General features: G+C 70.1%; 44 protein-coding genes and 1 CRISPR repeat array (2 of these 45 only partly in view). Of the genes, 25 read left to right on the top strand and 19 right to left on the bottom strand.

The features are described from left to right. Positions 1–1303 carry the beginning of a ribonucleoside-diphosphate reductase subunit alpha gene (locus tag EDC29_RS08570; protein ID WP_132229429.1) on the bottom strand. It extends 1565 nt beyond the left edge of the window, so the window shows 1303 of its 2868 coding nt (coding positions 1–1303); its start codon is at positions 1301–1303; its stop codon lies off the left edge, out of view. A 261-nt stretch (positions 1304–1564) separates the two neighbouring features. Between EDC29_RS08570 and EDC29_RS08565 the strand changes: the two genes are divergently transcribed. Then, a complete protein-coding gene (locus EDC29_RS08565) occupies positions 1565–2347 on the top strand; it encodes a c-type cytochrome (RefSeq protein ID WP_123143082.1) in 783 nt (260 codons plus the stop codon). 12 nt (positions 2348–2359) lie between these two features. On the opposite strand, the gene EDC29_RS08560 is transcribed toward EDC29_RS08565, so the two are convergent. The 6 genes from EDC29_RS08560 to EDC29_RS08535 form a co-directional block, all read right to left on the bottom strand. Continuing rightward, positions 2360–4168, bottom strand: a complete 1809-nt coding sequence (locus EDC29_RS08560; protein ID WP_132229427.1) for an oxygen-binding di-iron domain-containing protein — start codon at positions 4166–4168, stop codon at positions 2360–2362. Between the two features lie 148 nt (positions 4169–4316). Further along, positions 4317–7370 (bottom strand): efflux RND transporter permease subunit, encoded by a 3054-nt coding sequence (locus tag EDC29_RS08555; protein ID WP_243695640.1) that lies wholly within the window; start codon positions 7368–7370, stop codon positions 4317–4319. A gap of 36 nt (positions 7371–7406) precedes the next feature. Beyond that, positions 7407–8036 carry a hypothetical protein gene (locus EDC29_RS08550; RefSeq protein ID WP_234526269.1) on the bottom strand — a complete coding sequence of 210 codons (630 nt, stop codon included), beginning with the start codon at positions 8034–8036 and terminating at the stop codon, positions 7407–7409. Between the two features lie 27 nt (positions 8037–8063). Next, positions 8064–9116: an efflux RND transporter periplasmic adaptor subunit gene (locus tag EDC29_RS08545; RefSeq protein ID WP_123143078.1), complete on the bottom strand. Its 1053-nt coding sequence runs from the start codon at positions 9114–9116 to the stop codon at positions 8064–8066. Continuing rightward, on the bottom strand, positions 9116–9466 hold the full coding sequence (locus EDC29_RS08540) for a S24 family peptidase (RefSeq protein WP_123141348.1): 351 nt from the start codon (positions 9464–9466) through the stop codon (positions 9116–9118). Before EDC29_RS08540 ends, EDC29_RS08545 begins: the two co-directional genes overlap by 1 nt. A 79-nt stretch (positions 9467–9545) precedes the next feature. Beyond that, positions 9546–12833, bottom strand: a complete 3288-nt coding sequence (locus tag EDC29_RS08535; RefSeq protein ID WP_165913468.1) for a tetratricopeptide repeat protein — start codon at positions 12831–12833, stop codon at positions 9546–9548. Between the two features lie 310 nt (positions 12834–13143). Between EDC29_RS08535 and EDC29_RS08530 the strand changes: the two genes are divergently transcribed. The 5 genes from EDC29_RS08530 to EDC29_RS08510 all read left to right on the top strand — a co-directional run bounded on the left by EDC29_RS08530 (position 13144) and on the right by EDC29_RS08510 (position 20514). Beyond that, entirely contained in the window at positions 13144–14937 is a 1794-nt protein-coding gene (locus EDC29_RS08530) for an ABCB family ABC transporter ATP-binding protein/permease (RefSeq protein ID WP_132229421.1), read from the top strand. A 12-nt stretch (positions 14938–14949) separates the two neighbouring features. After that, the gene (locus tag EDC29_RS08525; protein WP_132229419.1) at positions 14950–16539 is read left to right on the top strand and encodes a histidine kinase; all 1590 of its coding nucleotides are present in this window, start codon (positions 14950–14952) and stop codon (positions 16537–16539) included. Then, the gene (locus EDC29_RS08520; RefSeq protein ID WP_132229417.1) at positions 16539–17201 is read left to right on the top strand and encodes a response regulator; all 663 of its coding nucleotides are present in this window, start codon (positions 16539–16541) and stop codon (positions 17199–17201) included. Before EDC29_RS08525 ends, EDC29_RS08520 begins: the two co-directional genes overlap by 1 nt. Before the next feature lie 169 nt (positions 17202–17370). After that, positions 17371–17841, top strand: a complete 471-nt coding sequence (locus EDC29_RS08515) for a rhodanese-like domain-containing protein (RefSeq protein ID WP_123141020.1) — start codon at positions 17371–17373, stop codon at positions 17839–17841. A 48-nt stretch (positions 17842–17889) separates the two neighbouring features. Then, complete coding sequence (locus EDC29_RS08510) at positions 17890–20514, top strand: hybrid sensor histidine kinase/response regulator (protein WP_132229415.1); 2625 nt, start codon at positions 17890–17892, stop codon at positions 20512–20514. Here the strand turns inward: EDC29_RS08510 and EDC29_RS08505 are convergent. Together EDC29_RS08505 and EDC29_RS08500 are read right to left on the bottom strand one after the other, a co-directional pair. Then, positions 20511–21248 (bottom strand): UDP-2,3-diacylglucosamine diphosphatase, encoded by a 738-nt coding sequence (locus EDC29_RS08505; RefSeq protein WP_123142903.1) that lies wholly within the window; start codon positions 21246–21248, stop codon positions 20511–20513. The two genes, EDC29_RS08510 and EDC29_RS08505, sit on opposite strands and share 4 nt — an antisense overlap. A gap of 74 nt (positions 21249–21322) precedes the next feature. After that, entirely contained in the window at positions 21323–21811 is a 489-nt protein-coding gene (locus EDC29_RS08500) for a peptidylprolyl isomerase (RefSeq protein ID WP_123141017.1), read from the bottom strand. A gap of 821 nt (positions 21812–22632) precedes the next feature. Between EDC29_RS08500 and cysS the strand changes: the two genes are divergently transcribed. Beyond that, the gene (gene cysS, locus EDC29_RS08490) at positions 22633–24021 is read left to right on the top strand and encodes a cysteine--tRNA ligase (RefSeq protein ID WP_132229496.1); all 1389 of its coding nucleotides are present in this window, start codon (positions 22633–22635) and stop codon (positions 24019–24021) included. A gap of 536 nt (positions 24022–24557) precedes the next feature. Here the strand turns inward: cysS and EDC29_RS08480 are convergent. Together EDC29_RS08480 and EDC29_RS08475 are read right to left on the bottom strand one after the other, a co-directional pair. Next, positions 24558–25508 carry a serine hydrolase gene (locus EDC29_RS08480; protein ID WP_123141015.1) on the bottom strand — a complete coding sequence of 317 codons (951 nt, stop codon included), beginning with the start codon at positions 25506–25508 and terminating at the stop codon, positions 24558–24560. 338 nt (positions 25509–25846) lie between these two features. After that, positions 25847–26854, bottom strand: a complete 1008-nt coding sequence (locus tag EDC29_RS08475; protein WP_132229413.1) for a response regulator — start codon at positions 26852–26854, stop codon at positions 25847–25849. 158 nt (positions 26855–27012) lie between these two features. Between EDC29_RS08475 and pgl the strand changes: the two genes are divergently transcribed. Continuing rightward, complete coding sequence (pgl, locus tag EDC29_RS08470; protein ID WP_123141013.1) at positions 27013–27699, top strand: 6-phosphogluconolactonase; 687 nt, start codon at positions 27013–27015, stop codon at positions 27697–27699. A 177-nt stretch (positions 27700–27876) separates the two neighbouring features. Next, positions 27877–31344 carry an EAL domain-containing protein gene (locus tag EDC29_RS08465; RefSeq protein WP_123142902.1) on the top strand — a complete coding sequence of 1156 codons (3468 nt, stop codon included), beginning with the start codon at positions 27877–27879 and terminating at the stop codon, positions 31342–31344. Here the strand turns inward: EDC29_RS08465 and EDC29_RS08460 are convergent. Together EDC29_RS08460 and EDC29_RS08455 are read right to left on the bottom strand one after the other, a co-directional pair. Next, on the bottom strand, positions 31301–34408 hold the full coding sequence (locus EDC29_RS08460) for an efflux RND transporter permease subunit (RefSeq protein ID WP_132229411.1): 3108 nt from the start codon (positions 34406–34408) through the stop codon (positions 31301–31303). The two genes, EDC29_RS08465 and EDC29_RS08460, sit on opposite strands and share 44 nt — an antisense overlap. After that, on the bottom strand, positions 34405–35493 hold the full coding sequence (locus EDC29_RS08455; protein ID WP_132229409.1) for an efflux RND transporter periplasmic adaptor subunit: 1089 nt from the start codon (positions 35491–35493) through the stop codon (positions 34405–34407). Before EDC29_RS08455 ends, EDC29_RS08460 begins: the two co-directional genes overlap by 4 nt. 288 nt (positions 35494–35781) lie before the next feature. On the opposite strand from EDC29_RS08455, the gene EDC29_RS08450 reads away from it, so the two are divergent. Then, positions 35782–36246 (top strand): (2Fe-2S)-binding protein, encoded by a 465-nt coding sequence (locus EDC29_RS08450; RefSeq protein WP_123141009.1) that lies wholly within the window; start codon positions 35782–35784, stop codon positions 36244–36246. Then, the gene (locus EDC29_RS17630) at positions 36239–38392 is read left to right on the top strand and encodes a xanthine dehydrogenase family protein molybdopterin-binding subunit (RefSeq protein WP_123142899.1); all 2154 of its coding nucleotides are present in this window, start codon (positions 36239–36241) and stop codon (positions 38390–38392) included. The genes EDC29_RS08450 and EDC29_RS17630 overlap by 8 nt, the downstream gene beginning before the upstream one ends. A gap of 8 nt (positions 38393–38400) precedes the next feature. On the opposite strand, the gene EDC29_RS08440 is transcribed toward EDC29_RS17630, so the two are convergent. Continuing rightward, a complete protein-coding gene (locus tag EDC29_RS08440; RefSeq protein WP_123141007.1) occupies positions 38401–38820 on the bottom strand; it encodes a SufE family protein in 420 nt (139 codons plus the stop codon). 73 nt (positions 38821–38893) lie between these two features. Further along, positions 38894–39220 (bottom strand): HesB/IscA family protein, encoded by a 327-nt coding sequence (locus tag EDC29_RS08435; protein ID WP_123141006.1) that lies wholly within the window; start codon positions 39218–39220, stop codon positions 38894–38896. A 98-nt stretch (positions 39221–39318) separates the two neighbouring features. On the opposite strand from EDC29_RS08435, the gene EDC29_RS08430 reads away from it, so the two are divergent. Then, positions 39319–39513 (top strand): hypothetical protein, encoded by a 195-nt coding sequence (locus EDC29_RS08430; RefSeq protein WP_200189358.1) that lies wholly within the window; start codon positions 39319–39321, stop codon positions 39511–39513. A gap of 93 nt (positions 39514–39606) precedes the next feature. On the opposite strand, the gene EDC29_RS08425 is transcribed toward EDC29_RS08430, so the two are convergent. Further along, positions 39607–40281 carry an LON peptidase substrate-binding domain-containing protein gene (locus EDC29_RS08425; protein WP_123142898.1) on the bottom strand — a complete coding sequence of 225 codons (675 nt, stop codon included), beginning with the start codon at positions 40279–40281 and terminating at the stop codon, positions 39607–39609. A gap of 221 nt (positions 40282–40502) precedes the next feature. Between EDC29_RS08425 and egtB the strand changes: the two genes are divergently transcribed. Both egtB and egtD read left to right on the top strand, forming a co-directional pair. Further along, complete coding sequence (gene egtB, locus EDC29_RS08420) at positions 40503–41774, top strand: ergothioneine biosynthesis protein EgtB (protein WP_123141027.1); 1272 nt, start codon at positions 40503–40505, stop codon at positions 41772–41774. Beyond that, positions 41771–42790 (top strand): L-histidine N(alpha)-methyltransferase, encoded by a 1020-nt coding sequence (egtD, locus tag EDC29_RS08415; RefSeq protein ID WP_132229407.1) that lies wholly within the window; start codon positions 41771–41773, stop codon positions 42788–42790. Before egtB ends, egtD begins: the two co-directional genes overlap by 4 nt. Before the next feature lie 5 nt (positions 42791–42795). Here the strand turns inward: egtD and EDC29_RS08410 are convergent, their stop codons facing one another. Then, positions 42796–43227 (bottom strand): hypothetical protein, encoded by a 432-nt coding sequence (locus EDC29_RS08410; RefSeq protein ID WP_132229405.1) that lies wholly within the window; start codon positions 43225–43227, stop codon positions 42796–42798. Positions 43228–43442: 215 nt separating this feature from the next. Between EDC29_RS08410 and ppc the strand changes: the two genes are divergently transcribed. The 9 genes from ppc to sbcB all read left to right on the top strand — a co-directional run bounded on the left by ppc (position 43443) and on the right by sbcB (position 52116). Continuing rightward, complete coding sequence (gene ppc / locus EDC29_RS08405; protein ID WP_132229403.1) at positions 43443–46229, top strand: phosphoenolpyruvate carboxylase; 2787 nt, start codon at positions 43443–43445, stop codon at positions 46227–46229. A gap of 152 nt (positions 46230–46381) precedes the next feature. Then, positions 46382–46507: a hypothetical protein gene (locus EDC29_RS17625; RefSeq protein ID WP_255419394.1), complete on the top strand. Its 126-nt coding sequence runs from the start codon at positions 46382–46384 to the stop codon at positions 46505–46507. Then, positions 46501–47376, top strand: coding sequence for a 5-bromo-4-chloroindolyl phosphate hydrolysis family protein (locus EDC29_RS08400; RefSeq protein WP_132229401.1), 876 nt, complete (start codon positions 46501–46503; stop codon positions 47374–47376). The genes EDC29_RS17625 and EDC29_RS08400 overlap by 7 nt, the downstream gene beginning before the upstream one ends. Positions 47377–47425: 49 nt before the next feature. Next, a complete protein-coding gene (locus EDC29_RS08395) occupies positions 47426–48559 on the top strand; it encodes a toxic anion resistance protein (protein WP_200189360.1) in 1134 nt (377 codons plus the stop codon). Between the two features lie 127 nt (positions 48560–48686). Continuing rightward, positions 48687–48950: a 30S ribosomal protein S16 gene (gene rpsP, locus EDC29_RS08390; RefSeq protein WP_123141000.1), complete on the top strand. Its 264-nt coding sequence runs from the start codon at positions 48687–48689 to the stop codon at positions 48948–48950. A 23-nt stretch (positions 48951–48973) separates the two neighbouring features. Further along, positions 48974–49486: a ribosome maturation factor RimM gene (gene rimM / locus EDC29_RS08385; protein WP_165913467.1), complete on the top strand. Its 513-nt coding sequence runs from the start codon at positions 48974–48976 to the stop codon at positions 49484–49486. Positions 49487–49520: 34 nt separating this feature from the next. Beyond that, on the top strand, positions 49521–50270 hold the full coding sequence (gene trmD, locus EDC29_RS08380) for a tRNA (guanosine(37)-N1)-methyltransferase TrmD (protein WP_123140998.1): 750 nt from the start codon (positions 49521–49523) through the stop codon (positions 50268–50270). 21 nt (positions 50271–50291) lie between these two features. Then, positions 50292–50636 carry a 50S ribosomal protein L19 gene (gene rplS / locus EDC29_RS08375; protein ID WP_123140997.1) on the top strand — a complete coding sequence of 115 codons (345 nt, stop codon included), beginning with the start codon at positions 50292–50294 and terminating at the stop codon, positions 50634–50636. A gap of 46 nt (positions 50637–50682) precedes the next feature. Further along, complete coding sequence (gene sbcB / locus EDC29_RS08370; RefSeq protein ID WP_132229399.1) at positions 50683–52116, top strand: exodeoxyribonuclease I; 1434 nt, start codon at positions 50683–50685, stop codon at positions 52114–52116. A gap of 7 nt (positions 52117–52123) precedes the next feature. Here sbcB and tsaA read toward each other — a convergent pair whose 3' ends face one another. Together tsaA and EDC29_RS08360 are read right to left on the bottom strand one after the other, a co-directional pair. Next, entirely contained in the window at positions 52124–52837 is a 714-nt protein-coding gene (tsaA, locus tag EDC29_RS08365) for a tRNA (N6-threonylcarbamoyladenosine(37)-N6)-methyltransferase TrmO (protein WP_123140995.1), read from the bottom strand. An 81-nt stretch (positions 52838–52918) separates the two neighbouring features. Beyond that, entirely contained in the window at positions 52919–53839 is a 921-nt protein-coding gene (locus EDC29_RS08360; RefSeq protein WP_132229397.1) for a sulfite exporter TauE/SafE family protein, read from the bottom strand. 212 nt (positions 53840–54051) lie between these two features. Here EDC29_RS08360 and EDC29_RS08355 point away from each other — a divergent pair, with 212 nt between their 5' ends. Together EDC29_RS08355 and EDC29_RS08350 are read left to right on the top strand one after the other, a co-directional pair. Continuing rightward, complete coding sequence (locus EDC29_RS08355) at positions 54052–55581, top strand: sigma-54 interaction domain-containing protein (RefSeq protein WP_243695639.1); 1530 nt, start codon at positions 54052–54054, stop codon at positions 55579–55581. 244 nt (positions 55582–55825) lie between these two features. Beyond that, on the top strand, positions 55826–56713 hold the full coding sequence (locus EDC29_RS08350) for a DMT family transporter (protein WP_132229395.1): 888 nt from the start codon (positions 55826–55828) through the stop codon (positions 56711–56713). 33 nt (positions 56714–56746) lie between these two features. Beyond that, a CRISPR array of direct repeats spans positions 56747–57671; the repeat unit is 29 nt; unit sequence CGGTTCATCCCCGCATGCGCGGGGAACAC (it continues 3255 nt past the right edge of the window).

Here is a 57671-nt window from a genome sequence, read left to right as displayed (position 1 = left end):
TGTCGTTGGCGACCTTGAGGAAGGGCACCACGCCCTGGCTCTTGCCGTTGGTGCCCTTGATGTGCGCGCCCATGCCGCGCACCCGGCTCCAGTCGTTGCCCAGGCCGCCGGCGAACTTGGAGAGCAGGGCGTTGTCCTTGATCGCGCTGTAGATGCCGTCGAGGTCGTCGGCCACCGTGGTCAGGTAGCACGAACTCAGCTGCGGGCGCAGGGTGGCGGAGTTGAACAGCGTCGGGGTCGAGCTCATGAAGTCGAAGCTCGACAGCAGCTCGTAGAACTCGATGGCGCGCGTCTCGCGATCGGACTCGTTGATCGCCAGCCCCATCGCCACGCGCATGAAGAATGCCTGCGGCAGCTCCAGGCGCACCGCGTCGCGGGTGCGGATGAAATAGCGGTCGTAGAGCGTCTGCAACCCGAGATAGCCGAACTGCAGGTCGCGCTCGGGGCGCAGCGCCGCGCCCAGCCGGTCGAGGTCGAAGCGGGCAAGCTCGGGGTCGAGCAGTTCGAGGTCGATGGCGCGTGCCACATAGGCCGCGAGATAGGCGCCGTAGCGCTCGCCGAGGTCGGCCTGGGTCTCGACCCCCTCGGCCAGCCCCAGCGCGCCCAGCGCCTCGCGGCGGAGGATGTCGAGCAGCAGCCGGGCGGCGACCTGGTTGTACTCGGGCTCGCGCTCGATCTGGGTGCGCGCGGCCATCACCAACGCCTGGCGCACGTCGCGCTCGGCCACGCCGTCGAAGAGGTTGCGCAGGGTCTCGTCGACGATCGCCTGGGGGTCGACCCAGTCGAGCCCGCGACAGGCCTCGTCGACCAGTCGGGTCATCCGCGCCAGATCGAGCGGGCGGGGGCTGCCGTCGTCGCCGGTGATGGTGAGCGCCGGGCGGGTGTCGCTCGTCGCCGGGACGGGCTCGCGGCGCTGGTCGCGGGCGCGGGCGTGCTGCTCGCGATAGAGCACGTAGGCGCGCGCCACCGGGTGCTCGCCGGCGCGCATCAGCGCCAGCTCGACCTGATCCTGGATGTCCTCGATGTGCACCGTGCCGCCGCCGGGCAGACGGCGGGTGAGGGCGGCGACGACCTGCTCGGTGAGCGCCTCGACGCGTTCGTGGACGCGGGTCGAGCCGGCGGCGCTACCGCCCTCGACGGCGAGGAAGGCCTTGGTCATGGCCACCGCGATCTTGCTCGGGTCGAAGCCGGTGACCTTGCCGTTGCGCCGGATCACCTGCAACCGGCCCGGGGTCGGACCGCCCTGGGGACCGGCTGGCGCGCGCGTCTGCTGATCCGGGCTTGCGGTGTTGTCGGCGGACATGGAGATCTCCTTGTGAGGTGTCTGTCCACGGCCGATCTGGGGGTGTGGCCGTGGTGGGGTGTGCGGGATGGCGTGTCAATATATGTGCGTTTTCTCGGGTGTCAACCACAATATATTGATGACTTGACCCGGTGGAGCATGCGCTGCGCGCGGTCCGTGTACTCCCCGGCTTGCCAAGCCGGAGCCTGCTCCCATAAGCTCGGGACGGGCTCCGCGCCCTAGGTTGCTGCGATCGTTGTCGATGACTCGCAAGGAGATGCCATGTCCCAGCCAGTGTTCGCGCGCCCGGTCCTGTGCGCGCTCGCGCTGCTCGTCGCCCCGCTGGCGTCGGCGCAGCCGGATCCGAAGTCGCTCGCGCAGGCCGAGTTCGACCGGGCCAGCCAGCTCACGCCCGATATCGAGAACGGTCGTCGGGTCTATCTGACCTGTGCCGTGTGCCACCGCCCCGAGGGCTGGGGCAGTCCCGATGGGGCCTATCCGCAGATCGCCGGTCAGCTCCCCGAGGTGGTCATCAAGCAGCTCGCCGACATCCGCGCGGGCAATCGCGACAACCCGCTGATGTATCCCTTCGCGCTGCCGCGTATCCTCGGCGGGCCGCAGAACATCGCCGATGTCGCCGCCTATGTCGCGACCCTGCCGATGACCGCCGACAACGCCCGGGGCCCGGGGGTCGATCTCGATCTCGGGCGCGAGCTCTACGAGGCGCAGTGCGCCGAGTGTCACGGCGCCGAGGGCGAGGGCGATGTCGAGCGTCTCGCGCCCCAGCTCGCCGGTCAGCACTTCCCCTATCTGATGCGTCAGTTCGAGGCGATCGCCACCGGTCGGCGGCGTAACTCGGATGCGGAGATGACCAAGCTGCTCGCCCAGTTCGGTCCGCGCGAGCAGGCCGCGGTGCTCGACTACAGCTCGCGTCTGCCGCTGCCGCCGGAGAAGGTGGCGCCGGCCGAATGGGTCAACCCCGACTTTCCGGCCTATGTGCGCGAGCCGCTCGGCATGGCGCCGCCCCCGCCGCCACCCCCACCGCCGCCGTTGCCGCCGCGCTGAGCCGCGCCGGCGTTAGCCGGCGAACACCGCGCGGTCGCGTCCGGCCTGCTTGGCGCTGTAGAGCGCCTTGTCGGCGCGCTCGACCAGGGCGTCGAGCGGCTCGCCGGCGCGGCGCAGGGCGCCGCCGATGCTCACCGTCAGACGGAGTTCGAGCCCGTCGTCGAGGACGAACAGGTGGGCGGCGATGCGTGCGCGCAGCCGTTCGGCGAGGGTCCGTCCCTGCTCGGCCGAGGCGTCCATCAGGAACAGGATGAACTCCTCGCCGCCGAAGCGCACCGGCACGTCGCCGTCGCGGATGGAGCCGTGGAGCAGGGTCGCGACCTGACGCAGCAGCGCGTCGCCGACGGGATGACCGTGGTGGTCGTTGATCCGCTTGAAGTGATCGAGGTCGAGCATCAGCGCGACGACCTGGGGACCGCCGCGGTCCTGGGCGTGGCACTGACGCTCGATGATGTCCTGCATGTAGAAACGGTTGAACAGCCCGGTGAGCGAGTCGCGGATCGAGCGCTGGTAGGTGCGGGTGCGCTCGGCCTCGATCGAGCGGTAGATCGCCTCGCGCTCGAGTACCACCTGCAGCGGCACCGTCAGCTGGGCGATGAGCTGGCGCTCGTGCGCGCCGATCTCGATCGGGTGTTCCAGATGGATATGGGCGATCGCCTCCAGCCGCTCGCTCTCGCGGGCGAACAGCGGCAGCAGCAGGCTCATCGCGCCCTCGTCACCGGTGTGACAGCAAAAGCGTTCGTCGTGGAGGGGGTGACCGTGCAGACAGCGCCCGGCGCTGTCGCCGAGCCAGCGCGTGCGGCTGATGCCGAGCAGCGCGCGCAGCCACGCCGGGACCTGCTCGGCGCGCTGCTGCTCCTGCCCGTCGGCGACCAGACCGAGCGCCTCGCCGTCGGCGAGTTCGAGATAGTAATCGATCCGCGCCACCGGCAGGCTGCGGCGCACCACCTCCAGCAGCCGCGCGGCGATGTCGTGGAAGTCGCGGCAGTAGAGCATGGTGCGGGTGATCTCGCCGAGCGTCCGGTTGAGCCGCGAGAGCCGACGGATGTCGGTGTCGACCCCGCCGGCGAAGAGATAGATCCCGCAGTCGAGTTCGCGCAGTTGCTCGATGATCGGCCCGACCAGCGGCGCGGGGATGATCGAGCCGTGCTGCGGGGCGATCAGCCTGACCGGGTGACGGGCGATCTGGTCGAGGGCGTGGACGAGGATGTCGCGGCTGGGGATGTAGTGCTCGTGGAAGGGGCGCATCGCCTCGAAGTAACCGATGTCCTCGGCCATCAGCGCCGGTGTCTCGGTGAAGCCGCCGAACAGATCGCTGGAGAACAACACCCCGGTCTCGGCGTCGAAGGTGCAGAAGGCGCCGGGGAAATGGGCATAGGGGGTGAACACGAAGCGCAGCTCGCGCTCGGGCAGCTGGAGCCGCCAGTCGTGCTCGTCGACCAGCCAGAAGGGCAGCCGCTCCAGGCCGTAGTGGCGCAACAGCGCGCTACAACGCCAGTGGGTCACCAGCACGGCGTCGGGGCGGTCGACGAGTTCGTCGATCACCGGCAGACAGGCGGTGATGTCGGGGTCCTGGTGATGACAGACGAAGTAGCGGATCGCCGAGAAGGGGATGATCTCCTCGATCTTGCGCAGCGTGGCGGCGAAGGTCAGCCGCGAGCCGGGGTCGAGCAGTACCGACTGGTCGCCCTGCTCGATGAGATAGACGTGGCACTGGAAGGGGTCGTCGGTGAGCACGTGTCCCACCCACCAGACCCGCGGGGCGATCTCGATCGCGTGGTCGGTGTCGAACCTGCGTTGGCTGGGATCGGTCTGGTGCATGGTGTGGTTTGACTCCGGAACCGGATATGTCCGCGTGGATCGGTTCCGCGACCCTGAGCCACACTCCTGGCGGAGACCCGCCCGTCCAGGCTCAATCCCTTGAACGACATCATCCCTTGCGAGACGCACGGCGACAAGCCCGGTGTGTTCACCCGCGCGCGGCGAGCCGATAGACCACCGGCACCAGCAGCAGCGAGACCAGGGTGGAGAAGGCCAGCCCGGCGACGATGGTCACCGCCAGCGGCTGGAGCATCTCCGCGCCCTCGCCGAGGGCGAGCGCCAGCGGCAGCATGCCGACCACCGTGGTCAGCGTGGTCATCAGGATCGGGCGCAGGCGCAGCCGCGCGGCGGTGAGGATCGCCGTCTCCAGCGCGTGTCCGGCGCGCCGCTCCAGCTCGATGAACTCGACCAGCACGATGGCGTTGTTGACGACGATGCCGGCGAGCATGATCAGCCCCAGCCACACCGGCATCGACACCCCCAGCCCGGTGAGCCACAGCCCCAGCACCACCCCGATCAGCGCGAAGGGCACCGAGAAGAGGATGATCAGCGGGTTGCGCACCGACTCGTACTGCACCGCCATCGCCACCAGCACCAGCAGCAGCGCCAGGGCGAGCAGGATGCGGCCCATCTCGCGGCCCTGTTGCAGGGTCTCCAGGGTGCCGCCCTCGTAGAGGCTGTAGCCCGGCGGCAGCTCGATCGTGGCGGCGGCGGCCAGCGCCGCGCCGATCGCCCGCTCCAGTCCGAGCGCGGGGTCGACCGAGGCGCTGATCTCGACCATGCGCTGCTGGCGCTCGCGCAGGATGGTCGAGGGCTGAGGCAGGAAGGCGACCTCGGCGAGATCGCCCAGGCGCAGCGCGCGGCGCGGTTCGGTGGCGCTGAACAGGATCATCGACTCCAGATCGCCGGGGGTGTCGAGCTGCTCGCGATCGAGGCGCAGCCGCAGGTCGATGGCGCGGTCGCCGTCGAGATACTCGCCCACCAGCCGCCCCTCGAGCGCATAGCGCAGCAGGGTGCCGACCGATTCGACATCGAGCCCGAAGCTCGCCGCGCGCTCGGGGTCGAGGCGGATGGCGATCTCCTGGTCGACCTCCTCGTAGCTGTGTTGCAGGTTGCTCAGCCCCTCGACGCTGCCCAACCGCTCGACCACCCGGTCGGCGAGCCGCCCCAGCTCGGCCAGGTCCGGCCCCTGGATGCGCAGGCTGAGGTCGTCGTCACCGCGGTTGAAGCGGATGCCGCGGATACCGCGGGTATAGAGGCTCACGCGCAGCCCCGGCAGCGCGCGTTCGGCGATCGCCGCGCGGGTGGCGGCGATCCAGGCGGGGGTGTCGAGCGCGCGCTCGGCGAGCGGGTCGAGCAGCACCTGGAGGCTCGCGCGGTTGGGGCTCTCGAAGCTCGAGCGGCCGAAGACGAAGCCGCCGACGGTGGTGAAGATGGCGCGCACCCCCGGCTGCTCGGCCACCACCGACTCGACGGCGCGGGTGAGCGCGTCCATGTGCTCGATGTCGACCCAGTCGTCGGCGGTGAGGCTGATGCGCACATCGCCCTCGTCGAGTTCGGGCAGGAAGCTCTGCGGCGCGGCGAGCAGCCACGGCAGGCTCGCGGCGAGCGCGACGACGAACACCCCGAGCACCGCCCAGCGCCAGCCGAGCAGCCGCCCGAGCAGTCGCGCGTAGCCCTGCTGCAGGGCCGCGACGGCGTCGTCGATGGCCGCGCGCACGCGCCCCTCGGCGGCCGCCGGGACGCGCCCGGCGAGCGCCGGTACCAGCGTCAGCGCGACCACCATGGCGGCGAGGATCGCCGCCGAGATGGTGAAGATCAGCTCCTCGAACAGCAGCCCCACCAGCCCGCCGATGAACAGGAAGGGCAGCACCGCGGCGAGGTTGGTCGAGGTCGAGGCGACGATCGCGCTGGTCACCTCGCGCGCGGCGGCGTCGGCCGCCGCCTCCGGGGCGCGCCCGGCGCGCTGGTGGCGCTGGATGTTCTCCAGCATCACGATGGTGCTGTCGACCAGCATGCCGATGCCGAGCGCCAGCCCCCCGAGGGTCATGATGTTGAAGGTCAGCCCGTTGGCGGCCATCAGGATGAAGGTCACCAGCACCGCGATCGGGATCGCCGAGCCGATGATCAGGGTGCGGCGCAGGCTGCCGAGGAACAGATAGACCACCGCCATCGCCAGCAGCGCGCCGCTGCCCGCCGCGCCGATGGCGTTGGCCAGGGACTGGCGGATGTAGCGCGCCTGATCGTCGACGCGCTCGATGGCGATGTCCTCGGGGATGCGCCGCTGCGCGGCGAGACGTTCGAGTTCCCGGTCGACGGCATCGACCACGGCGACGGTGTTGGCCAGCGGCTGTTTCTGGATCGAGAGCTTGACCCCGGGGCGGTCGTCGAGCCGGATGCGCAGCCGCTCCTCGGCCGCGCCGTCGATCACCCGCGCCACCTCGTCGAGGCGCAGCAGCGCCGTCGGGCGCTCGGCCTCGGTAAGGCGCAGCGGCAGCGCGGCGATCTCGGCGACCGACTCGAAACGCCCCTGGGCGCGGGCGCTGATCTCGCCCTCGGGCATCCGCAGCCGTCCCCCGGCGACGTCCTGGTTGGTCTCGCGCAGCCGCGCCTCCAGGTCGCGCGCATCCAGCCCGAGCGCGGCGAGGCGGTACTGATCGGCGATCACCTGCACCTCGCGTTCGAGCCCGCCGCCGACCTCGGCGGCGGCCACCCCCGGCAGGTTGAGCAGCGCCGGGGCGAGACGGTAGTCGACCCAGGCGCGCAGCGCCACCGGGTCGCGGCTGTCGGAGCCGACCACGTACTCGGCCACCGGCAACTGGAAGGGGTCGCGCTTGTAGATGATCGGCGGGTCGTCGGTGTCGGGGATGAAGCGCTTGGCGCGATCGAGCCGGGCGCTGGCGTCCTGCAACGCCTGATCGATATCGGTGCCGTAGCGGAAGGAGAGATCGACCGCGCTGCGCCCCTCGCTGGTCTGCGACTGGATGGCGATCGCCCCCTCGGTGATCGCCAGTTGCTCCTCGAGCTGCCGGGTGAACTCGTCCTCCATCACTTCCGCCGGCACGCCGGGGTCGAGCACCCGCACGCGCACGTCGGGGTAGACGATCTGCGGCAACAGGTCGATGTTAAGCCGGCTCAGCGAGAGTGCGCCGAGCACCATCACCGCGAGCGTCAGCGCCACCACCCCGATGGGGTGGCGCACCGACCAGCTCGACAGCGCCGCGACCACCGCCGCCCCTCAGCGCCCGGCGCGGGCCAGCTCGGCGGCGGCCGACTCCACCACCCGCAGCTCGCTGAGCGGGTAGGGCGGGATACCGAGGCGCTGCAACCGCGCCTGGTGCGCGGTGCAGAAGGCATGGTGGAAGGTGAGGAACAGCGGGTGGGCGATCACCTCCTGCGCCGTGGCGAGGAAGCGCAGATAGCTGCGCGCCTGCCCCATGTGATACTCCGAGGGCGGCTCGCCGAGGTGCACCGCCTCCAGCTCGCGGTCCCACAGCGAGAAGCGCGCGGGGTTGGCCAGATGGAGCAGGGTCGCGGCGTTCTCCAGCGAGCCGAGACAGGCCGCCACCGGGTCGATCAGACCGCTGCCGACCACCGCCTCGGGCGCGCGCGCGGCGTCGAAGGCGGCGATCGCCGCGCCCAGCTCGGCGGTGTCGAGGCGCAGCGCCTGCGTGCTCCAGGCGTGGGCGAGGGCGGCGCAGCGCAGGAAGGCCTCGGTGGTGTCGCTCGCCGGCGCCTGGGCGGCGCCGAGTAGCGCCGGGTAGCTGTGCAGCCGGGTGAGCGCGGGGGCGTTGGCGCGCAACCGGCTGGCGCTGACCAGCTCGACGGCCTGATAGAGACGTTCGATGTGCATCGGTGCAATAGGCATGGCTGTCGTCAGTGGCGATGGGATCACTCAGTCTGACACGACATCCACCGCCTTGCCCGCGCGCAGCCCGAGGAAACCCCGGGTGATCACCCGCTCGCCGGGGGCGAGCCCGTCGCGGATCTCCACCCGGTCCTCCACCTGCAGACCGCTGCGCACCGCGCGCCGCGCCGCGCGACCTTGCGCATCGATCAGCCAGACGAACTCGCCCTGGCGATCGCGCCGCAGCGCGTTGAAGGGGATCAGCAGCCGCGCGACCGGCGCGCTCTCGAGCCGCGCGCGCACGAACTGCCCGGCGCGCGCCCCGGCGGGGATGGGATCGAGCGCCAGCTCGACGATGCCCTGGCGGGTGCGCCGCTCCAGACTGGGATGGATGCGCAGCACCCGCGCCGGGAAGCGTTGCGCGCCGAGCGCGTCGATGCGCAGGCTCGCCGCGTCGCCGACGGCCAGATGCGGCAGCAGCAGCTCGGAGGCGGCGACCTCGGCGACCAGCGAGTCCGGGTCGGCGAGCGCGAGCAACTGGGTGTTCTTGGAGACGAAATCGCCCGGCTCGACCAGCCGCTCGGTGATCACCCCGGCGAAGGGCGCCTCGATCCGGGTGAAGGAGCGGCGCGTCTCCAGCAGCTCCAGCTCGGCGCGCGCCACCCGCAGCGCGGTGCGCGCGAGGCTCACCTCCGACTCGGAGACGGCGCGGCGCGCGCGCAGGTCCTCGAGTCGCTTGAGGTCGAGTTCGGCCTGTTCGAGGGTGGCGTGCGCCGCGGCGATCTCGGCCTCCAGCAGCCGATCGTCGAGCGCCACCAGCAACTGACCGCGCTCGACCCGGTCGCCCTCGTAGAGATCGAGCGCGGTGATCCGCCCCTCCTCCTGATTGAACACCCGCACCAACCGACGATAACGCAGCGAGCCCGGGCGCTCGTGGGTGATCGGCACCGCGCTCGGCGTCACCTGCAGCGCCGCGACCAGATGCGCCTTGGGCGCGGGCCGCGCCGCGCGCGCCTGGGAGGGCGTCTCATCGCCACAGCCGCCGAGCAGCAGCGCCAACACCAGCGGCAACGACAGCGCCGCGCGGAGAGAAGGGGACATCACTGGCCGGTGAGATCGGTGGCGAGGCTGTCGTCGTAGTGCTTGACCTGACGGCGGATGTTGCGCTGGATGATCACCCCCAGCACCGCCCACTCCAGCCCGTCGAGCCGGATCTCGGGATAGCGGGGATTGAGCGCCACCAACCGCTCGCCCGCCGCGTCGCGCCGATACTGCCGGAACCACCGCACCCCCTCGACCTCGGCGAACACATAGGCCCCGTCGACACACTGCGGCGTCGGCTCGATCACCACGATGCAACGATCGGGGAACTCGGGCGCCATCTCCTCACCCAGCACCTGAAGCGCGAACGGCTCGTGCAGGGCGCAGCCGGATTGTTCGGGAAGGGACATGGGGGCTCCTTGGTTGTGCCTGGGAGATGACGAGGCGGGGCGAGTCAGACCGCTCGTTGGGCGTGCCGATCCGCGCTTGTCACCACGTTGTCGACCATTCTATCTGTAAATCGGTAGAGATCTTTGTGTGTCTTGCGCTACTTACTTTCTTTTCCAAATAAGTGATGTTTTCTCGTGTGGCGAGCGTGTGTGGGTGATCGGGCCCGAGGATGCGGGTGTAATCGGGGAGCAGGGTCTCGAAGGCGGCGAGTGCGTCCTCGATGGCGCCGGATTTGGCTTGCCAGGAAGCGATGTTGTGGCGCGTGGTGAGCGTGTCGGGGTGATCGGGCCCGAGGATGCGGGTTTGATCGGCGAGCAGGGCCTCGAAGGCCGTGAGCGCGTCCTCGATGGCGCCGGACTCGGCTTGCCAGAGAGCGATATTACTGCGCGTTCTGAGCGTGTCGGGGTGATCAGGTCCAAGGATACGGGTGTGATCGGTGAGCAAGGCCTCGGCGGCGGCGAGCGCGTCCGCGATGGCGCCGGACTCGGCTTGCCAGTGAGCGATGTTGTTGCGCGTGTTGAGCGTGTCGGGGTGATCGGGCCCGAGGATGCGGGTTCGGTCGGCGAGCAGAGCCTTGAAGGCGGCGAGCGCGTCCGCGATGGCGCCGGACTGGGCTTGCCAGTAAGCGATATTGCTGCGCGTCCTGAGCGTGTCGGGGTGATCGGGCCCGAGGATGCGGGTTTGATCGGCGAGCAGGGCCTCGAAGGCGGCGAGCGCGTCCTCGATGGCGCCGGACTGTGCTTGCCAGTAAGCGATGTTGTGGCGCGTGGCGAGCGTGTCGGGGTGATCGGGCCCGAGGATGCGGGTTTGATCGGCGAGCAGGGCCTCGAAGGCGGCGAGCGCGTCCGCGATGGCGCCGGACTCGGCTTGCAAGGAAGCGATGTGGTTGCGCGTTTTGAGCGTGTCGGGGTGGTCGGGCCCGAGGATGCGGGTTCGGTCGGCGAGCAGGTCCTCGAAGGCCGCGAGCGCGTCCGCGATGGCGCCGGACTGGGCTTGCCAGTAAGCGATATTGCTGCGCGTTCTGAGCGTGTCGGGGTGATCGGGCCCGAGGATGCGGGTTTGATCGGCGAGCAGGGCCTCGAAGGCGGCGAGCGCGTCCTCGATGGCACCGGACTCGGCTTGCCAGGCGGCGATGTTGTTGCGCATGGAGAGCGTGTCGGGGTGATCGGGCCCGAGGATGCGGGTTTGATCGGCGAGCAGGGCCTCGAAGGCGGCGAGCGCGGCGGCGATGGCGCCGGACTCGGCTTGCCAGAGAGCGATGTTGTTGCGCGTGGTAAGCGTGTCGGGGTGATCGGGCCCGAGGATGCGGGTTTGATCGGCGAGCAGGGCCTCGAAGGCCGCGAGCGCCTCCTTGATGGCACCGGACTCTGCTTGCCAGTAAGCGATGTTGTTGCGCGTGGTGAGCGTGCCGGTGTGGTCGGGTCCGAGGATGCGGATCTGATCGGCGAGCAGGGTCTGCAGGCTGTTGAGTGCCTTTTCAAGCTTTCCCGATTCTCCAAGGGCTCGACTATAAGCTGCCCTTGCCTCGAGTAACTCAGTCGAATCCTCGTTGACCTGCAATCGCTCCAGATAGTCGCCCAGCCGGATCCGGGTCGGCAGTTCTCGTGGCAGGTCGGCCAGGGCTTGCTGGAGGGTTCGAATGGCCATCAGGGCCTCGGTGTCGGTGATCTCGCCCTTGCCCTGGTGGTGGAGCGTGAGCGTGAGCCAGGCCCGATGTTGGGTCTCGCGCTCGGTCTCTCCGGGGGCTTGGTGTCGGATCTGTTCCCCGAGGTGTCGATAGAAGGCGTCGATGTCAGGATCGAAGAGGAATTGCCCGCGCTCTTCCTCGGCGATCTGCCGCTGATCTGGCTCGTTGAAGCGACGAAGCAGGGCCTCGATGGCCCGCACCCAGCCATGGGGGATTTGGTCTGTTGTCAGGTGCTCGGCGATGCGCGTGTTGTCGGTCAGATCGCTGCAGGCCGCGATGGCCTGACCGGTGAAGCCGTTGTGCCAGGCGTTGGCGCGATCCGGGATGGCGAGCGTGGCCAGGGCGAGGGCCTGGCGGGCAGTCTCTGGTAGTTCCTCCCAGAGTGCGCGATAGAGTGCATGGACGTCGTTGTCGGGCAGGGCGTCGATCGTCTCCGGGCTGAGTTCGAGTGCGCGGCCGCCATAGCGACGCTGGAGCTTTGGCATGGTGCAGACCAGCTCCAGCGGGAGTGGGTTGTTGTAGCGCCGCGCCAGATGATCCACGACTTCGGCGGCCGTGCCTGGGTAGTAGGCGCTCACCAGCTCGGCCAGGGACTCGGTGGGGAGGGCGTCGAGAGAGGCATCAGCCGGGAAGGACGGGGGCGGTGGCTGATCATGGCGGACACGTCGGCAGCGCTGCCGCAGGGTTGCGTCCTCCAGCAGCGTGTTGAGCTGCGTGAGCCTTTCGAGTTCTCCCGGCCAGGTGCTGGTGATGATGAGGATGGCGGCGTTCGAGCGCACCAGTCGGGCCAGCAACTCTTCGACCAGTGGTGTGGCGCGGTGCAGATCCTCGACGAAGATGACGAATGGCAGTTCGGGGTGGGCGAGCCGGGTGATGAGGTTGACCGACCCGTCGATGATATCCGTCGGTTGATCCATCTCCAGGCGGCCACCGGCCTTGATGTGGGCCGCGTTGCGTCTGCCTTCGATGGCCTTGCCCGCCGTGAGTCGGGCGATTTGCGCGAGGATGCCGCCGCCTGGAAGGGTGAGTTCCAGTGCCTTTCCGATGCCGAAGCCGACGAGTTCATCAAAACCTGCCTCCATGATCGCTTTTCGGGCGCTGAGAAAGCGCGTGCGGGCCTGCTCGAGACTGGGGAAATGTCGCTCCTTGAACGAGACCGCCGCCGCCCAGGCCGCTTCCAGATAAAGGGCGTGCGTTTCGAGTTGGCGCAGATCGGTGAGCAAGGCCTCCGATGGGGTGCCGTCGCTGCGCATGTCGCAGGCGATGCCCCACCAGAAGAAGCTCGGTAGGGCATTGGGCGTGCGCTCGACCCACTTGGGGTAGACATGCTTGCGCCGCGAGCCGACCTGATCGAGCCGGGCCTGCGGAATGGTGTCGAGGATGCTGGCCGGCCAGTAGCGTTCGGGATTGCTCTCGGCCTCGCGCGCGGCGAGCCGGGCGTAGAACTCCTGGGCGACTCGCGTCTTTCCCCAGCCGGAGGGCGCCTCCAGTGAGACCAACCGGGTCTCGCCCTGTGCCTTGACCTCATCCAGCACCGAGAACAAACCGTCAACGAGCCGCATGCGCGAGGCGCCAACGAAGGGAGGTTGGGTGATAGGGTGTTCCATGACGGCGACGGCTCCCGAAATCTGTTCATCCATTGGCCTCCAGGATTCTGACCGAACAACGGGGCGTGTCACAAGACGTGTGAGGCGCCGGCCCCGACACGAAAATCCTTCGCGCTCTTCGCGACTTCGTGGTTCAAATCCGTCTCCTGCACCAACCCCGCTGGATGGGGCCGTCATGACAGCGGCTTGTCTGGCCACGCTGGAGCCCAACCGCGCTTGGCCGCATAATTGCTTCCCCTGAACGCCGGACGTGCCGGTCGGGGTCTCGTGCCCCGGCGTGGTGCGCCACGACGTCCGTTGTTCCACCTCCAGCCAAGCCGGCGCGCCGGCTCAAGCCATGCCCATGAAACGAATCTCCGCCACCGAGCGCATCCACGGCGACCGCCGTGACTGGCACAATCTGCGGGCGATGTTGCCCTTCCTCTGGGAGTTCCGGGGGCGCGCGGCGCTGGCCATCGGCTGTCTGGTGCTGGCGAAGGTGGCCAACGTCGGGGTGCCGATGCTGCTCAAGGAGATCGTCGACGCCTTCGAGCACCCCGAGGCCCAGGCGCTGGTGCTGCCGCTGACGTTGCTGCTCGGCTACGGCGCGCTCAAGCTCTCGTCCTCGCTGTTCAACGAGTTGCGCGACGTGGTCTTCGCGCGGGTGCGCTATCGCGCCATGCGTCGGCTCTCGACGCGGGTGCTGACCCACCTGCACCGGCTCTCGCTGCGCTACCACCTGGGGCGCCAGAGCGGGGCGATCAGTCGCGATCTGGAGCGCGGCACCCGCTCGGTCTCGACCATCCTCAACTATGTGGTGTTCAGCGTGCTGCCGGTGGTGGTCGAGTTCCTGCTGATCGCGGTGGTGCTGCTCGGGCAGTATGCGCTGAGCTTCACCCTGGTGACCTTCGCCACGGTGGCGGTCTATTTCGTCTTCACCTTTGCCATCACCGAGTGGCGGATGGACTACCGCCGCCAGATGAACCGGTTCGACTCGCAGGGCAACAGTCAGGCCTTCGACAGCCTGATGAACTACGAGACGGTGAAGTACTTCGGCAACGAGCGCCTGGAGCTGGAACGCTACGACGCCACCCTCGACGCCTGGGAGGGGTTGGCGGTACGCAGCCAGAACTCGATGTCGGTGCTCAACTTCGGCCAGGGGGCGATCATCTCCGTCGGCGTCACCCTGATCATGATCCTCGCCGCCCGCGGGGTGGTCGACGGCAGCATGAGCATCGGCGATCTGGTGCTGGTCAACGCCTTGTTGCTGCAGCTGTTCATCCCGCTCGGGATGCTCGGCATCGTCTATCGCCAGATCAAGTACGCGCTGGCCGACATGGATCTGGTGTTCAAGCTGCTCGAACGCGAGCCCGAGATCGAGGACGCCCCGGGCGCCCCGGCGCTGGCGCTGCGCACCGGCGAGGTGCGCTTCGAGCACGTCGATTTCCACTACCAGCCCGAGCGCGCCATCCTCCGCGATGTCGACTTCACCATCCCCGCCGGGCAGACGGTGGCGGTGGTCGGGCACAGCGGCGCGGGCAAGTCGACGCTGTCGCGGCTGCTGTTTCGCTTCTACGACCCGATCGGCGGGCGGGTGCTGATCGATGGTCAGGACATCCGCGCCGTCTCCCAGGACAGCCTGCGCGCGGCCATCGGCATCGTCCCGCAGGACACCGTGCTGTTCAACGAGAGCATCTATTACAATCTCGCCTACGGTCGCCCCGGGGCGAGCCGCGCCGAGATCGAGCAGGCCGCCGAGATGGCGCACATTCGCGACTTCATCGAGTCGCTGCCCGATGGTTGGGAGACGGTGGTCGGCGAGCGCGGGCTCAAGCTCTCCGGCGGCGAGAAGCAGCGCGTGGCGATCGCCCGCACCATCCTCAAGCGCCCGCGCATCCTGGTCTTCGACGAGGCCACCTCGTCGCTCGACAGCCACACCGAGCAGGCCATCCAGCAGACCCTGGCCGAGGTCGCCGAGAACCACACCACCCTGGTGATCGCGCACCGTCTCTCGACGGTGGTCGAGGCCGACCGCATCCTGGTGATGGAGGCCGGGCGTATCCGCGAGCAGGGGACCCACCAGCAGTTGCTCGCCGCCGGCGGTCAGTACGCGGCGATGTGGGAGTTGCAGCAGCGCGAGGGTGCGCAGTCGAGCTAGGGAGGATGGACGATGCGGATCGGTGGCGCGCGGCGACGCCTGAGCGCGGAGGGATTCGACGAGGGGCGGCGGGTGCGCGCGCTGCTCGCGGCGCTGGGGTTGCGCGCGCCGCTGCTGGCGCTGCTCGGCGCGGTGGCGCTGGCGGCGCTCGCGGCGCCGGCGCCGGCGGACTGGACGCGGGCGCTCGCGCTCGCCGCCGCGCTGCTCGGCGCGGCGGCGCTGGCGCTGGTGTGGCGGCGGCTGCGCCGCGGTCTGCTGGCGCCGCTGGCGCGGCTCGAGCAGTCGCTCTCGCGGGTCTGTCAGGGCGAGCCGGGGGCGAGCGAGCAGCTGCGTGATCTTGGCGTGCTGGCGCCGATCGCCGAGGACATCCGCGACCTCAACGCCGAGCTGACCGATCTCTACGAGGACATGGACAACCGCGTCGCGCGCCAGACCCGGCGTCTGGCGCAGAAGACCGCCTCGCTGAAGATCCTCTACGATGTTGCCGCCGGCATCCATCAGGCCGAGAGCCTGGAGGCGCTGCTGCTGCGTTTCCTGCGGGTGCTCAAGGAGATGGTCAACGGTCGCGCGGCGACGGTGCGCCTGGTGCAGCCCGACGGCAGCCGCCGGTTGGTCGGCGCGATCGGGCTCGACGACGATCTGGTGCGCGAGCAGGACATGGCCCCGGTCGATCTCTGTCTGTGCGGTAACGTGCTCGCCCCCGGCGAGATCCTCTGCGATCAGGACGCGCGCTACTGCGCCCGCATCTACGGGCGGCGGATGTTCGCCAGCTCCGAGGTCGAGGTGGTGACGGTGCCGCTGGAGCATCGCGACGAGCTGCTCGGGGTCTACAGCATCTTCGTCGACCGCCCCGGGGTGAGCATGCGCGAGGACATCATGGATCTGCTGTTCACCGTCGGCCATCATCTCGGCATGGCGATCGCCAAGCAGCGCTCGGACGCCGAGGCGCGGCGCCTGTCGATCGTCGAGGAGCGCAACGCGCTCGCCCACGAGCTGCACGACTCGCTCGCCCAGACCCTGGCGAGCCTGCGCTTCCAGTGCCGGATGCTCGCCGACGCGCTGGCCGAGGCGCCGATCCCGGCGCCAGCGCGCACCGATCTGGCGCGCATCCGCAACGGACTCGACGAGGCCCATACCGAGCTGCGCGAGCTGCTGGCGAGCTTCCGCGCGCCGCTCGATCGTCGCGGGCTGGTGCCGGCGCTGGCCAAGCTCACCGAGCGCTTCGGCGGCGAGACCGGCATCCATGTGCTGTTCCAGAACGACACCCGGCCCTTCGAGCTGGCCGCCGCCGCCGAGCTGCAACTGCTGCGCATCGCCCAGGAGTCGCTGGCCAACATCCGCAAGCACGCCCGCGCCCACACGGTGCGGGTGCTGCTCACCCGCGAGGGGGCGCGCTACGTGCTGCTGATCGAGGACGACGGGGTGGGCTTCAGCGCGCCGGTCGACGGCGCCCACCCCGGCGAGCACATCGGGCTGTCGATCATGGAGGAGCGGGCGCGGCGCATCGACGCCGCGCTGCACATCGAGAGCGAGCCGGGCGAGGGCACCCGGGTCGAGGTGGTATTCGACGCCGGGCGCCGCCCGGCCTGGGAGACGGACTGATGCGGGTGTTGCTGATCGACGATCATGCGTTGTTCCGGTTCGGGCTGCAGGCGCTGCTCGAACGGCGCGGCATCGAGGTGGTGGCCGTCGGCAACGCCGCCGAGGGGGTGGCGCGGGCGCGCGAGCACGCCCCCGACGTGGTGTTGCTCGACATGCGCATGCCGCAGCTCACCGGGCTGGAGCTGTTGCGCGCGCTGCGCGCCGCGGAGCTGCGCATGCCGGTGGCGATGCTCACCACCAGCGCCGAGGAGCGCGACGTCATCACCTCGCTGCAGCAGGGCGCGCAGGGCTATCTGCTCAAGGACATGGAGCCCGACGCGCTGATCGCCGCGCTCGGCGACATCGTCGCCGGGCGCACCGTGGTCGCCCCCGAGCTGGCGGTGGTGCTGGCGCGCGCGGTGCAGGCCGAGGGCGGGCACGCCGGCGCGGCCCCGAGCGGCGGCGCGCCCGAGCTGACCCCGCGCGAGCAGGAGATCCTCTGTCATCTCGCCGAGGGACAGAGCAACAAGGCGATCGCGCGGCGCCTCGGGATCTCCGACGGCACCGTCAAGCTCCACGTCAAGGCGATCCTGCGCAAGCTCGAGGTGCACTCGCGGGTGGAGGCGGCGGTGATCGCCGTCGAGCGCGGGCTGTGCGCGCGTGGCGGCGCGGGAGAATCCTGAGCGCTTTCGGTTTATCAATGACAAAATCCACGCAATGATGATCCAATGAACCGTTTTGCCTGGCGCCGAGCCGAAGCGTCGGGCGTTGTGCAGCGCGGTCCATTCGCTTCGTGTCCGTCTGCGACGGCCTGCGGTGGATCGCGTGCGAGGCGCAGGGGGGAGTGTCCGCATGAAGCGTTTTCTGCAACTGATCCAGCACTGTCTGACCGAGGTCCGCGAGGTCATGCCCTGGGATCTGGCCGAGCGGCTCGAGCGCGCGCCGGCGCCGCTGATCGTCGACGTGCGCGAACCCGAGGAGTTCGCCGCCATGCACCTGCCGGGCTCGATCAACGTGCCGCGCGGCATCCTCGAGTCGGCCTGCGAGTGGGACTACGAGGAGACCGTCCCCGCGCTGGTCGAGGCGCGCGAGCGCGAGGTGGTGGTGGTGTGCCGCTCGGGCAATCGCAGCGTGCTCGCCGCGCACGCGCTGCAGGTGCTCGGCTATCGGCAGGTGGTGTCGTTGCGTCTCGGGCTGCGCGGCTGGAAGGACGACGACCAGCCGCTGGTCGATGCTGCCGGGACCGAGGTCGCCCCCGAGGCCGCCGATGATTATTTCACCCCCAGGCTGCGGCCCGATCAGATCAATCCCGAGCGGCGTTGAGGACTGCGGGATGAGCGCGCCGTCATTGTCATTGCGTGGGCTGTGCTGATGCCGGCGCGGGCGCGGGCGCAGACCCTGCTGGTGCGGCTGGCGATCCTCGCGGCCTTGCTCGGGGGCGTCGTGCTCCACGGCCTGGTCGCCATCCACGGGGAGGTGGCGCGCTTCGAGCATCGCAGCGAGCGTCTGGCGCTGCTGCTCGGCGCGGTGACCCACCGCGCGCTGGACACCGCCGATGCGCTGCGCACCGCCGCCGAGGCGGGGCTGGCCGATCCCGGGCCGCGCGCGCTCGATCGACTGCGGCTGCTCGGCCCGGTCCCCGACCAGGACGGCTATGGTCTGGTCGGGCTGGCGCCGCCGGCGCGCCCCGAGGCGCGTCTCAACCTCACCGGGGAGGGCGTGCTCGAGGACGATCCGGCGCTGCACCGCGAGCTGGCGATGGCGCTGGCGCTCGAGCCAGCCTTTCGCTGGGTGCGTCGCGCCTATCCGCAGACGCCCTGGGTCTATTACATCTCGGCGCGCGGCTTCATGTCGCTCTATCCCTATCTGCCGTTCGACCGGCTGTTCATGTCCGAGGCGATCCACGACTTCGAGCTCTACGCCAAGGGGCTGCCGGCGCGCAATCCGCAGCGTCGGCCCTATGTCTCCGAGGTCTATCTCGATGCCGCCGGGCGTGGGCCGATGGTCACCTTCGGTGCGCCGGTCTATGGCGAGGGGCGTTTCCACGGCATCGTCGGCTTCGATCTCACGCTCGATCGGATCGGCGCCTATCTCGGTCCCGAGCAGGGCTCGGGCGATCGGGTCTATGTCGTCGACATGACCGGCCGGGTGATCGCCGCCGCCGGGCCGGAGACGGGCGGCTATCCCGCCTCGCTCGCCGAGTCGCGCCCGGCGCTGTTCGCCCTGGCGCGTGCCTATCAGGGCGTCACCAAGATGTTCGACGGCGCGCGGGTGCACAGTGTCCAGCTCGACGGCGTGCCCTGGCTGATGGTCCACGAGCGCGCCAACTGGCGGATCTATCGTTATGCGCTGCTCGCCACCCTGCCGCTGGTGCTCTTTCTCTGCGTGCTGCTGGGGGCGATCACGATCTTCGTGCGCGAGCGTCAGCGCCAGCGCAACCGCGAGTCGGAGCGCTCGCTGCGCCGCTTCCGTCATCTGCTCGACTGCTCGACCGACATGATCGCGGTGGTCGATCCGCGCACCGCCCGTTATCTCGACGCCAACCAGACCTTTTGCGATTTCGTCGGGCGCTCGGCGCCGGAGATCCTCGAGCGGCGCGTCACCGATCTCGGTGGCGCGCTGGGCTCGACGGCACGCTGGACACGCGTGCTCGAACGGGTGCGGCGCGACGGTCGGCTGACCTTCGAGCTCGACGGCCAGTTGGCCGACGGGCGCTCCTTCGAGGTCGAGGTCAACGCCCATCACGCCAGCACCGAGGGCGAGGAGTACATCGTCACGGTGATCCGCGACATCTCCGAGCGCAAGCGCGCCGAGACCGAGCGGGCGCGCTTGCAGCGCGCCCTGCAGCAGGCGCAGAAGCTCGAGGCGATCGGCCAGCTCACCAGCGGCATCGCCCACGACTTCAACAACACCCTGGCCAGTATCCAATGGGTGGCGGAGCTGGCACGGCGTCAGTTCGGCGCCCAAGAGCCACGGCTCGACGCCCAGCTCGAACAGGTCATGGCTGCGGTCAACGGCGCCCGCGCGCTGGTGCGTCAGCTGCTGGTGTGCTCGCGCGGCGAGCGCTCCGAGTCGGCGCGACCGCTGCTGCTGGTGCCGAAGTTGCGCGAGATCCTCTCGATGCTGCGTTCGGTGCTGCCGGCGACGTTGGAGATCGTCACCGAATGGCCGGCGCGCTCGCCGACGGTGACCGTCGACCCGATCCATCTCCAGCAACTGCTGATGAACCTCTGCATCAACGCCCGCGATGCCATGCAGGGGGTGGGGCGGATCTCGGTGGGGGTGAGGCTGCGTCATCTCGAACAGGCCGAGTGCGCGATCTGCCATGAGCAGGTCCGGGGCGGCTGGGCCTGTATCCGGGTCAGCGACTCGGGACCGGGCATCGCCCCCAGTGTTCGCGACCAGATCTTCGAGCCCTTCTTCACCACCAAGCGCCTCGGCGAGGGTGCCGGGATGGGGCTGGCGGTGGTCTCCGGGATCATGCGTACCTACGGCGGGCACGTGCTGATCGACACCGCGCCCGGCGGCGGTGCCTGCTTCGACATCCTGCTGCCGCCGAGCGCCGAGGTCGAGCCCCGCTCGACGCCCGAGCCGACGAGCGCGGAGCGCGCCGAGCCGGTCGACATCGAGGGGCTGCGGGTGTTGCTGGTCGAGGACGAGCCGGTGATCCTGCACCACCTCAAGGAGACCCTGATCGGTGCCGGCGCGCGGGTCGAGGCCTGCGCCGATGCCGCCACCGCACTGGCCCGTTTCGAGCAGGACGAGGGCGGCTTCGAGCTGCTCATCAGCGATCAGATGATGCCGGGGATGAGCGGCCTGGAGCTGGTGCGCCGGATCCGTCGCAACGACACCGGCATCGCGGTGCTGATGCTCACCGGCGACGGTTGCGCCATCAAGCAGGCCGATCTGGTGCGGTTGCGTATCGCCGAGGTGCTGCTCAAGCCGGTGACCTGGGACGAGCTGGCCGCGGCGATCGCGCGGGCGCTGTCGCGTTAGTCGGCGGGGCGCAGCGGCTCGCGATGGAAGCCGCTGCCGGGGCGGTGGACCAGCAGCTCGCCGCCGCGCTCGTCCCAGTCGGCGAGCACCATGCGCAGGGCGGGGCGACCGGCAAGCGTCAGCCGGTGATCGGCGGGACGGTGGGTGTGGCCGTGGATCAGCCGGGTGGCGCGATGACGGCGCAGATAGCGCACCACCGTCGTCTCGGTGACATCCATGATCGCGGCGCTCTTGTCGGCGTTGGCCGCCGCGCTGCGGCGGCGATAGTCGGCCGCCAGCGCCTTGCGCCAGGCCAGCGAGCGCCACAGGAACAGCCGCCGTACCAGCGGGTTGCGCACGCGGCGGCGGAAGCGCTGATAGGCGAGATCGTCGGTGCAGAGCAGATCGCCGTGCATCAGGATCACCCGCTCGCCGTCGAGGGTGATCGGGTGTGGGTCGCCGATCAGCCGGCAGCCGCTGGCGCGGGCGAAGCGTCTGCCGATGAGGAAGTCGCGGTTGCCGTGCTGGATGAAGCAGCGGGTGCCGGCGGTGGTGAGTGCGGCGAGCGCGGCGGCGACCTCGCGGTGGAGCGGCTCGTCGTCATCGTCGCCGATCCAGGCGTCGAACAGGTCGCCGAGGATGTAGAGACGCTCGGCGCGGCGCGCCCGTCCGGCCAGCAGGCCGAGGAACAGCCGGGTCAGCTCGGGTCGTTGCGGTGAGAGATGGACATCGGAGACGAAGAGTGTCTCGTCCATGGGGTCGGGTCGCATCGGCTGGGATGGGGCCGCCCGCGCCAGGGGCGGAGCGGGGGCCGGGGAGCGATGGCGCGCTAGTCGACGATCTCGGCGCGCTCGATGACGACGTCCTCGACGGGCACGTCCTGGTGGCCGTTGCGGCTGCCGGTGCTCACGCCCTTGATCGCGTTGACGGTCTCCATGCCCTCGACCACCCGGCCGAACACGCAATAGCCCCAGCCGTCCTGACCGGGATAATCGAGGAAGCCGTTGTCGGCGACGTTGATGAAGAACTGCGCGGTGGCCGAGTGCGGCTCCATGGTGCGGGCCATGGCGAGGGTGCCGGTGAGGTTCTTCAGCCCGTTGTTGGCCTCGTTCTCGATCGGACGACGGGTCGGCTTGGCGGTGAAGTCGGCGCTCATGCCGCCGCCCTGGATCATGAAGCCGTCGATCACGCGGTGAAAGAGGGTGCCGTCGTAGTGGCCGTCGCGTACGTACTGCTCGAAGTTGGCGCAGGTCTTGGGCGCTTGCTCGGTGTCGAGCTCGATCAGGATGTCGCCGTGATTGGTGGTGAGTTTGATCATGAATCTCTCCGCGAGAGGCCCGTCCTCGCGGACGGGGTGGACAGCGGGTCGCCCGCAAGGGCGACGGTTTTGTGTGCTTCGGCGCTGGGGCGCATCACCGGGGACGGATTGCCCCTCGGCCTGTGTTGGTCTGACCCCTTCGGCCGGACCCCGACCACCGTCGGCACAGGGGCCACCCGATGGTCACAAAGGTCGCAGATGTTACATGGTAAGGGCTTTGCTGGATACGTGAAAGGTGGAGCGGCCGGCTGCGACCAGCCGCCAGTGGTCAGCGATCAGCGGGATTGAACCGCGAAGGGAAAGAGCCGCCGGCGATCAGCCTCCAGCCTCCAGCCGCCAGTGGCTGGATATCCACAAACACTGGCGCCAAGAACGTGCGTCACAGATGCGGGCAAGCCGTGCTGTCGTCGAGGTCGAGGGCACGCCGCTGGGGGCTGGTCGCTTGCAACCGGGATTGAACCGCGAAGGGAAGAAGAGCCGCCGGCGATCAGCCGCCAGCCGCCAGTGGCTGGATATCCATAAACACTGGCGCCAAGAACGTGCGTCACGGATGCGGGCAAGCCGTGCTGTCGTCGAGGGCGCACTCCCACTGGTGGCTGGCGGCTGGTGGCTGGTCTTGCAACTCGAACCCCTTTGCGCCCTTTGCGCCCTTTGCGGCTTTGCGGTTCAATCCTGGCGGCTGGCGGCTGGCGGCTGGCGGCTGGCGGCTGGCGGCTGGCGGCTGGCGGCTGGCGGCTCTCCCTTCACGGCGCGCCTTTGCTAACATTGACGCTTTGGTCCGTGCGCCGCGCGCGGGAATGCGAGAAGTCCAAGTCACCCCGATGCTACAGATCTACAACAGCCTGACCCGCCAGAAGACCCCCTTCCAGCCGCTCGAGCCCGGCAAGGTGCGCATGTATGTGTGCGGCATGACCGTCTACGACTACTGCCACCTCGGCCACGCCCGGGTGATGGTGGTGTTCGACGTGGTCTATCGCTATCTGCGCGCGCTCGGCTACGAGGTGACCTATGTGCGCAACATCACCGACATCGACGACAAGATCATCCGTCGCGCCGCCGAGAACGATGAATCCTGCGCCGCGCTGACCGAGCGCTTCATCGCCGCGATGCACGAGGATGCCGCCGCGCTCGGCGTGTTGCCGCCGACCAGCGAGCCGCGCGCCACCGCGCACATCGACGAGATCCAGGCGATGGTCGCCACCCTGATCGACAAGGGGCTGGCCTATGCCGCCGACAACGGCGATGTGTACTACGCCGTCTCGCGCTTCCCCGGCTACGGCAAGCTCTCGGGCAAGGACCCGCAGGACCTGCGCGCCGGCGCCCGGGTCGAGATCGGCGAGGCCAAGCGCGACCCGCTCGACTTCGCGCTGTGGAAGGGCGCCAAGCCCGGCGAGCCGAGCTGGTCCTCGCCCTGGGGCGAGGGGCGTCCGGGCTGGCACATCGAGTGCTCGGCGATGAGCACCTGCTGCCTCGGCAACCACTTCGACATCCACGGCGGCGGGGCCGACCTGCAGTTCCCCCACCACGAGAACGAGATCGCCCAGTCCGAAGGGGCCACCGGCGAACCCTTCGCCGAGGTATGGATGCACAACGGCTTCGTGCGTATCAACGAGGAGAAGATGTCGAAGTCGCTCGGCAACTTCTTCACCGTGCGCGAGGTGCTCGAGCGTTTCCGGGCCGAGGAGATCCGCTACTTCATCCTCACCAGTCACTACCGCAGCCCGCTCAACTACGCCGACGAGCAGCTGCAGTCGGCGCGCGGTGCGCTCACCCGCCTCTACACCGCGCTGCGCGGCCTGCCCGAGGCCGAGGCACCGGCCGAGAGCGCGTTCGCCACCCGCTTCGCCGCGGCGATGGACGACGACTTCAACACCCCGGAGGCGCTGGCGGTGCTCTTCGAGCTGGCGCGCGAGGTCAACCGCGCGCGCGATGCCGGCGAGCCGGAGCAGGCCGCTGCGCTCGGCGCCGAGCTGCGCCGTCTCGGGGGCGTGATCGGCATCCTCCAGGACGACCCCGAGCGCTATCTGCGCGGCGGCGACGGCGGCACCGACGGGCTCGACGACGCCGCCATCGAGTCGATGATCGCCCAGCGCCAGGCCGCCCGTGCCGCGCGCGACTGGGCCGAGGCCGACCGGCTGCGCGACGCCCTCACCGAGGCCGGCATCGTCCTCGAGGACGGCGCCCAGGGCACCACCTGGCGGCGCGGTTGAGAGGGAGCGACCAGCCACCAGCCTTCAGCCGCCAGCGGGTGTGATGCCCGAGCGTCGGCGTGAAGGTGAGCCGGTCGCTGACTCGAGCCGCCCATCACCTGGGTTGGGTTGCCATCGGCAACCCAACTAGATGCACCGATCATCCAACCAGCGACGCTGAACCCCCGCATCCCTTTGCGTCCTCCGCGCCTTGGCGGTTCGAACCAGCTTCCAGCGATCAGCTTCCAGCCTCCAGTCGGGGAGGTTGGTGTGCATGATCGGCGATTGACGGGCAAGACGGTATCTTGGCGGTTCAAGCTGTTTGGACGGCTGACGGCTGACGGCTGGAAACTGAAGGCCCATCCTCCCGAGCACGTCGATTGGGTTGCCATCGGCTACCCAATCGATGCACCGCTCATCCAACCGACGATGCCCCCCCGCATCCCTTTGCGTCCTCCGCGCCTTTGCGGTTCAACCCGACTGCCGACTGCCGACTGCCGACTGCCGACTGCCGACTGCCGACTGCCGACTGCCGACTGGACCCGCCCGCGCCCCGTCTACACCAATCCGTGACGGTCCTTCATGTGCAGGTAGACGAGGTTGGAGACCTGGCGGATGACGTCGCCGCGGCTGCGAATCCACTGGGTGTAGTTCTGTGCTCGGGAGGGCCGCTCGATGATGCCGATCATGGTGTAGGCGTGCTTGCGCCCGCGCCGGTCGCGCGCCTCGATGATGCCCATGTTGCCGCACAGCTTGGCCGTCGAGCCGGTCTTGTCGCAGACCTGTAGCGGGTGCGCGATGGCCGAGACCCGGGTGACGATGCGGTCGTTGTTGGGCAGGCACATCAGCCGTCGCAGCTCGGCGCTGTAGGGCAGGCGATCGTTCCAGATGGCGTAGAGGAAGCGGCTGTAGTCGTGCGCCGAGGCCTTGTTGGCGTAGGTGCCGCCGCCCGGCGGGATCTTCTCGATGATACGGGTCTGGCGGAAGATGCCGGGGGCGTGCTGCTTGAGCTCGGCCTCGACGTCGCGCGGACCGCGCCGCCCCCGGTTTGCGCTGACCCGATCGATCAGCCAGTTGGTGGCGCTGTTGCTGCTGCGCTGGATCATCCGCTCCATGTGATGGCGCACATCGTCGTTGTAGCGCACCCGGCTCGATCGCGTGACCTGATAGAAGTAGGCCTGGGCGACGAAGGGCTTGATCATGCTCGCCGCCTGGCGCTGCACGTCCTCGTTGATCGCCACCAGCTTCTTGCCGGTACTGAAGTCGTAGACCGACCAGGAGGTCTGCTCGTTGGGCTGCACGATGCCCTTGCGGCGGAGTCGCTGCACCAGGTCGTTGACCTGGTGGTTGAGCGAGTGATCGCGCGCGGCGGCCTCGACGAAGCTGGGACTGCCGCCGAGCAGGCCGGCCGAGGTGGCGGCGAGTGCGGCGAGGAAGTTGCGACGATCGATGAAGAAGCCGTTGTCGTCGGCAGCCGGCTGCTCGCCGCCGTCCGCGAACTCATACATAACTCGAACCCTCCGAGGCAAGGATTGCATGACGCGGTCGGCGGGGCGCGGCCGCGTGTGTTTCACCGGGCCACGCCTTCCTCGCTGGCGGCGAGCGTCGAGCATGGAGGGGGCCGTGCGTGCCGCCGGTACGAGACGCCGGGCAGGGGTGCGAGGCGTGGCGCCGGCGGGTGTTGTGATGATCGCACTCGTCACGGGCCGTGACGAACCCGCAAAAGGATAGGCGGGCGACATCGAAATGACAAGGAGTGTGCACTAGAAAAGCGCTGATGTCTCAATGCCATCAGCGCGTAACTTGAAGCGGCTTGATATCCCGGGGCGGGATGAGCGCGCGCGGCTTATCCCGCAGCCAGACCGCCGAGCAGCAGCCACACCACGGTGGCGGCGGCGATACCGACGAGCGCGGCAAAGAGCGCCCACAGCCGCACCACCTTGAGCTGCGCCTGTAGCGCAGCGAGCCCCTCGGCGACCTCGGCGTGGGCCTGGGTGGCGATCGTCTCGCTCTGCTCCTGGACCTCGCGTCGGGCGGCGACCAGCGCTTGGCGGGTGGTGCGCTCGGCGAGCGGGTCGAGGTGCGCCTGCAGCGCCTGCTCGACCAGGGTCGAGAGCGCCTCGGGCTGGGGGTGGCTGGCGTCGATCATCTCCTCGACCCGGGCGCGCTCGCCCTCGAGTTCGATGCGCAGCAGGTCCGGCAGCAGGTCGGGCAGGGCGGCGCGGATCTGTGCCTGCAGCTCGGCCTCGGAGATGTCCTGACGAGCGTCGAGCTGCTGGCGAACCTCGGCGCGCAGCTGCTCGCTGAGATCGCGCCGCAGGTCCTCGAGCAGCGGGGTGAGGGTGCGGGTGATCTGCGCGGAGACGCGGGCATCGAGTTCGGCCATGTCGATGGCCGGTGCGCTGGCCGGCGTGGGGGGGGGCGTGGTCGGTGCCGGTGGCAGTGTCGGTTCCGTCGTGGTGGCCGCGGGCGCGGTGGCCGTCGGCTGGGCGAGGGCCGTGCGCAGCTCCTCGAGGATCTCGGGCAGGCGCTCCGGGGCGACCGACTTGGGCAGCACCCCGAGCACGCCCTTGCGGCGCGCGGTCTCGACGAAGTCGGCCTCTTCGTGCGAGGAGCACATCACCACCGGGATCGCGGCGGTGCGCGGGTTCTGCTTGAGCACCTCGAGCGCCTCGAAGCCGTTGAGCCCGGGCATCATGTGGTCCATCAGGATGGCGTCGGGCAGCTCGCGTTCGAGGATCTCGAAGGCGGCCTCGGCCGAGTCGGCGGTCTCGACCTCGACATCATGGCGTTGGAGCTGGAGCCGCAGCGCATAGCGCGCCGACTTGGAGTCATCGACCAGCAGTATCTTCATCCAATCCTCCGCGAGAAGCCCCGTCCCTTGGGCGGGGTGACGTGCGAATATGGTGTGTCGGCGCGTGCCGGCGGGTGTCGAGCCGCGCGGTGCGGGCTTGGCGCGCCGCGCCCGCGCCCCCATCCGCATTTAGTGTAATGACTGGAGGAGATCCTAGCATGTCTGTCACCGGTGTCGGATTCCAGCTGCATGACACCCCGGAGGCGCTGGCCGAGGTCGTCGCCGCGCGCGTTCTGGAGGCGGCGCGGCGGGCGATCGCCGCGCGCGGACGCTTCGTGCTGGTGGCCGCCGGCGGGCGGACCCCGTTGCAGGTCTATGCGCGGCTGGCGCGCGCGCGCAGCGATTGGTCGCGCTGGCTGGTGCTGCACGGCGACGAGCGCTGTCTCCCCGCCGATGATCCGGAGCGCAACAGCCACGCGATCGCCGCCGCCTGGCTCGACCCGGTCGGTCTGCCGCCGCGCAACCACCTGCCGATCCCCGCCGAACTCGGTGCCGAGCCGGCGGCGCGTCGTTACGCCGAGCTGATCGCGCCCTTGCTGCCGTTCGATCTGGTGTTGCTGGGCATGGGCGAGGACGGTCACACCGCGAGCCTGTTCCCCGGGCACGCCATGCCCGAGGATGAGGCGTTGACGATGGCGGTCCATCAGGCCCCCAAGCCGCCCGCCGACCGGGTCAGTCTGACCCCGGGCGCGCTGGCCGCCGGGCGCGAGACGCTGGTGCTGGTCACCGGCGCGGGCAAGCGCGAGGCGCTGATGCGCTGGCGCGCCGGGGCGGGGCTGCCGGTGGCGCGGGTGGCCGAGGCCGCCGGGGCCGAGGTGCTGGTCGACGCGGCGGCCTGGGGATGATGGCGGCGCTGCTGTTTTCCGCTTGCTGCAGCGCGGCTAGAATGCAGGACTTGATCGGGTGACGCCATGGAAGCGACGTCCGTTGATGTGTGACATGCGTCCGGGGATCGGGCGCCGTTCTCTTCCGCGGACGTCGCTGCGCCGGCGTCGCTGGCCGATGCCGATGTGCCCGAACCCATGCCCAGTTCAGCCTCCTTCGTCGCGAGCCTGACTCGCAAGACCCTCGTCGTCTCCATCGCCGCTGCCGTGTTCAGCATGATCACGGTGGTGGTGTTCGATCTCCACGCCCTGCACCAGGAGACCGAAGCGTTGCATGCCTACCATCTGCGCGAGGTCCGCGCCGGGCTGCAGGCGCGGGTCGGCGAGGCGGTGCGTTTCGCCCATTATCAGCGCCAGCTGCTCGCGGTGGAGGCGGCGCGCGGCGCCGAGGCCGCGCGTCTGGAGCGTGAGGCGCAACGCCGGGTGCTGGAATGGCTGGAGATCCGCAACCAGGGCAGCGAGGCGCTGCTGTTTGCCGGGCGCTGGGACGGGATCTCGCTGCTCGGTCCGGTGCGCGGGCGCAACGTGCTCACGGTCACCGATGCCAGCGGACGCCCGGTGGTGCGCGAGCTGATCGCCACGGCCCAGTCCGGCGGCGGTTTCGTCGAGTATCTGATGCCGTCCTTCCCGGGCTGGCGTGCCGCGCCCAAGCTGAGCTATGTCGAGTCGATCGCGCCCTGGGGCTGGTATGTCGGTGCCGGCTGTCTGCTCGATCGCTTCGAGGAGGTGGTCGCGGAGCGTCGTCGCGCCGTCGTTGCCGATCTGCGCGCCAAGCTGCTCACCCTGGCCGTCGGGCTGGTGCTGATCCTGCTCGTCGTGCTGGTGCTGGCATGGCGTGTCGGGCGTGATGCCCGCGCCGATGTCGTCGCCTTCGTACGCTTCTTCGCCCGCGCCGGCAGCGATCCCGAGCTGGCGCTGCAACCGGTACGGATGCGTTTTCGCGAGTCGGCGCTGATCGCCCGCGCCGCCGCGCGCATGCTCGATCGCAAGCGCGCCGCCGAGCGCGCGCTGCGTGAGAGCGAGGGCCGATTCCGCACCCTGGTCGAGGTGCAGCAGTACGCGGTCATGGAGATCGATCTCGACGGCGTGATCCGGTATGTCAACCCGGCCACCTCGCGGCTGCTCGGCTACCGCCGCGATGCGCTGGTGGGGATGCACGCCACCGAGCTGGTCGTTGCCGAGGAGCGCACCAGGCTTGCCGAGGATCTGCGTCGTTTCGCCCGGCTGCAGCCGCCGCCGACGACCTATTTCAACCGCAACTTCACCCGCGACGGTCGGGTCATCGATCTGCAGGTGGAGTGGAACTACCGGCGCGATGCGCAGGGCCGGGTGATCGGCTTCGTCAGCGTCGCCCACGACATCACCGACTATCATCGCTCGCGGACCCTGCTCGACGGGCGCAACCGGGTGCTCGAACTGCTCGCCCGTGGCCGCCCCCAGCAGGAGGCGCTGGAGGCGATCATCGACTATATCGATCGGGTCTCGCCACGGACCCTGTGTGCGATCTATCGCTATGAGCCATCGACCCGGACGCTTCACAATGCCGCCGCCCGCGGTCTGCCCGAGCACTTTCGGCGCTCCGCCGAGGGGCTGGTGGTCGGGCCGGGCGTGGGTTCCTGCGGCCATGCGGTGAGCCAGGGCAGGCGGGTCGTGGTCACCGATCTGCTGTCGCACCCCTTCTGGCGCTCGTCGCGCGACCTGGTGCTGAGTACCGAGCTGCGTGCCTGCTGGTCGCAGCCGATCATCGCCCCCGACGGTGTGGTGCTCGGCACCTTCGCGATCTATGCCACCGAGGTCTCGGTGCCCAGCGACGAGGACATCGAGCTGATCGAGTCGGCGGCCGACCTGGCGGCGATCGTGATGGAGCACGCCCGGGTCGAGCGCGCCACCCGCCAGGCCGAGGAGCGCGCGCGGCTGCTGCTCGACTCGAGCACCGAGGGGGTGTTCGGACTCGACCCCGAGGCGCGCGCGACCTTCGTCAACCCGGCCGCCGCGCGGCTGCTCGGCATCCCGGCCGAGCAGCTCACCGGGCGCGCCATCCACGCCCTGATCCATCACTCGCACCCCGACGGCAGTGCGATCGGCGAGACCGACACCCCGATGCTGCGGGCGATGCGCGAGGGCCGCGCCTATCACGTCAGCGACGCGGTGTTCTGGCGCGGCGACGGCAGTCACTTCCCGGTCGAGTACTGGTCGACCCCGATCCTGCGCGAGGGGCGGATCGAGGGTGCGGTGGTGACCTTCCACGACATCAGCGAGCGCAAGCGCGTCGAGGCCGAGATCCAGCACCTGGCCTTCCACGACGGGCTCACCGGGCTGCCCAACCGGATGCTGTTCAAGGAGGAGGTGGACCGGGCGCTGGCGCTGCTCAGGCGCTCGGGCCAGCGTTTCGCGCTGCACATGCTCGATCTCGACCACTTCAAGGACGTCAACGACAGCCTCGGCCATCCGGTCGGCGACGAGCTGCTGTGTGCGGTGGCGCGGCGCATCAGCGAGGTGGTCCGCGCCAGCGACGTCTTCGCCCGTTTCGGCGGCGACGAGTTCGCGCTGCTGCAGGTGCCGATCACGCACCCCGGCGAGGCCGCGGCGCTGGCCGAGAAGGTGGTGGCCTGCTTTACCGACACCTTCGCCCTCGCCGACTGCGCGATCAGCACCAACACCAGCATCGGCATCGCCGTGGCCGACCGCCACGACCTCGACGTCGATGACCTGATCGCGCGCGCCGACGTCGCCCTCTACAAGGCCAAGGAGGCGGGGCGCGGCACCCATGCCTTCTTCGCCGATGCGATGACCGAGCAGCTGCGCCACGAGATCCAGATCGCCTCGGAGCTGGTGCGCGCGCTCGAGCGCGACGAGCTGTGGCTGCACTACCAGCCGCAGGTCGATCTGCGCAGCGGCGCGCTGGTCGGGGTCGAGGCACTGGTGCGCTGGCGCCATCCCGAGCGCGGGTTGCTCCACCCCGGCGCCTTCATCGAGGTCGCCGAGCGGCGCGGCATGATCCGCCCGATCTCGGCCTGGGTGCTGGAGGCGGTGTGTCGGCAGGCGCGCGCGTGGCGCGAGCGCGGGCTGGTCTTCGGGCGGGTGGCGGTCAATCTGTGCGCCGAGCAGGTCGGCGACGAGGCCTTCGCCGAGCAGATCCTGGCGGTGCTCGAACGCACCGGTGCGCGGCCCGATGAGCTGGAGCTGGAGTTCACCGAGACGGTGCTGATCCAGGCCGATGCCCGCACCCAGGCCGACATCATCCGTCTCTCCGAGATCGGCGTGCGCTTCGCCATCGACGACTTCGGCACCGGCTTCTCGTCGCTGCAGTATCTGCGCAACCTGCGCACCGACAAGATCAAGATCGACCGCGAGTTCGTCAAGGACGTCACCCACAACCCCAGCGACGCCGAGATCGTCAAGGCGACCATCGCACTCGGCGTCGCGCTCGGCCTCGAGACCATCGCCGAGGGCGTCGAGACCGAGGCGCAGGCGGCCTTCCTGCGCGGTCACGGCTGTCACCAGGTGCAGGGCTTCCTCTACGCCCGCCCGCTCGACCCCGAGGTGCTCGAGCGCGACTGGCTCAGTCGCGCCGCGCCGACGCCTCGTGCTGCAGACGGCGCCTGAGCGCCGCCGGTGAGTCGGTGCGCCGGGCGAGCAGGTCGTAGGCCACCGGCACCACGAACAGGGTGAACAGGGTCGCGGCGATCACCCCGGCGAGGATCACCGTGCCGATCACCACCCGGGTCTCGGCCCCGGCGCCGCTCGAGAGCAGCAGCGGCACGGCGCCGGCGGCGGTGGTGATGCCGGTCATCACGATCGGGCGCAGGCGCACGTCGGCCGCCTCGGTGAGCGCGTCGCGGAACTCGCGTCCCTGATCGCGCAGCTGGTTGGCGAACTCGACGATGAGGATGCCGTTCTTGGCCGCCAGCCCGACCAGCATGATCAGCCCGATCTGGCTGTAGATGTTGAGCGTCTGCCCGCTCAGCCACAGCCCGCCGAGCGCCCCGGCCATCGCCAGCGGCACGGTGAGCATGATCACCAGCGGGTGGATCCAGCTCTCGAACTGCGCCGCCAGCACCAGGAACACCACCAGCACCCCGAGCCCGAACACCAGCGCCATGCCCGCCGCGCCGCTGCGCAGGTCGCGGCTCTCGCCGCGGTAGTCGATGCGCGCGTGCTCGGGCAGCAGCGCGGCGGCGCGCGCATCGAGCGCGTCGAGCGCCGCGCCGAGCGAGACCCCGGGGGCGAGGTTGGCCGAGAGGGTGATGGCGCGCATGCGGTTGTAGCGGTTGAGCTGCTGGGAGTCGGCCTGCTCGCTGACCCGCACCAGGTTGGAGAGCGGGATCAGGGCGTCGCCGTGGGCCGAGCGCACATAGAGGTTCTCCAGACTGCCGGGGGTGCGCTGGCTGTCGCGCTCGCCCTCGAGGATGACGTCGTACTCCTCGCCGTCGTCGAGATAGGTGGTGACCTGACGCGAGCCGAGCATGGTCTCGAGGGTGCGCCCGATGGTCTCGATACGCACCCCGAGGTCGGCGGCGCGGTCGTAGTCGATCGCCACGCGCAACTGCGGCTTGGTCTCCTTGTAGTCCCAGTCGAGCCCGACCAGGCCGGGGTTGTCGGTCTCGATCGACTCGACCAGGGCGTCGCGCCACGCGGCCAGCTCCTCGTAGGTGCCGCCGCCGATGACGAACTGCACCGGCTTCTGGATGCGCGCGCCGAAGCCCTGGCGCATCACCGGGAAGGCGCGCACCCCGGGCAGGTCGGCAAGCCGCGCGCGCACCTCGTCCATGATCACCCAGCCCGAGCGGCGCGCATCGAAGCCGGCGAGCACCATGATCACGATCCCCGAGTTGTAGCGCTCCAGGGTGCCGAAGGCGCGCGGCGCGCGCACCAGCACGCGGATCGCCTCGCCCGACTCGGCATAGGGCAGCAGGCGGCGCTCGATCTCGTCCATGTACTCCTCCATGTAGGAGAAGGAGGCGCCCTCGGGACCATTGACCAGCACGAAGAAGGCGCCGCGATCCTCCTTCGGGGTGTACTCCTGGGGCAGCCGGTCGAGCAGCCAGGCGGCGCCGCCGAGGGTCAGCGCGAAGGCCAGTCCGACCACCCAGGGGCGCGCGAGCAGCACCCCGAGCAGCCGCGCGTAGCCGCGGCGCAGCCAGACGAAGCCGCGGTCGACGGCGCGGGCCAGTGCGCCGGGCTGGTGGCTCGCGGGCAGGATCTGCGCGGCCAGGCTCGCCGAGAGGGTGAGCGCGACCAGCGAGGAGAAGGCCACCGCCGCGGCCATGGTCAGCGCGAACTCGCCGAACAGCCGCCCCAGGTCGCCCTCGAGGAAGGCGATCGGCACGAACACCGAGATCAGCACCAGGGTGGTGGCGATCACCGCGAAGCCGACCTGACGGGCGCCGCGATAGGCCGCCACCAGCGGGCTCTCGCCATACTGCTCGATACGGCGGTGGATGTTCTCGAGCACCACGATGGCGTCGTCGACCACCAGCCCGATGGCCAGCACCAGCGCCAGCAGGGTGAGGATGTTGACCGAGAAGCCGAGCGCGAGCAGCACGGTGAAGGTGGCGATCAGCGACACCGGCACCGTCACCGCCGGCACCAGCATCGCGCGCACGCTGCCGAGAAACAGATAGATCACCAGCACCACCAGCGCGATGGCGATCGCCAGCGTCTTGTAGACCTCGGCGATGGCCTCGGCGACGAACACCGAGGAGTCGTAGCTCTGGCGGATCACCATGCCCTCGGGCAGGCTGGTGTTGAGCCGGCGCATCTCGGCCTTGGCGCGCTCGGCCACGGCGAGGGTGTTGGCCGTCGACTGCTTGATGATGCCGAGCCCGACCATGGCCACGCCGTTGCCGCGAAACAGCGTGCGGTCCTCCTCGGTGCCGCGCTCGATCCGGGCGATGTCGCCGAGACGTACCAGATGACCGTCGTCGCCGCGCGTCACCACCAGCCGGGCGAAGTCCTCGGCGGTGGCGAAGGCGCGGCTCAGGCGCACGCTGAACTGACGGTCGCGCGACTCGATGCTGCCGGCGGGCAGCTCCAGGTTCTCGGCGCGCAGCGCCTGCTCGACGTCGGCCACGGTGAGCCCGCGCGCGGCCAGCGCGTTGCGGTCGAGCCAGATGCGCATGGCATAGACCTGGGCGCCGCCGACGCGCACCCGCGCCACCCCGTCGAGCACCGAGAGCCGATCGACCAGATAGCGCCGGGCATAGTCGGTGAGTGCCGGCACGCTCAACCCCTCGGCGGTGAGGTTGAGCCACATGATCACGTCTTCGTTGCTGTCGACCTTCTGGATCTCGGGCGGCTCGGCCTCGTCGGGGAGCTGGTCGAGCACGCCGGAGACGCGGTCGCGGATGTCGTTGGCCGCGCCGTCGATGTCGCGATCGGTGGTGAACTCGACGGTGATGGTCGAGCGCCCGTCCTCGCTGCTCGACTCCAGGGTGCGGATGCCCTCGACCCCGGCGATACGATCCTCGATCAGCCGGGTGATGCGGGTCTCGACGACGCTGGCCGCGGCCCCCGGATAGCCGGTCTCGATCGACACCACCGGCGGATCGATGTCGGGGTACTCGCGCAGCGCCAGACGGTCGAAGGAGACCAGCCCGAAGACCACCAGCAGCAGCGCGAAGACCGTGGCCAGCACCGGGCGGGTGACGGCGAGATCGGAGAGGATCACGTCTCCGACTCCTCGAGCAGCCTCTGCAGCGGCGCATCGCCCGTATCGACGGCGAGCACCCGCACCTCGGCGCCGGGACGCACCCGCTGGTGGCCATCGGTGATCACCCGCTCGCCGACGTCCAGCCCGTCACGGATCTCGACGGCGCCGGGACGGCGGATGCCGATGTGCACCTCACGCTGCTCGGCCACCGTCCGTCCGGTCCCGTCGGTCGCGACCACCAGCACGAAGTGACGCTGACCGCGTTGCAGGAGCGCCGCCTCCGGCACCACCACCGCCGTGTGCGGATCGAACAGCAGCTCCAGACGCATCAGCAGCCCCGGGCGCAACCGCCGCTCGGGGTTGGGCAGGATGGCGCGCACCAGCACCGCGCGGGTCACCGGGTCGACCCGGCTGTCGACGCCGCGCACCTCGCCGACGAACACCCGCTCGCCATGGGCGCGGGTGCGCGCCTCGACCCGCAGCCCCGGGGTGAGCCCGGCGAGATAGCGGCTGGGCACGGTGAAGTCGAGCTTCATCTCGGCGTCGTCGTCGAGGGTGGTGATCGGGTCGCCGGGCTCGACCAGGGCGCCGGGGCTGACCTGACGCAGCCCCAGCACCCCGGCGAAGGGGGCGCGGATGACGCGGTCGGCCAGCCGCGACTCGAGCGCCACCAGCACCGCGCGGCTGGTCTCGAGGTCGCGCTGGCGCTCGTCGAGCAGCGACACGGCGGCCGAGTCCTGGGCGACCAGGGCGTTCACCCGACGGTACTGGCGCTCGGCCTCGGCGCGGCGCGCCTGCGCCTCCTCGAGCAGCGCCTGTTCCTCGGCGCTGGTCAGCTCCACCAGCAGCGCGCCGCGCTCGACGCGCTGGCCGTCATCGAAGTGCAGCGCGGCGATGGTCTCGGTGACCCTGGAGGTGATCATCACCGACTCGTTGGCGCGCAGCGTGCCGAGCGCCTCGACGCGCTCGGCCAGTTCGGTCTGCGCGGCGGTGGCCACGATCACCCCGCTCGGCGGCGCCGCGGCGAGGAGCGGCGCGACGCACAGCAGCGTCAGCAGCAGCGGCAGTGGACGGGGCGGGGGGGCGCGGTGCGGTACGGGCATGACGTCGATCCTGTGACGGCTGGGGCGGTGGCGCGGGTGTCGCTGCACCGGTCTCACCCCGAGTGAGGCAGTGCCGGCGAGCAATGGTTCAGCGCGCGGGCGCGGTCGACTCCCTTTCGCCCGGGGTGGAAATTTGCAATCCTAACGCGCCGTCCGGGTGCTCGCCACAGAGACCGGCGTCGCCGTCAGGCGGGCCCCGCGGCAGGTTCCGGCGGACCCCGCGGCGCGGTCCGGCCGGTTGGGGACCGGTGCGTCTCGCCCGGTCGCGACCCGAACGCGATGGATGCCATGATCACCCTGACCCTCAACGGCGAGCCGGTGCGGCTCGATCTCGACCCCGACATGCCCCTGCTGTGGGCGCTGCGCGATCATCTCGGGCTGACCGGCACCCGCTTCGGCTGCGGCGAGGGCGAGTGCGGCGCCTGCACCGTGCACCTCGACGGCGAGCCGGTGCGCTCCTGCGGCGTGACCCTGGGCGAGGTCGCGGGGCGCGAGGTGACCACCATCGAGGGGCTCTCGCCCGACGGTCGTCACCCGCTGCAGCTGGCCTGGATCGTCGAGGAGGTGCCGCAGTGCGGCTACTGCCAGTCCGGCCAGCTGATGAGCGCCGCGGCGCTGCTCGCCGCGCACCCGCAGCCGAGCCCCGGGCAGATCGACGCGGCCATGTCCGGGGTGTTGTGCCGTTGCGGCAGCTATGCGCGTATCCGCCGCGCCATCCAGCGCGCGGCCAACCCCGAGGTGCACAATGGTTGATGCCGATCCCGGTCTCCGGCTGAGTCGCCGCGCCCTGCTCAGGCTCGGCCTGCTCGCCGGTGGCGGTCTGGTGCTCGGCATCGGTGCCGCCGACGCCGAGCAGACGGACACGCCCGACGATGCTGCGAGCACGTTCGCCCCCGGCGCCTGGCTGCGTCTCCACGGCGACGGTCGGGTGGTGCTGATGCTGGCGCGCTCGGAGATGGGCCAGGGGGTGACCAGCGCGCTGCCGATGCTGGTGGCCGAGGAGCTGGAGGTCGGACTCGACCAGCTCGAACTCGAACCGGCGCCGGTGGCGCCGGACTATGTCAATCGTCTGCTCGGCGAGCAGGCCACCGGCTGCAGCACCTCGGTGCGCGATGCCTGGGGACCGCTGCGCGAGGCCGGCGCGGTGGCGCGGACCCTGCTCGTGCGCGCCGCCGCCGCACGCTGGGGGGTCGCCCCGGAGGCGTGCCGGGCGCACCGGGGCGCGGTCCATCACCCCGACGGCGAGACCCGGCTCGGCTATGGCGCGTTGGCCGAGGCGGCGGCGCGGTTGCCGCTGCCCGAGTCGGTGGCGCTCAAGGCGCCCGCGCAGTGGCGACTGATCGGTACCCCGCAGCACCGGCTCGACACCCCGGACAAGGTGGTGGGCGCGGCGCGCTACGGGCTCGACGTGCGGCTGCCGGGGATGCGCTATGCCAGCGTGGCGCGTTGTCCGCTCAGCGGCGCGCGGGTCAGCGCCTGGCGCGCCGATGCCGCGCGCGCGGTGCCGGGGGTGGAGGCGGTGCTGGCGGTGCGGCACGGTGTCGCGGTGGTGGCGCGCGATACCTGGAGTCTGCTGCGCGGGCGCGCCGCGCTGGAGATCGATTGCGATCCCGCGGCCGATCCCGCGGCCGATCAGGCGCGGATGGAGACGCGGCTGCGCTCGCGCCTGGATGCGCACGGCGCGGCGCTGGCCGAGTCGCGCGGCGATGCGCTGGCCGTGCTCGAACAGGCCGAGCGGGTGGTCGAGGCCGACTACAGCCTGCCCTTCCTCGCCCATGTCTGCATGGAGCCGATGAACTGCACCGCCGAGGTCAGTGCCGAGCGCTGTGTGATCCATGTCCCCACCCAGGCCCAGCAACGGGTGCTGGAGACGGCGCAGCGCATCACCGGGCTCGCGCCCGAGCGCATCGAGGTGCGCACCACCCTGCTCGGCGGCGGCTTCGGTCGTCGGGTCGAGCAGGATTTCGTCGCCGACGCCGTGGAGCTGGCGCAGCGGCTCGGGCGACCGGTGCAGGTGGTGTGGACCCGCGCCGACGATCTCACCCAGGATCACTACCGCCCGATGACCTGTCACCGGCTGCGCGCCACCCTCGACGCCGAGGGCCTGCCGCGCGCCTGGTATCACCGTATCGTCGGTCCCTCGGTGCTGGCGCGGCTGGCGCCCGATGAGATCGCCGACGGGCTCGACCCGACCCTGGTCGAGGGCGCCACCGCGCTGCCCTACGCACTGCCGGCGCTGCGCGTCGAGTACCGTCGCGCCGATCTGCCGGTCTCGCTCGGGCTGTGGCGCGGCGGCGCGCGGGCGCACAACGCGCATGTCGTCGAGTGCTTCCTCGACGAACTGGCCGCGGCCACCGGTCGCGATCCGCTGGCGCTGCGTCTGGCGCTGCTCGAGGACCAGCCGCGCGCGCGCGCGGTGCTCGAGCGCGTCGCCGCGCTGGCCGGCTGGTCGCAGCCGCCGGCCCCGGGTCACGGACGCGGCATCGCGCTGGCCACCGGTTACGACAGTCTGGTCGCCCAGGTCGTCGAGGTGGCGCCGCGCGCCGCGGGCGACGGGCTGCGGGTGGCGCGGGTGTGGTGCGTGGTCGATTGCGGCCTGGCGGTCGACCCCGACGGGGTGTGCGCGCAGATGGAGGGGGGCATCGCCTTCGGCCTGAGCGTTGCGCTCGGCGAGCGCATCAGCTTCGCCGCCGGGCGGGTCGAGCAGCGCGCGCTCGCCGACTATCGGCTGCTGCGTCTCGACGAGATGCCCGAGGTCGAGGTCGAGCTGATCGCCGGTGCCGCGACCCCGGGCGGGGTGGGGGATCTGGGGCCGCTGGCGCTCTCCCCGGCGCTGGCTGCGGCGATCGCGGCGGCCGGGGGCGAGCGTCAGCGAGCGCTGCCGCTGCGCCTGGGCTGAGCGGAGGTTCAGGCGGCGAGCGCGGCGGCCTGGCGCTGCATCTTGTTGACGATGGCGAAGACGCCGACGTGACGGTTGGGGCTGAGGTGCTCGTCGAGCGCCAGCCCGGTGAACAGGTCGTCGACGTCGAGCGCGGCGATCTCCTCGGCGCTGCGGTTGGAGAACAGCCCGACGAGCAGCGCCACCACGCCCTTGATGATGGCGGTGTCGCAGTCGCCGGCATAGACCAGCCGTCCGCCCTCGGCGGGGCGGGCGACGACGTGCACCAGACTCATGCACTCGACCACGCGGTTGTCCTCGGTCTTGTCGGCGGGGTCCATCGCCGGGAGGCGCTCGCCGAGTTCGACCAGGTACTGATAGCGCTGGTCCCAGTCGTCGAGCAGGTCGAAGTCGTCGATGATGGCCTGGATGGCGGCGTCTTGATGCATGGTGGATCGCTGCGGTTGGTTGCTGGGGTCGGTCGCGCGGGGCGCGCGGCCGACCGAGTCTACCGGATCCGTGCTAGACGCTGAAGGACTCGCCGCAGCCGCACTGGTCCTTGACGTTGGGGTTGCGGAACTCGAAGCCGAGGTTGAGCAGGCTCGAGCGCACGAAGTCGATCTCGGTGCCGTCGATGTGCGCGAGGCTCTGGTCGTCGACCACGATCTTGATGCCGTGGCTCTCGAACACCTGATCGGTGGGCGCGACGGCGTCGGCGTAGTCGACCTCGTAGGCGAAGCCCGAGCAGCCGCTCTTGCGCGTCGCCACCCGCAGCCCGACCCCCTGTCCGCGTTGCTCGATCATCCGGGAGACGTGGCGCGCGGCCGCCTCGGTCAGGGTGACTGCCATGGTTGCTTACCTCATCTGGCTTGTACTGAAGCGTTGAGCCTAGATGGGCGCCGACCGGCGGGGTTTTCAATCCTCGTCGCCGCGCTCAGGCCACCCGGGTGAGCGCCGGGCGGGCAGCGGAGTGCGGCGGCGATCTCGTCGACATCGGCTATATCGAGCGCGACGAGATCCGGCCGTGGGTCGCCGCCGCGTTCGATCTCGCGCAACTGCGCGAGGCGCAGCGCGCCTTTCTCGACAAGCAGCACGTCGGCAGGATCGTGATCCGCGTCGCTCATCCGGAGATCGCGCGCTGAGCGCGACGTCGGTCGCTAGTGACGCTGGTCGTCGACGTCGATGTCGGCGATCGTCGCCATCCGGAGATCGCGCGCTGAGTCCGACGTCGGTCGCTAGTGACGCTGGTCGTCGACGTCGATGTCGGCGATCGTCGCCATCTCCAGCAGGCCGCGCATCAGCACCGCGCGCGCCGGCGTCTCCAGGGTCTCGATCAGCGCCTGCTTGTCCTCCGGGCTCAGTGGCAGGTGGGCGCAGAGCAGGTTGACCAGGTCGGTGTCGGGCATCTGCTCGAGGTCCTGCCACGGCACCTCGACCCGGCGTACCTGACAGTAGCGCTCGAGCGCGACGAGAAAGGGGCGCCGCTCGGCGATCGCGCCGGACACCGGCTCGTCGAGATCGGCGGCAAAGTCCCGCCACTCGGGCGCCACCCGGCGGTAGCCGGCGCGCTCGGCGAGTTCGCCGGTGACGCGGAAGCGACACACCCCGGTGAGCACCAGCACGATGCGCCCATCGCTGGTCTCGCTGTAGCTGGTGATGCGCCCGGCGCAGCCGACCGGATGGAGCGGGGCGGGCGTCGGCGTCTCGTCCTCGCCCGGCGTCTCCTGCGGCTGGATCATGCCGAGCAGGTGATCGGCGGCGAGGACGTCATTGATCATGCGCAGATAGCGTGGCTCGAAGATATTGAGCGGGAGTTGCACGCCCGGCATCAGCACCGCGCCGGGGAGGGGGAAGACCGCGAGTTCCGTCGGCAGGTCGGCGAACTTGGGGAAGAAGGGGGTGCGCGTCATCTCACTGCTCCGGGGTTCGGTGGACGTGCCCCGCGCCGCGGGCGGAGCGCGCCGCGAATCGGGTTGTACAGCGAGCACATTGGGGTGTGTGCGTCGCATCCCCAGCCTTGCGGCATCGGGTTTGGATTCTTCGGCGGTGACCGCACACTCAGGGATCGAGGTCCGCAGGCGGTGTGACCGAGGTCCGCCGTCGTCCCACCTGCAGCCGAAGCGAGGACGAGATGCACCCAACACCAACGGATGGCGCGCGCGCCGGGCTCGCGGACGAGTTCCGCCGGGTCCGCGCCCTTACCGAACACCTCTGCGAACCGCTCGCCATCGAGGATTACGGCCTCCAGGTCGTCCCCGAGGCCAGCCCGCCGAAGTGGCACCTGGCCCATGTCTCCTGGTTCTACGAGACCTTCCTGCTGCTGCCGTCGCTCGATGGCTATCGCCCCTTCGATCCGCGCTTCGCGCATCTGTTCAACAGCTACTACGAGCAGACCGGCAGCGGCTTCTGGCCGCGCGCCGAGCGTGGGCTGCTGTCGCGCCCCCGGGTCGAGGAGGTCTACGACTATCGCCGCCATGTCGACGCGGCCATGCTGCGCCTGATCGAGCAGTGCGACGCCGAGCGCTGGGCGCGCGTCGAGCTGCGCCTGCGCATCGGGCTCAATCACGAGCAGCAGCACCAGGAGCTGTTGCTCACCGACATCAAGCGCAACCTCGCCCACAACCCGCTGCGCCCGGCCTATCGCGCCGATCTCGCGGCGCCGCCGCCGGGCGTGCCCGAGCCGCTCGACTGGGTGTCGTTCGACGGCGGGCTGGTCGAGATCGGCGCCGGGCCCGAGGGCTTCGCCTACGACAACGAGCGCCCGCGCCATCGCGCCTTCCTCGAACCCTTCGCGCTCGCCGACCGGTTGGTGAGCAACGCCGAGTTCCTCGCCTTCGTCGAGGACGGCGGCTATCACGATCCCGCCCACTGGCTCTCCGACGGCTGGGCGCGGGTACGCGCCGAGGGTTGGGAGGCGCCGCTCTACTGGGAGCGGGTCGACGGTCAGTGGCAGACGCTGACGCTCGGCGGCATGCGCCCGCTCGACCCCGCCGAGCCGGTCTGTCATGTCAGCTATTACGAGGCCGATGCCTACGCCAGCTGGGCGGGCAAGTCGCTGCCGACCGAGGCGCAGTGGGAGCACGCCGCCGCCGGTGTCGAACGCGCCGGCAACTTCCTCGACAGCGGCCTGCTCCATCCCCGTCCGGCGCGCGGCAGCGGGTTGCGCCAGCTCTTCGGCGATCTCTGGGAGTGGACCGCCTCGGCCTATCTCGCCTATCCCGGCTATCGCGCCCCCGGCGGCGCGATCGGCGAGTACAACGGCAAGTTCATGTGCAACCAGATGGTGCTGCGCGGCGGCTCCTGCGTCAGCTCGCGCGACCATCTGCGGCTCAGTTATCGCAACTTCTTCTATCCCCACGAACGCTGGCAGTTCAAGGGATTCAGACTCGCGGAGGTCGAATGATGAACACCGAGGCCACGCTCGCCCCCAGCAACCTGCACTCGCCCCGTCCGGGGGTCGCGCCCGGGGTACGCTTCTTCGATGCCCACCCGACCCCGGACGACCTGCGCGCCGAGGTTCTTGCCGGGCTTTCGTCGATGCCTAAACGGTTGTCGCCAAAGCTTCTTTACGACGAGCGCGGCTCGCAACTGTTCGACGCCATCACCGAACTGCCCGAGTACTACCCGACCCGCACCGAGATCGGGATCCTCTGCGATCACGGCGAGGAGATGGCCGACCTGCTCGGGCGCGGTCGGGTGCTGCTCGAACTCGGCAGCGGCAGCAGCCTCAAGATCCGCATCCTGCTCGCCGCGCTCGAACCCGAGATCTACATCCCTATCGACATCTCCCGCGAGCACCTGCGCGCCTCCGCCGAGTCGCTCGCCGAGCACTTCCCGGCGCTGGCCATCCATGCCACCTGCGCCGATTATTCCGTCCCCTTCGAGCTGCCGATCGAGGGCGATCGAGAGGGCCTGGCGGCCTTCTTCCCCGGGTCGAGCATCGGCAACTTCGAGCCCGAGGAGGCGCGCGCCCTGCTGGGGCGGGTGGCGAAACTGATTGGTGTTGGTGGGCGGTTGCTGGTGGGGATTGATCTACAGAAGGATCGCGCAACCCTGGAGAGGGCCTATGATGACGATCGCGGCGTGACGTCCGCCTTTATCCTGAATGTGCTCGAGCGACTCAACCGGGAACTCATGGCGGACTTCGACCTGAAGGCATTCGTCCATCGATCTTTTTACAACGATGCACTCGGCAGGATCGAAGTCCATCTCGAGGCGCTGAGCGAGCAGCGTGTTCAGGTCGCCGGCGAGCAATTCGTCCTGGCCGCTGGCGAGCGCATCCATGTCGAGAACTCCTACAAGTACGACATCGCCGGCTTCCACCAGCTGGCCGCCGGCGCGGGCTTCGTCCCCGAGCGGGTGTGGACCGACCCGCACCGGCTGTTCAGCGTGCACTGTCTGCGCGTCGAGGCCTGCTGAGGGGCTCAGCGCCCGCCGTAGGCCAGGTCCTGGCCGGCGATGGTGCGCTCGAGCCGGTCGATCGCCCGGGCGTAGCCGCGGGCGAGGGCGTCGAGGGTCTCGGCGCGCCCGCCGCGCCAGGCGCGTGCGGCGAAGCCCTCGAGCAGCGCGGCGTGGATGCGTCCCTGATGCAGCCGCAGTCGGTCGGCATTGCCGTGGGCGCGCTGCAGCCGGGCGAGCAGGGCGATCTCGCCGAGCGCCTCGCGATGTGCGGCGCGGTGGTGATAGAGCCGGGCGAGGACGGGGTCGTCGCAGTCGCGGGCGATCGCGCGCAGCCGCTCGGCGCCAGCCTCGGGGTGGGCGAAGGGCTGGTGACAGGCGGGCGTCTCGGCCCGCGGCTGGGGCAGGACGCCGAGCAGACAGCAGAGCAGCGCGAACGTGGCGGCGGGGTGGGGCATGGGCACGACTCCGGCGGGGTAAGGCTATACCTGAGTAAAGCACACGGGTAAGGGTTTCGAAACAGGATCGTCATCTTTCTCGCAGGACGCCGCCGGCGCGGCCCCGAGCTTGCGTTTCCCGCCGTCGCGGTCGATGCTGACGGTGGCCGCGCGGCCTGGACGCCCGCGCCCGTGCCCCCGGCGGCAGTGCCGCACCATCCCCCGGAGCCAAGCTGATGAACGAGACCGTGGACGATCCCGTGCTCGAGCACGACATCGAGCTGTTCACCCGGCTGCTCGGCGACGTGCTGCGCGAGCACAGTCGCAAGCGCGTGCTGGTGGTGGTCGAGCGCCTGCGCGAGGGCTTCATGCAGCTGCGCGAGGGCGAGGACGAGACGCTGCGCGCGCGTCTGCGGGCGCGTATCGAGGGGCTCGACCCGCAGACCCTGGCCGAGGTGATCCGCGCCTTTGCGATCTATTTCGGTCTGGTCAACACCGCCGAGGAGCTCAACGCCCATCTCCGGCGCATGGCGCGCGTCTCCTCCGGCGAGCGGCTGTGGCGCGGCTCCTTCGACGACACCGTGCGTCGGCTCGCCGCCGACGGGGTGGCGCCCGCGCCCTTCCAGAGCCTGCTCGAGCACCTGGTCTATCTGCCGGTGTTCACCGCGCATCCCACCGAGGCGCGGCGGCGCACCATCGCCGAGATCTTCCGCCGCATCTTCCTCGCCGGTCAGGACCTGCACCGGCATCGGCTCAACGACGAGGAGCGCGAGGACAAGCTCGCCGAGATCCGCGCCCAGATCCAGATCCTGTGGAAGACCGACGAGGTGCGGGTGCACAAGCCGCAGGTCACCGACGAGGTGCGCCAGGGGCTCTATTTCTTCCGCGAGTCGCTGTTTGGCGCCGTGCCCGAGGTCTATCGCATCCTCGAGAAGGCGGTGCGCCGGGTCCACGGCGCCGAGACCGCCGCGGCGGTGCCGAGCCTGATGCGCTTCGGCTCGTGGATCGGCGGCGATCGCGACGGCAACCCCTTCGTGCGCCCCGAGACCACCGAGCTGGCGGTGCGGATGCACGCCGAGCTGGTGCTCGAGCACTATCTCGAACGGGTGGGGCGGTTGCAGCGCATGCTCAGCCACTCCAGCGCGTTGTGCGAGCCCGCGCCGGCCTTCCTCGACAGCCTCGACGCCGACGAGGACTACTGGGTCGAGACCATGGGGCAGAGCCTGCGCCGCTTCCTCAACGAGCCCTACCGGCGCAAGCTGGCGATGATCGCCCACCGGCTCGAGGCCAACCTGGCGCGGGTGCGCGCCCGTCTCGCCGAGGCCGAGACGCTGCCGGCGGCCGGGTATTGCGATGCCCGCGCCTTTCTCGTCGATCTTCAGCTGATCCGCGACTCGCTGGTCCATCACGGCGATGCCAGCGCCGCCGCCGGGCCGCTCCACGACCTGATCCGTCTGGTCGAGACCTTCGGCTTCCATCTGGTGCAGCTCGATCTGCGCCAGGAGTCGAGCCGCCATACCGAGGCGGTGGCCGAGCTGTTCGCCCGCCAGCCCGGCGCGCCCTACTATCTCGCCTTCGACGAGTCGCAGCGCCTGCTCGCCCTGGCCGAGGCGATCGCCCATCCCCAGCCCTTCGTCATCGACAAGGCGACCCTCGGCGCGGCCACCCGCGAGACCCTGGAGACCTTCGAGACCATCGCCCGGGCGCGCGCCGAGGTCGGCGAGCAGGCAATCGGCCAGTACGTGATCTCGATGACCCACGAGGCCAGTCACGTGCTCGAGGTGATGCTGCTGGCGCGCCTGGCGGGGCTCGCCGGGCACGATCGTCAGGGCTGGTTCTGCACCCTGCAGATCGCGCCGCTGTTCGAGACCATCGACGACCTGGCGCGGATCGATGCGGTGATGGGGCGGCTGTTCACCGACCCCACCTATCGCGCGCTGTTGCGCGCCTCGGGCGATCAGCAGGAGGTGATGCTCGGCTATTCCGACTCCTGCAAGGACGGCGGCATCCTCGCCTCGGGCTGGCGGCTCTACGAGGCCCAGCGCAAGGTGATCGCGCTCGCCGACGAGCACGGCGTGGCCTGCCGTCTGTTCCACGGTCGCGGCGGCACCGTGGGGCGCGGCGGCGGCCCGACCCACGAGGCGATCCTCGCCCAGCCGGCCGATACCGTGCACGGCCAGATCAAGTTCACCGAGCAGGGCGAGGTGCTCTCCTATCGCTACGCCAACCCCGAGACCGCGCGTTATGAACTCACCATGGGGATCAGCGGTCTGATCAAGGCCAGCCGTTGTCTGATCGAGCCCGCCGCGCCCGAGCGCGCCGAGGACCTGGAGGTCATGGCCGAGCTGGCCGCGCACGGCGAGGCGGCCTATCGCGCCCTGGTCGGCGCCGAGGGGCTGCTCGATTACTTCTATGCCTGCACCCCGGTCGACGGCATCGCGTTGCTCAACATCGGCTCGCGCCCGGCGCACCGCAGCCGCGGCGATCGTTCGCTCGGCTCGATCCGCGCCATCCCCTGGGTGTTCGGTTGGGGACAGGCGCGGCTGACCCTGCCGGGGTGGTTCGGCATCGGCACCGCGCTGGCGCGCTATCGCGGCGACGATCCCGAACGCTTGGCGCGGTTGCGACGGATGTATCGCGAGTGGCCCTTCTTCAGGGTGCTGTTGTCGAACACCCAGATGTCGCTGTTCAAGGCCGAGATGGCGATCGCCCGCGAGTACCTGCGCCTGGCCGACGACCCGTCGCGCGCCGCGGCCCTCCTCGCGCACATCGAGGCCGAGTACCGGCTGACCCTGAGCGAGGTGCTGGCGGTCACCGAGACCGATCGACTGCTCGCCGACCAGCCGGCGCTGCGCCGCTCGCTGCTGCGGCGCAACCGCTATCTCGACCCGCTCAACCACATCCAGGTGGTGCTGCTCGAGCGCTATCGCGGCGAGCCCGAGGCGGAGCAGCGCGAGCAGTGGCTCGACCCGCTGCTGCGTTCGATCAACGCCATCGCCGCCGGGATGCGTAACACTGGTTGAGCGCCGACGCCCGCGTGGCGTCGGCAATGAATATCCCTATTGAAAAAACGGCTTTAAACCACAGAAGATGAAATCACGCGCACCTGCGCGCGGCGGCCAGCGCGGCCGACGCTGGCGCCTCGCGTCACCCGACTCATTCAGACCCCATCGCCATGAACGATCCCGATTCCAACCGCTCCACCCCCGCTCGTCCGGCGCTCGGCGCCAGGGTGCTCGGGGTGGTGCTGCTCTTCTTCAGCGTCGGCCTGGTCTCCTGTCAGGCCTTGTTCTCATGGTGAGCAGCGGGGCCGGACGGCTCGGCGAGCTGCTGCGCGAGGGCGTGGTGGCGCGCGAGACGCCGCGCGCGCCACGGCTGCGCGGGCTGTTGCTGTTCGTGCTGCCGCTGCCGCTGCTGTTCGGCGCGCTGATCGCGCTCGGCGCCGGACGGCTGGAGTCCTTCCTCGCCGACGCCAGCGGCTTCGCGCTGTTCATGGCCGCGGCCTATCTCACCCGGCGCGGCATCCGCGAGGCCCACCTGCGCGATCGCCGCCGGCGCTTCGCGCGGCTGCCGCGGCTGCGGCTGCAGACCCTCGGCGGGCTGCTGGTGGCGCTTGCCACCGGCTGGTGCGTGCTGGTCTCGCTGGGGCAGGGGGCGGGGCTTGCGCTCGCCTTCGCCGCGGTCGCGCTGCTCGGCTTCCATCTCAGCTACGGGCTGTTGCCGGAGGCGCCCGAGCAGCCCTTCGACCTCAGCGATGCCCGTGCGCGCAAGGTCGCCGCGGCGCTCGCCGAGGCCGAGCAGAAGCTCATTGAGGTCGAGACCGCCGCCGCGCGCATCGCCAACCCCGAACTCAAGGCGCGGCTCGGGCGCATCGCGCTCAAGGGTCGGCGTATCCTCGAGCAGATCGCCGAGCGTCCGACCGATCTGTTCCGCGCGCGCAAGTTCCTCAACGTCTATCTCGACGGCGTGCGTCAGGTCACCGACGGCTATGCCCGCACCCACCGTCAGGCCGACGTGCTGGCGCTGGAGGAGAACTTCCGCGGCGTGCTGGTCACCGTCGAGGAGGTCTTCGACGAGCAGCACCAGCGCCTGCTCGACAGCGACCTGATGGACCTCGACGTGCGCATCGAGGTGCTCAAGCAGCAGCTCGAACGCGAGGGCCTGAGCTAGTCGCCCGGCGCGCGCCGTCCTCACCCGTTTTCCCCGGAGATCAACCGCAGTGAGTCAATCCCAGTATCCCCAGACCACCACCGGTCGCACCGACGCCCTGGCCGAGTCGATGACCGAGCTCGGGCTGCCCGAGCACGCCGGTGTCGACGAGGCCGAGGTCGAGCGCTTGCTCGGCGAGCTCGACCTCCGCGACGCGCACTCGGTGATGTTCTTCGGCGCCAAGGCCCAGCAGCGTCTCACCGAGGTCTCGGACCGGATGCTCGAGGGCGTGCGCGCCAAGGACACCGGCCCGGCCGGCGCCGCGCTCAGCGAGATGGTCACCACCCTCAAGGGCTTCGACGTCGAGGGGCTCGACCCCAATCGCCGTCAGGGCTGGTTCTCCAAGCTCATCGGCAAGACCCGGCCGATCGCCCGCTTCCTCGAGGAGTACGAGGCGGTGCGCGACCAGATCGAGGACATCTCGCGTGCGCTCGAGGGCCACAAGACCCAGTTGCTCACCGACGTCACCGCGCTCGATCGGCTCTATGCCGCCAATCTCGACTACTTCCGCGCGCTCGAGTCCTATATCCTTGCCGGCGAGCGCAAGCTCGTCGAACTCGACGAGCGGGCGATCCCGGCGCTCGTCGCCCAGGTCGAGGCCGGCGCCGACATGGTCGAGGCGCAACGGCTGCGCGACCTGCGCGGCGCGCGCGATGATCTGGAGCGGCGCGTCCACGACCTCAGGCTCACCCGTCAGGTGGCGATGCAGGGGCTGCCGAGCATCCGGCTGGTGCAGGAAAACGACAAGGGGCTGATCAACAAGATCAACTCCACCCTGGTCAACACCGTGCCGCTGTGGCGCCAGCAGCTCGCCCAGGCGGTGACCATCTTCCGCTCGGCCGAGGCGGCCGATACCCTGAAGGCGGCCACCGACCTCACCAACGAGCTGCTCCGGGCCAACGCCGCCAATCTCAAGTCGGCCAACGCCGAGGCGCGACGCCAGATCGAGCGCGGGGTGTTCGACATCGAGGCGGTCAAGCAGGCCAACCGCAGCCTGATCGAGACCATCGAGGAGAGCCTGCAGATCGCCGATGCCGGCAAGCGCGCGCGCGCCGAGGCCAACGCCGAGCTGACGCGTCTGGAGGCGGATCTGCGCGCCACGCTCAGTGCCGCCAGCGCCCGAACCGGCGTCGAGCGCGGTTGAACGGGGGCGGGCGGGGCGATTGCGATCGAACTCCGCTCTTCCATTTCTCGCAAGATTCTGTATATTTACGCGTTTACCCGCGGGGTGTCCCGCATCGCTAACAGTTCAGTCTGAGCCAGGACAGCACATGGTCACGATTCGTTTGTCCCGTGGTGGTTCGAAGAAGAACCCCTTCTATCAGGTCGTTGTCGCCGACGTGCGCGCCAAGCGCGACGGTCGCTACATCGAGCGCCTCGGTTTCTACAACCCGACCGCCAAGGGCGGTGAGGTCGAGCTCCGCATCAACCGCGAGCGCGCCGATTACTGGCTCGGCCAGGGCGCCCAGCCGACCGACCGCGCCGCGCAGCTGCTCAAGCAGGCTGCCAAGGACGCCGAGGCCGTCGCGGCCTGAGACCGCACGGGATGACGAGCGCGATGACTGATCGGTCGCCGTCGACGCGGCGCATCGTGCTCGGGCGCATCGCCGGCGTCTATGGCGTGCGCGGCTGGGTGCGGGTGTTCTCCGAGACCGACCCGCGCGAGGGCATTCTCCACTATAGCCAGTGGCTGCTCGGTCCCGAGGCGCGGCCCTGCAAGCTCGCCGAGGGCAAGCGTCACGGCAAGGGTCTGGTCGCCCGGCTCGAGGGCTGCGACGACCGTGATCAGGCCGCCGCGCTGGTCGGTCAGGAGATCGCCATCACCCGCGATCAACTGCCGCCGCCGCGTGCCGACGAGTTCTACTGGTGCGACCTCGAACAGCTCGAGGTCCACACCACCGAGGGGCAATCACTCGGTCGTGTCAGCCATCTGTTCGCCACCGGCGCCAACGACGTGCTGGTGGTGAAGGGCGAGCGCGAACGACTGATCCCCTTCGTGTGGGAGGATGTCGTCAAGCAGGTGGACTTCGCCGCAGGCCGCGTCGAGGTCGACTGGGACCCCGACTTCTGAGCGGCCCCGAGGCCGAACAGAGGGTCCATACGCCATGCGTTTCGACGTCATCACCCTGTTTCCCGAGATGTTCGGCACCTTCGCCGAGCAGGGCGTCACCGGGCGGGCGCTGACCCGTGGGCTGGCTGCGTTGCAGCTGTGGAATCCGCGCGATTTCACCCACGATGTCCACCGCACCGTCGACGATCGTCCCTACGGGGGCGGGCCGGGGATGGTGATGAAGGTCGAGCCGCTGCGCGCGGCCATCGCCGCCGCACGCGCGGCGGCGCCGGCGAGCCGGGTCGCCTATCTCTCGCCCCAGGGGCGGGTGCTCGATCAGACCGCGATGGTCGAGATCGCCACGCAACCGGGGTGGATCCTGCTCGCCGGGCGCTATGAGGGTGTCGACGAGCGGCTGATCGAGGGGCACGTCGACGAGGAATGGTCGATCGGCGACTATGTCCTCAGTGGCGGCGAGCTGCCGGCCATGGTGGTGATGGACGCGGTGATCCGGCTGCTGCCGGGCGCGCTCGGGCACGCCGATTCGGCGCGTCAGGATTCACACATGGACGGGCTACTGGACTGCCCCCATTACACACGACCGGAGCGGATCGACGGAGAGGAGGTCCCTGCGGTGCTGGTCGGCGGCGATCACCGCGCGATCGAACGTTGGCGGTTGCGCCAGGCGCTAGGGCGGACCTGGTTGCGCCGACCGGAAATGCTGGAGCGGCGAGGCCTGAGTGCGGACGAACAGGCGCTGCTCGATGACTTCGTCCGGGCCCATCATGCCGATGGCGCCGGGTAAGAACAGGAGCCTAAGGAAACCATGAGCAACATCATTCAACAGCTCGAGAACGAGCAGATCACCCGTGAAGTGCCGGATTTCGCCCCGGGCGACACCGTCGTCGTCCAGGTGCGCGTGAAGGAAGGCAGCCGTGAGCGCCTGCAGGCGTTCGAGGGCGTGGTGATCGCCATCCGCAACCGCGGTCTGAACTCCGCCTTCACCGTGCGCAAGATCTCCCACGGCGAGGGCGTCGAGCGCGTCTTCCAGACCTACAGCCCGACCATCGCCGGGATCGAGGTCAAGCGCAAGGGCGACGTGCGTCGCGCCAAGCTCTACTACCTGCGCGAGCGTTCCGGCAAGGCCGCCCGCATCAAGGAAAAGGTCTGAGGTTCGTGGCGGCCGCCCGCCCGGGCGGCTGCGCGTTCTGGACGCCTTGTCCCGGACCTTCCTCTGGCACGATTACGAGACCTGGGGTGCCGACCCCCGGCGTGATCGTGCCTGTCAGTTCGCCGGTGTGCGCACCAACGTCGAGCTCGAAGAGATCGGCGATCCGCTGGTGCTCTACTGCCGCCCGGCCACCGACCTGCTGCCCCATCCCGACGCCTGTCTGATCACCGGCATCACGCCGCAGCTGGCCGCGCGCGAAGGGGTGTGCGAGGCCGAGTTCGCCGCCGCCATCCATGCCGAACTGGCCACCCCCGGTACCTGCGGGGTCGGTTACAACAGCCTGCGCTTCGATGACGAGGTCACCCGTCATCTGCTCTATCGCAACCTGTTCGATCCCTATGCCCGCGAGTGGCGCAACGGCAACTCGCGCTGGGACCTGATCGACACCCTGCGTCTGGCCCACGCGCTGCGCCCCGAGGGCATCGCCTGGCCGCGACACGAGGACGGCTCCACCTCGTTCCGGCTCGAGGCGCTGAGCGCGGCCAACGGCATCGAGCACGGTCAGGCGCACGACGCGCTGGCCGACGTGCGCGCCACCATCGCCCTGGCGCGGTTGCTCAAGCGCGCCCAGCCGCGGCTGTTCGACTACGCCCTGACCCTGCGCGACAAGCGTCAGGCGCGCGCGCTGATCGATCGCGGACAGCCGCTGCTCCACGCCTCGGCGCGCTACCCGGCCGCACTCGGCTGCATCGCCCCGATCGCCGCGCTCGCCCCCCATCCGGGCAACCCCAACGGGGTGCTCTGCTTCGACCTGCGCCACCACCCGGCGCTGCTGCTCGACCCCCCGATCGATGAGCTGCGCGCGCGCCTGTTCACCCCGGCCGCGGCGCGCGGCGCCGATGTGCAGCGCCCGCCGCTCAAGACCGTGCACCTCAACCGCGCCCCGGTGCTCGCCCCGCTCAAGACCCTGGGGGGGGAGGCCGCCGCGCGCTGGCAGATCGACCCCGCCGCGGTCGAACAGCACGCCCGCTTCGCCGCCGAGCACGCCGCCGAGCTGGCCAAGCGGGCGCGGGCGCTGTTCGACACCCCGCCCGCGGCCGAGACCGATCCCGACCTGATGCTCTACGGCGGCGGTTTCCTCGGCGATCGCGACCGCCGCCTGCTCGACGAGCTGCGTCGCCTGCCGCCGGCGCAGCTCGCCGGGCTCGCCCCGGCGTTCGAGGACCCGCGCCTGCCGGAGATGCTCTTCCGCTATCGCGCGCGCAACTGGCCCGAGACCCTCTCGCCGGAGGAGCGCGAGCGCTGGGACGGCTATCGTCTGGCGCGCCTCACCGAGCCCGATGGGGGCGCGAGCCTCACCATCGACGACTTCGAGCAGCGGCTTGCCGAACTCGACGCCGAGGGCCTCGACCCCGCCCGCGCCAAGGTGCTCGAAGCGCTCGCCGACTGGGCCGAGCAGGTCCTCGACATCGCCCCCTGAGCCGCCCTCAGCAGGCCAGCTCCACCGACAGTACGCGGATGTACTGCTCGTCGAACTCCCAGCGGATATTGCGATCGTAGAGCTGCAGCCCGAAGCGGCGCCGCTCCGGATAACGGTCCATGTAACCGGGACGCGGGTCCTGGGTCAGCACCTGCTCGATCAACGCGCGCAGCCCCAGGCGGCCATCGGGGTCGGCCTGGGCGATGCCCTCGAGCGCGGCGGCCTCGAAGCGGATCGGGCGCAGACACACCACCCGCTCCTGGGCAAAGCCGCTGCGCGCATCGTGCAGCGCGTCGGCGTAGGGGACATAGGGCTTGATGTCGAGCACCGGGGTGCCGTCGAGCAGATCGATCCCGCGCAGCCTCAGCGCCAGCCCGTTGCCGTCGCGCTCCAACCCCTCGTGCGCCACCGCCGAGATCCCGATCGGGTTGGGCCGATAGGGCGCGCGGCTGGCGAACACCCCCACCGTCGAGCGCCCGCCGAGCCGGGGCGGGCGCACCGTCGGGCGCCATCCGGCATCGAGACAGTCGTCGTGGAAGACGAACACCACCCAGACGTGGGAGAAGCCCTCCAGGGCCTTGAACGCCTCCTCGCGGGCGTACTCGGGGCAGAGTTCGAGCCGGGCGTGGGCGGCCTCGACCAGCCGCGGCTGACGGGGGATGCCGAACTTGTCGGTATAGGGCGAGCGGATGAAACCGATGGGGTCGAAACTGAAGGACATCGAGACTCCGTGTGCGTGTGGACCCTTTTGCCGGACGCGGGGGCGCGGCAAAAGGGTCCAGCCTACCATCTCGGCGCCGTCTCAGAGCAGCAGCTTGAACGCGAGCAGCGCGCCGAGGGTCAGCGTCAGCACGCCCACCGCGCCCCGGATCAGCGCCTCGGGCAGGCGACGCACCGTGACCGTGGCCAGCGGCACCGAGAGCAGCGCGCCGGCGCTCAGCGGCAGCGCCAGCGACCAGTCGATAGCACCGCCGAGCAGCAGATAGGCGGTGAGCCCGATCAGGCAGGTGAGCGCCTCGGCCATCGAGGTGATCGCCACCGCCTGACGCGGCGCCACCCCCGAGACCACCTGGCCCGAGGTCACCAGCGGCCCGTAGCCGCCCCCGCTCAGCCCCTTGTTGAAGGCCGCGATCGAGCCGATGGCGAGGATCCCCGCCGGGCGATAGCGCAGTCGGCGGCGCGCGGTGATCAGGGTGACCAGCCCCATGCCGAGCACGATCACCGCGATCGCCACCGAAAACCACTGGGTCGAGAGCCGGACGGCCAACAGCACCGCGCTGATCGCCCCCACCGCGCTCAGCGTCGCCAGCAGCCAGAAGGTGCGCCGCGCCTGATGGTCGCGGCGCAGGTCGATGTTGCCGTCGCGGTGGTGCAGCAGCCCGGCGGCGAGCCCGGTGAACAGCTCCGAGAGCAGTACCGCGGGGACGATCTGCAAGGGCGCGAAGCCGGCGAGCAACAGCAGCGGGGTGAGGGTGGTGCCATAGCCCATGCCGAGACTGGAATCGAGATACTCGCAGAGCAGCGCGGCGGCGAACACCGCCAGCAGCGCCGCGCTGCCGAGGCTGATCCACTCGGGGTCGAACAGCCCCTGCTCGGCCAGCGGGTCGCGCGCCAGCAGCGCGAGTACCACGCTCGAGACCAGGACCGCCCACAGCAGCAGACGACGACGATGGGTGCGGTAGACCTCGGAGAGGGTCGCGACGGTGGCGACGGCGGCATTCATGGATCGGGACTCCTTGGGTTCGTTTGGTGGAAGACTGGCTCCCCCTAGAACAAGAACCGGGCCAGGATGTGCCGGGATCGCCCAAGTCATTGAACGGAAAACACTGTACGGAACACGGGAGAGATCCGGCTAAGGACAGACCGCTGTTCATGCCGTTTCATATCACGGATAATCCGTTTCATTGAACGGCTTAGCCATGAAATAAAACGGATATGGACGATCAGGACCCGATGTTGCTCGCCCTGTGGCGCGCGCTCTGTTGTCGCCCGGCGCTCTGCGAGGGCGCGCCCGCGCTCTCGGCGCTGCTCGCCGGGCACCTCGCCCACGATTGGCTGCTGCTGCTCGAACTCGACCCTGCGCAGGGGCGGTTGCAACCGCTGGGGTGGGGCGGCGCGCCGCCACCGGCGCTGACGCGCGCGCGCACGCCGAGCATCGATCAGCGCGCGCGGCTGCGGCGCTGGTGTCTGCGCGGCGAGGCACGGGTCGCGTCGCTCGCCGCGCTCGCCGACGACCTCCCCGGGCTGCTGCCGACGGGGCTGGCGGGGCGGGGCGGGGCGCTCGGGCTCGCGCTCGACGACGAGGCGCTGGGCGTGTTGCTGCTCGGTGGCGCGATCGACGCCGGGGCCGAGCGGCTGCTGCGCGCCATCGCCCACCCCTGCGCGGTGGCGTTGCGCAACGACCACCATCTGCGCGAGCTGGCGCGGCTGCGCGAGAGTGCCGAGGCCGATCGTCACTCGCTGCTCACCCGGCTCGGTCGACAGGGACTCGGCGACACCCTGATCGGCGCCGAGGGCGGACTGCGCGGGGTGATGCAGGGCGTCGAGCAGGTCGCCCCCACCGACACCCCGGTGCTGCTGCTCGGCGAGACCGGCTCGGGCAAGGAGGTGATCGCGCGCGCCATCCACGCCCGCTCGCGCCGCGCCGAGGCGCCCTTCGTGCGCGTCAACTGCGGCGCCATCCCGCCGGAGCTGGCCGACTCCGAGCTGTTCGGTCACGAGCGCGGCAGCTTCACCGGCGCCACCAGTCGGCGTCAGGGCTGGTTCGAGCGCGCCGACGGCGGCACCCTGCTGCTCGACGAGATCGGCGAGCTGCCGCTCGCCGTCCAGGTGCGGCTGCTGCGCATCCTCCAGGACGGCAGCTTCGAGCGCGTCGGCGGTCAGCAACCGCTGCGCGCCGACGTGCGGCTGATCGCCGCCACCCATCGCGATCTCCACGCGATGGTCGCCGACGGGCGCTTTCGCGAGGACCTGTGGTATCGCATCAACGTCTTCCCGCTACGCCTGCCGGCGCTGCGCGAGCGCCGCGACGACATCCCCGCGCTGGCCGCGCATCTTGCGCGCAAGTCGGCGCTGCGCCTCGGGCTGGCGCCGCAGCAGCCGAGCGCCGATGAGTTGGCGCTGCTGCTCGACTACCCCTGGCCGGGCAACGTGCGCGAACTCGGCGCGGTGATCGAGCGCGCCGCCATCTTGGGCGAAGGGCGCGGGCTGGCCATCGCCCAGGCGCTCGGTGCCGGTGGGCCGGGGGTGCCGCGCCCGCGCGTCGAGGTCGTGTCCACCGCCGAGGCGGATGCCATCGCGCCGCTCGATCAGGCGGTGCGCGCGCACATCGCCGCCGCGCTGCGCCACACCCGGGGCCGGATCGAGGGCCCGCACGGCGCCGCGCGCCTGCTCGCGCTCAACCCCAACACCCTGCGCTCGCGGATGCGTCGGCTGGGGCTGGCCGCGCGCGATTTCCGCGACTGAGCGGGCCGCGCGCCGATCGTGCTTGTGTGCGCTCGCCGAATCGGCGAGACTCGAGTCATGTCACAGGTCCTCGTCCTCGCTCATCGCCCCCGCTACGTCGCCCGCCTCATGCGCTGGCTGGCGCGTCGCCGCGTGCCCGGGTGAACCGAAGACGATCGTCCCTGCGTTCCTTCGATCCCTCATCCCAGGCCGCGGCACCCCCGCGGCCTTTTTCGTTCCCGTCTCCGTGCAATGGAGGTCTCAGGTGTCGGTTCCAGCGGCGTTTCTCGGTGTGGTCCTGATCTGGTCGACCACGCCACTGGCGATCAAGTGGAGCAGCGAGGCGGGCGCCCAGTTCGGCGTCACCGCGCGCATGGTCCTCGGTGTCTTCCTCTGTCTGGTGCTGGTGGCGGTGATGAGCCGACGCATGCGCTGGAATCGGGCGGCGCTGCTGACCTATGTCGCCGCCGGGCTCGGCATCTGGGGCTCGATGAGCTGTATCTACTGGGCGGCACAGTTCATCGCCTCGGGGCTGATCTCGGTGCTGTTCGGGCTGGCGCCGGCGATCACCGCGCTGATGGCCGCCGCCTGGCTCGGCGAGCGCGCGCTCACCCCGGCGCGTCTGCTCGGTATCACGGTCGGCATCGGCGGGCTGTGGCTGATCTTCGCCCAGGGGCTGGCGCTCGGCGGTCAGGCCTTGGTGGGGATAGGCGGTGTGCTGGTGGCGGTGATGATCCACTCGGCCAGCGCGGTCTGGATCAAGCGTATCGGCACGCGCCTGCACCCGGTCGAGACCACCACCGGCGCGCTGCTGATCGCGGTGCCGCTGTTCCTGCTGAGCTGGGGGCTGACCGAGGGCTTCGCGCCGCCGGCGACGCTACCGCCGCGTGCGCTCTGGTCGATCCTCTACCTGGCGGTGTTCGGCTCGACCCTGGGCTTCATCCTCTACTACTTCGTGCTGCACCACATGCAGGCGAGCCGGGTAGCGCTGATCCCGCTCATCACCCCGGTGCTCGCCCTGCTCCTCGGCCACCTCGTCAACGACGAGCTGCTGACCCCGAGGATCTGGCTCGGCAGCCTCACCATCCTCGCCGGCCTCGCCCTGTTCGAGTGGGGCGACCGGTGGTGGCGGCGCTGGCGGGTGGTGCGGTGATGTGGTGAGCTGGGTCAAGTAGGGGAGGATGTTCGGTTCATTCCCGCATGCGCGGGGAACACTTCGTCGACGTCACCGGCCGCATCACCGCCATCGGTTCATCCCCGCATGCGCGGGGAACACTTGGCCGCGATCACGGTTGCGGTGTGTTTATTCGGTTCATCCCCGCATGCGCGGGGAACACAGCGGATTAAGTGCGTGACCGTAGACATCGCACGGTTCATCCCCGCATGCGCGGGGAACACTCGAGATCCAGGGACGGAATAGCGTGTCGTTACGGTTCATCCCCGCATGCGCGGGGAACACTGCGTCGAAGTGCGCTCGAAGCCATGCCAGGGCGGTTCATCCCCGCATGCGCGGGGAACACGACACGTATTCGTCGCCCTGGTAGCTGTCGATCGGTTCATCCCCGCATGCGCGGGGAACACGCAAGTCTTCCTGGCGAATGGAAATCGACGCCCGGTTCATCCCCGCATGCGCGGGGAACACGGTGGTCTCCCTCGGTTGCGCATTAGTTGCGGCGGTTCATCCCCGCATGCGCGGGGAACACCCAGGTCGTTTTCATGTAGGGAAGCCTAACACCGGTTCATCCCCGCATGCGCGGGGAACACTGAGGGCAAGGGCGGCCAGAGCGCCGCTTGACCGGTTCATCCCCGCATGCGCGGGGAACACCTGTGCGGCCCTCTATAGAGTGCGTCGGCGAACGGTTCATCCCCGCATGCGCGGGGAACACCCGGCGAGGACGACGACATCCCGCCCGGCCTGCGGTTCATCCCCGCATGCGCGGGGAACACTGAAATCCTAGGTATGGATAGCCGTTATACGCCGGTTCATCCCCGCATGCGCGGGGAACACGACGACGACATCCCGCCCGGCTTGTTGAATGCCGGTTCATCCCCGCATGCGCGGGGAACACGTCTCGAGCCGATCGGCCTCGATAACCTCGAGCGGTTCATCC

It is taken from the genome of Marichromatium gracile (assembly GCF_004343155.1).
Classification (GTDB): Bacteria; Pseudomonadota; Gammaproteobacteria; order Chromatiales; family Chromatiaceae; genus Marichromatium; species Marichromatium gracile.
Note: the sequence above shows the minus strand (reverse complement) of the source record. Positions and strands in the feature narration are given on the sequence as shown.

Excerpts from the sequence above, each read along its gene's own strand:
- EDC29_RS08565 (WP_123143082.1), top strand. The coding sequence starts at position 1,565 with ATGTCCCAGCCAGTGTTCGCGCGCCCGGTCCTGTGCGCGCTCGCGCTG.
- EDC29_RS08560 (WP_132229427.1), bottom strand. The coding sequence starts at position 4,168 with ATGCACCAGACCGATCCCAGCCAACGCAGGTTCGACACCGACCACGCG.
- EDC29_RS08550 (WP_234526269.1), bottom strand. The coding sequence starts at position 8,036 with ATGCCTATTGCACCGATGCACATCGAACGTCTCTATCAGGCCGTCGAG.
- EDC29_RS08545 (WP_123143078.1), bottom strand. The coding sequence starts at position 9,116 with ATGTCCCCTTCTCTCCGCGCGGCGCTGTCGTTGCCGCTGGTGTTGGCG.
- EDC29_RS08540 (WP_123141348.1), bottom strand. The coding sequence starts at position 9,466 with ATGTCCCTTCCCGAACAATCCGGCTGCGCCCTGCACGAGCCGTTCGCG.
- EDC29_RS08535 (WP_165913468.1), bottom strand. The coding sequence starts at position 12,833 with ATGGATGAACAGATTTCGGGAGCCGTCGCCGTCATGGAACACCCTATC.
- EDC29_RS08530 (WP_132229421.1), top strand. The coding sequence starts at position 13,144 with ATGAAACGAATCTCCGCCACCGAGCGCATCCACGGCGACCGCCGTGAC.
- EDC29_RS08525 (WP_132229419.1), top strand. The coding sequence starts at position 14,950 with ATGCGGATCGGTGGCGCGCGGCGACGCCTGAGCGCGGAGGGATTCGAC.
- EDC29_RS08520 (WP_132229417.1), top strand. The coding sequence starts at position 16,539 with ATGCGGGTGTTGCTGATCGACGATCATGCGTTGTTCCGGTTCGGGCTG.
- EDC29_RS08515 (WP_123141020.1), top strand. The coding sequence starts at position 17,371 with ATGAAGCGTTTTCTGCAACTGATCCAGCACTGTCTGACCGAGGTCCGC.
- EDC29_RS08510 (WP_132229415.1), top strand. The coding sequence starts at position 17,890 with ATGCCGGCGCGGGCGCGGGCGCAGACCCTGCTGGTGCGGCTGGCGATC.
- EDC29_RS08505 (WP_123142903.1), bottom strand. The coding sequence starts at position 21,248 with ATGGACGAGACACTCTTCGTCTCCGATGTCCATCTCTCACCGCAACGA.
- EDC29_RS08500 (WP_123141017.1), bottom strand. The coding sequence starts at position 21,811 with ATGATCAAACTCACCACCAATCACGGCGACATCCTGATCGAGCTCGAC.
- cysS (WP_132229496.1), top strand. The coding sequence starts at position 22,633 with ATGCTACAGATCTACAACAGCCTGACCCGCCAGAAGACCCCCTTCCAG.
- EDC29_RS08480 (WP_123141015.1), bottom strand. The coding sequence starts at position 25,508 with ATGTATGAGTTCGCGGACGGCGGCGAGCAGCCGGCTGCCGACGACAAC.
- EDC29_RS08475 (WP_132229413.1), bottom strand. The coding sequence starts at position 26,854 with ATGAAGATACTGCTGGTCGATGACTCCAAGTCGGCGCGCTATGCGCTG.
- pgl (WP_123141013.1), top strand. The coding sequence starts at position 27,013 with ATGTCTGTCACCGGTGTCGGATTCCAGCTGCATGACACCCCGGAGGCG.
- EDC29_RS08465 (WP_123142902.1), top strand. The coding sequence starts at position 27,877 with ATGCCCAGTTCAGCCTCCTTCGTCGCGAGCCTGACTCGCAAGACCCTC.
- EDC29_RS08455 (WP_132229409.1), bottom strand. The coding sequence starts at position 35,493 with ATGCCCGTACCGCACCGCGCCCCCCCGCCCCGTCCACTGCCGCTGCTG.
- EDC29_RS08450 (WP_123141009.1), top strand. The coding sequence starts at position 35,782 with ATGATCACCCTGACCCTCAACGGCGAGCCGGTGCGGCTCGATCTCGAC.
- EDC29_RS17630 (WP_123142899.1), top strand. The coding sequence starts at position 36,239 with ATGGTTGATGCCGATCCCGGTCTCCGGCTGAGTCGCCGCGCCCTGCTC.
- EDC29_RS08440 (WP_123141007.1), bottom strand. The coding sequence starts at position 38,820 with ATGCATCAAGACGCCGCCATCCAGGCCATCATCGACGACTTCGACCTG.
- EDC29_RS08435 (WP_123141006.1), bottom strand. The coding sequence starts at position 39,220 with ATGGCAGTCACCCTGACCGAGGCGGCCGCGCGCCACGTCTCCCGGATG.
- EDC29_RS08425 (WP_123142898.1), bottom strand. The coding sequence starts at position 40,281 with ATGACGCGCACCCCCTTCTTCCCCAAGTTCGCCGACCTGCCGACGGAA.
- egtB (WP_123141027.1), top strand. The coding sequence starts at position 40,503 with ATGCACCCAACACCAACGGATGGCGCGCGCGCCGGGCTCGCGGACGAG.
- egtD (WP_132229407.1), top strand. The coding sequence starts at position 41,771 with ATGATGAACACCGAGGCCACGCTCGCCCCCAGCAACCTGCACTCGCCC.
- EDC29_RS08410 (WP_132229405.1), bottom strand. The coding sequence starts at position 43,227 with ATGCCCCACCCCGCCGCCACGTTCGCGCTGCTCTGCTGTCTGCTCGGC.
- ppc (WP_132229403.1), top strand. The coding sequence starts at position 43,443 with ATGAACGAGACCGTGGACGATCCCGTGCTCGAGCACGACATCGAGCTG.
- EDC29_RS17625 (WP_255419394.1), top strand. The coding sequence starts at position 46,382 with ATGAACGATCCCGATTCCAACCGCTCCACCCCCGCTCGTCCGGCGCTC.
- EDC29_RS08400 (WP_132229401.1), top strand. The coding sequence starts at position 46,501 with ATGGTGAGCAGCGGGGCCGGACGGCTCGGCGAGCTGCTGCGCGAGGGC.
- rpsP (WP_123141000.1), top strand. The coding sequence starts at position 48,687 with ATGGTCACGATTCGTTTGTCCCGTGGTGGTTCGAAGAAGAACCCCTTC.
- rimM (WP_165913467.1), top strand. The coding sequence starts at position 48,974 with ATGACTGATCGGTCGCCGTCGACGCGGCGCATCGTGCTCGGGCGCATC.
- trmD (WP_123140998.1), top strand. The coding sequence starts at position 49,521 with ATGCGTTTCGACGTCATCACCCTGTTTCCCGAGATGTTCGGCACCTTC.
- rplS (WP_123140997.1), top strand. The coding sequence starts at position 50,292 with ATGAGCAACATCATTCAACAGCTCGAGAACGAGCAGATCACCCGTGAA.
- tsaA (WP_123140995.1), bottom strand. The coding sequence starts at position 52,837 with ATGTCCTTCAGTTTCGACCCCATCGGTTTCATCCGCTCGCCCTATACC.
- EDC29_RS08360 (WP_132229397.1), bottom strand. The coding sequence starts at position 53,839 with ATGAATGCCGCCGTCGCCACCGTCGCGACCCTCTCCGAGGTCTACCGC.
- EDC29_RS08355 (WP_243695639.1), top strand. The coding sequence starts at position 54,052 with ATGGACGATCAGGACCCGATGTTGCTCGCCCTGTGGCGCGCGCTCTGT.